Raw genomic sequence first — 57,671 nt, 5'->3', positions numbered from 1 at the left:
GAAAAATATGCCGCATTAGTCATACTTTCTGCGCCCCCAACTGCAACTAGCTTAAAGTCTCCTAATTCCATTTGACCCTGAGCAAGCCTTAATGCTTTCAAACTGGAACCACAAACTTCATTGATCGTAACGCTGCTGCTCGTTTTTCTCATTCCTACGCCTAGAGCAACCTGCCTTGCCATATTTTGCCCCAAAGTTACTCCTAATACATTTCCCATTACTAATGCATCAAGCTCATTAGCATCTAATTCAATACTTTTTAGTGTTTCAGTCAGCGCCAACTGACCCAGTTCAATAGCATTTTGACTAGACCAAATGCCATTATATCGTCCAAATGGTGTTCGTTTAGCCGCAACGACAAAGATATCTTTCATTAAATTTTCTCCTAGCAAAATAATTTAACTGCATCTTACCGAATTTCAATCTCTGATAATAGTAATTAAACCGAGATTTAGAAAAATTTACACAAAAAAAGAAATCACTTCTTATGATTCCCTTGCATCGAATATCAAATTAACTATTCTTATGCTTATCAGACTGTAATTTCTTTCCTAACTCAATAATGTATTTACGCAATGCATCACGTGTTTCGGGATGTTTCAACCCATATTCAATTGATGTTTCTAGATAACTTTCCTTATTACCAACATCATGACGTGTCCCCTCAAAAACATGAGCAAAAACACGCTGTGTTTTGTTCATAGTGTCAATTGCATCAGTTAATTGAATCTCGCCACCCTTGTCAGGTTTTTGATTGGCCAAAATCCCAAAAATCTCTGGAGTTAATAAATATCTTCCAATAATCGCATAATCACTTGGAGCTTTATCAATATCCGGTTTTTCTACAAATGATTTTACATTAATTAAGCCCGACATAATTTCACTTGCTGGTTCAATTACTCCATACTTCGACACTTCATCGTGAGGCACTTTCATAACCGCAATTGTTGAAGCATGAGTTTTATTATAGCGATTAATCAGCTGCTTTGTTAGTGGAACTTCATCCATCATTAAGTCATCACCGAGCATCACAACAAATGGCTCATCACCAACAAAACTTCGACCACGGGCTATCGCATCACCTAGCCCCGCAGGATAAGGCTGCCTAGTATAATAAATATTAATGCCTAAATGGGTGATTTCCCGTGACATTTTCAACAACCCCGTCTTGCCCTTTTCCTGCAAATTTTGCTCCAATTCAGGATTTGAATCAAAATGATCTTCAATTGGGCGCTTATTTTTTCCAGTTATAATTAAAATATCTTCAATTCCCGATTTTTTAGCTTCCTCAACAATAAACTGAATTGTTGGTTTATCAACAATCGGTAACATTTCTTTGGGCATTGCCTTAGTAACCGGCATAAATCTTGTACCAAGCCCGGCAGCCGGAATAATGGCTTTCCTTACTTTCATACTTTATACACTTTCTTTTATACTTTTATTCTTTAATATACAAAATTTATTTATCTGGTTCCAGTACTAAGTTCTGCGTTTTTTTTGAATATATTCAGCTAAATGACCAACTGAATACTGAACTTCACCATAATTAAGTGTTACGATAGCCGCATTAACACATGTTCCAATTAAAAATAAAATCGAAGAGATATTTAACCATAACATAAAGATAATAAAGGTACCAATAATGCCATAATTTTCCCAACTAATATGAAAATGATGAAGATAAAATCCAAAAAGCCATGATAATAACAGCCACCCAATTAATGTAGTAAAAACTCCTGGCCAGATTACCCTTTTCTTCAACTTAATATTTGGCAAAAAATAGTTCAAATAATATAAAGCACCAAGCATAGTAATAATTACTACCGGATAACGATAATTAAATACTTTTTCTAAATCACCAATTGAAATCGAAAAAATCGGACGTAAAAATTCCAAAGTCTGTTGACCAAAAATGAAGGTTAAACTAAGCAAAGTAAAACTAATAATCATTAGATTGGTCAAAATAATGGTAATTGAGCGCGTCCAAACAGTAATTAGTAACTTTTGTTGTAATTCAACCATCCGAACACCATAAATTCGATTCATTCCTATTCGAATTGCATTAACTAATGAAGAAACTGACCAGAGTGCTAAAACAATACCAAATGAAATATAACCCGTAGATTTGTTTTTTAGTAGTGAATTAATAATTGGCATGATAAATTTAGCAATTCTATCAGGAAAAATCAGCTTTAGGTAACTTGCGATTGGTCCTGTATCAATATGAAATAACGGCAAAATATTTCCAATAATAATAATTAAAGGAAATATTGAAAACAAAACATAGTAAGCAATTGCAATTGCACTTGTTAGAACTTCTCCTTGAGTAAATTTCTGTGAAACCGTTTTGTAAAATAAAACTATTCTTGACTTAGCTGACCCAGCTTTTTTAACCATTCACTTTAGTCATCCATTTCATCAAAATGCGGTAAATATTTTTCATAACCATCATATGGTTTTTGTAAAGTCAAAATTTTAGGACCATCCTTTGTAATTGCAAATGTATGCTCAAATTGGGCTGATTTAGAACCATCTGGTGTGGCATAAAATACCCAATCATCATTTGGATCATTCACACTTTTTTGCTCAATTCGCCAATCCCCGCCAGCTTCAACCATTGGTTCACAGGTAATAGTCATTCCTTCACGAAGACGTAACCCATGACCAGCTTTACCCCAGTGAGGCACTTCGGGGTCTTCATGAATACTTGGTTGAATTCCATGACCAACTAATTCCTTAACATCACCATAATGATGCACTTGTTCAACGTAATGTTGAATTGCAGCTCCAATATCTCCAATTCTGTTGCCTAAAACCGCCTGATCGATCCCAAGATACATCGCTTTCTTTGTCGTTTCCATTAGATCACGATCTTCATCAGAAATGTCACCCACCGCATATGTTGTACACGAATCCGTTTCAAAACCATTTAAATTACAGGTGACGTCAACTTTTACCAAATCACCTTCATTTAAAATAGTATCCTTGCGTGGCGTAGCATGGGCAATCTGATCATTAACTGAAATACAAGTACCATATTTGTATCCTTCAAATCCTTGTTCGGATAATCGCCCACCTCGGCTTTTAACGAATTTTTGACAAAATTCTTCAATTTCCCAAGTGGTTATTTTCGGCTTAATTACATCACGAAGTCCTTCAAACATTGATGCTAAAAGTCGTCCCGAAGCTTGCATTCCTTTAAGTTCCCGAACAGATTTAATTGTAATCAAATTTAACTTCTCCTCTTGTAAAATAATTTTTTTCTTAATTATATCTTTTTTATTGCATTTTTTAAAAGTTTACCAAAAAATTTTATCAACCTTATGAATTTATGTATAATATTATGATAAACCAATATGTGAAAGGTATGGATAGTATGAATGCGAGAATTGTCTACGCAAGCATGACAGGCAATGATGCAGATATAGCAGAAATCTTAGAAGAAGATCTGCAAGATTATGGCTTTGACGTTGAAACAAGTGAAGCCGAATTTACTGATGCCAGTGATTATTTAGCAAGTGATTTGTGTGTATTTGTCACTTATACATATGGTGAGGGCAATATGACCGATGATCTATTGGACTTTTATGATCAATTAAAGGATTTGGACTTAACTGGGAAATATTTTGCAGTTATGGGTAGTGGTGATAAAGTTTATGCGGATCATTTTTGTGAAAATGTCTTTGATTTTGAAAAAATATTTAAACAGATAGGTGCTAAAGAAATTACCAAACCGGTTACAATTGAGAATGCACCCGATGATGATGCTATTACCATGATTGACCACGCTGCTAAAGAAATGGCTGAACAATTAAATGATTAAAAACAAAAACGATTTCAATCAATTTGACTCAACCTCTGATCCTAAAATTCATCACTTAGCTCAAAACTTGGTTAAGCGTCACAGAAATTTATTTGTGTATATGATTTTTGGCTTTATTGCTGCCCTAATCAATACCGTTGTTTTTATGGTTCTACACAAGTGGTGGCACAGTGTCGTTTTGGTTTCTAATACGATTGCATTTGTGACTTCAAATTTAGCATCATTTTATTTTAATCAAACTGCAGTTTTTACAAATAATGTTGATCATGAACATTCAACTTGGCAGAAGCTAATTGTTTTCTTTACATATAGAATCATCAGCTTAATTCCTGATAGTTTAATTATGTTAGTGGGACTTTCCTGGTTGCATCTTAATGCTTTATGGGTAAAAATAATCGATCAACTCTTAATTGGTATTTTCAACTATTTGACTACTAGATCCGTTTTCCAAGCACAGGAAACATCAATGATTGAAAAAGCTAAAAGAAAAATTAAGTCGTATAAGAAAAATAACGATTAGTAAAAAGCCCGAAGAACTTGTTTCTCCGGGCTTTTTACGTGAACTTTTGACCATTATATTTACATCCAAACCAATTTTTAACTAAAATCAGCAGGTCTAATCATTTTATCTTTAGCAAAGTAATATGCTATATCGTCAATTATTCTGTCACAAGCGTGCCCATCTCCATAAGGATTTTGGGCATGTGACATTTGGTCATATATTTGTTTGTTGTCCAGTAATTCAAGCATCGCTTTGCGAACTTCAGCAACCTCGGTACCAACTAATTTTAGGGTTCCAGCCTTAACGCCTTCTGGTCGTTCAGTGGTGTCTCTTAAGACTAAAACCGGTTTATTTAGTGCTGGCGCCTCTTCTTGTACACCACCGGAATCTGTCATAATAAAATAACTACGCTTAGCAAGATTATGAAAATCAACTACATCTAGAGGAGCAATTAAGTGAATCCGGGGATGGTTACTTAAAATTTCGTGCGCAACCCGTTGAACCTTAGGTGACAAATGAACTGGGTAAACAATTTCCACGTTTTCATGGCTATCAACAATCTCTTTCATAACCTTAAAAACGCGACGCATGGGGGCACCTTGATTTTCTCGTCGATGCATGGTTACCAAAATTATTCGGTTACCAGGCTGAATTAAATCCAAGACCTTATGATGATAGTTTTTTTGCACCGTCTGTTCAAGTGCATCAATTGCTGTATTACCAGTAACAAAAATATTTTTTGCTTGATGATTTTCACGCAACAAGTTTTCCTTACTAGTTTGGGTTGGAGCAAAATAAAGGTCACTAAGATCATCCGTCATTTGTCGATTCATTTCTTCAGGAAATGGTGAATATTTATTCCATGTCCTCAATCCAGCTTCAACATGCCCAATTCTGCATTGCTCATAAAAACTCGCTAAACTAGCTGCAAAACTCGTTGTCGTATCGCCATGAACTAATACAATATTCGGATTTTCTTTTTTTATTACAGTAGCCAGATCTATCATTACCTTAGCAGTAATTTCCTCAAGAGTTTGGTTTTTCTTCATAATATTAAAATCATAGTCTGGGGTAATTTTAAAAATATCAAGAACCTGATCTAACATTTCTCGATGTTGTGCACTAACAACTGTCACAGCTTCAAAACGATCATCAGACTGCAATTTCAACACTAAGGGAGACATTTTAATTGCCTCTGGCCTAGTACCAAAAACCGACATTACCTTTATTTTATTCATAAAAACCTCCAATTAGATTTTAAAGATTTACTAGTCAAAAAACAAGTCAATATGGTTTAATTTAAAGTGAAAAGCAAGGTTGGTAAGCAAATAAAAGTAAGTATTATTTTATCAGTATGTAGTGTATTAATCGTAATCAGATGTCTTTGCCTAGTTTTTAGTTTTGAACAAACAAAATCTCGGTTAGTTTTGATTGTGATTTTATTTATTATGAAGTATTCGTCAACATAAAATACACTACCGCGCTCAAATGTTACCGCTTTCTAAAAGATGGTTGTATAATTATCTTAAATATTACGAAAAGAGGTAACACTATGAGTGAAGAAAAAATTGGTAAAAATGTTTGGGTAGTAACCCATGGAGAACAATGGGGAGTGCGCTTAGAAGGCAATAAAAAGCCTTCAAAATTATTTGATCGCAAAGAAGATGCTTTAAAATATGCTAAAAATAGAGCCCAAGAAGAAAAAAGTGAATTGATTAGCCAAAAAAGAAATGGTCAAATTAATCTGAAAAATTCTTATGGTCATGATGATCCTAACGTTAAGGGTTAACTAATATCTAAAAAACCTGTTAATCAATATTAAACAACTTGATTAACAGGTTTTTTACGAAATATAAGCTATTTATTTTAATCTTGTGACAATTGTGCTTGTTTTATAGCTACTCTTTCCGAAATTTTAATAAAAGGTATATAAAACAGTGTACAGACTGCTAAAATAACAATTTGAACTATAACAACTTTCCAATCTCCTGCACTAGCTAAAATACCACTTAATATAGGCGGCGTTGTCCACGGTACCAAGACACTTAGCGGCTTAACAAAACCAATTACTGTTGCAAAATAACCGATCAATGAACCTATTACTGGGCTCAAAACAAATGGGATAATCATCGGAGATTTATTATTAATTTCTTGATTTGTTCTTCTATTCATTGATAATTTATAATATTTTATATATTCATAAATTATCATAATACAAGCTGTTTATAAATCGGCTTTTTTACCTAGCTTTATATAGATTTAATGTATTCTTTAGCGTTCATAGCCGCATGACGGCCAGAGTTAATGTCATGAGCACAAGCTGATCCCCCCAAAGTAATAGTATAAACATCACGATATTGCATGGTTGAGTCCATTCCTACCACGTACAAACCAGGGATCTTTTCAAATTTATCATCAATAACTTCAAACTTTTGGTTAGAGCCGACACCACCAATACCAATTAAGTTAGACGGATCGAGACGAGCAATATAGTAAGGAGCTCTATTAATTGGAATCAAAGTTTCTTTATCTTTATTAAACTCCGCATCCTTGCCTGCTACAGCACACTTATTATATTGTTTAATAGTCTCAACTACTTGTTCAACTGGAAGACTTACTGCTTTAGCTAAATTTTCAACTGTATCTGCCTTGTATAATGAGTCACCTTCATTAGTCTTAACAGCTTTAGCCAAAATCTTGTCAGCGTCCTTTACACCCTTGGTAATTTGATCATAAATATCTTGAGTAAAGATTTCATAAGTAACCTTAGTTGATTTAATAGCCATACGCTGGTAAAGAAGATTATATTTCTTAACATTCTCGTTCACAAATCTTCTACCATTTTGATTAACGAACACAACTGGACCACCTGACGGGAGCGACATAAAGCCGTTAATCGGATCAATATATAAGTGAACACCTTCATGAGGTAAAGCTTGAATATAATTCATCATGAACTCTGGTGATTCTTTAAGCATATCTTTAGCGCCTAATGACATGGCCATTTGGTAACCGTCACCAGTATTAGAAGGCATTGAGCAGTAATGTAAGTTCTTAGTTGACCAACCTTGTTTCCTAATTAACTTAGCACTATGACCTACACCACCAGTTGCTAACAACGTAGCTTTAGCATTAATCTTTACAATTCCATCTGTAGTCTTGGCATAAACTCCCTTAATAACACCATTTTCATCAATAGCGCTAATTGCACTGGTGTCAAGCATGAATTTAGAGCCTAATTCATCAGCTTTCTTCTTCATGTAAGGTACATATCCAATTGAAGCAAACCCCCCTTTAAACCAATGGAACGTTGGAAACATACAAGTACCATGGTAATCATCAACTATAGTCAATTGTACTCCTAGATCAATTAACCAGTTAATATTGTCTGCAGAGTTTTTAATTAAGTCTACCCAAAATGATCCATCTACACGATATTGGCCCAATTCTGCTTCCTTAGCAATAATATCTTCTGGCTCAGCATGAATGCCAGCTTCTTTTTGCAATTTAGTATTAATACCAAAGATACCTTCAACGCCACCACCGTTACCTGCTACAAATCCATTCTTTTCAATGACTAATGTATCAAGACCTTCCTGACGTGCTTGTACAGCTGAAGCCAAGCCGGCAATACCAGCACCAACAATTAAGAAGTCTGTATTAATTTCCTTATCAACTTTTTCAGGAACCTTACGCCATTCAGCGTATTCTTTTTTGTTTAGTTTAGTATCTGATACGAATTCATCATCATCTGCTAAATTTAATTTAGTCTCAATTAAATGATAATCTGCTTTGTTGCCACCTGCTTTTTCGATAACTTCACCAACTGCTTCAATTAAACCTTTACTAGAATGAGTTGCACCAGTTACAGCATCAACATCTAAACTTTGAGAATCAATGATCTTCTTGCTTAAAGTTGTAAAGACTATATCTTCTAGTCCTGTAGTAGCTTCTCTTTGTGGAGTAATTTTTTGAATTTTATCTTCCTCAATCTCAACTTCTAAAGGCATCGTTTCGCCTTCGTACTCTTTAGCAACAACTGAATATTTACCTGATCTAAGTCTACTCATAATAAAACTCCTTTAACTTATTATCGCTTACATATTTAATATAACAAATTCTAAATTTAGGTTATAATTAATATTGTTATTAGTTATAAGCATTTCAAATAAAGGTTAATCAAATGAATACTGAGAATTTAAGGGTCTTCATAAATCTTGCTGAAACTCTCAATTACTCAAAAACAGCAGCTCAAATATATATCTCACAACCAGCGGTGTCGCAAAACATTGCTAAGATGGAGCGTGAGTTAGGTTTTCAGTTGTTCACTAGAACTAGACGCTCGGTCAATTTAACTAAAAGTGGCTCTAATTTCTATCAAGGAATTAAGCCAATGTTAAATAGCTACTATAAAACTGTTCAAGAGTCTCAACGTTTGTCTAATGGTAATGATGTTGACTTTACACTAGGATACAGTGGCACACCATACGAAGTAAAAATGGTTCCAAAAATTGTTAGAGCATTTAAAAGACAGCATAGTAAATTCAATATATACTTAGCAAATTTTGACCATTACGATCTTAAAACTCAATTACAATCTGGAGAATGCGATGTCATTTTAACGATGCCTGATATTATTGCTGGCATTAGTAACGTGAAATACATTGATTTATATGAAGGCAGCTACCAGGTACATTTTTTCAAAAACTCAGGATACAAACCAAAGTTAGATAAGTTAGATCTCACGGATTTAAAAAATTATCGATTAATCATGTCAGATAGTCGCTGGTGTCCTCCTTCTCAAGATGATTTACAAAAATCAATTCAAAAAGCGAATAAAGTGTTGAACTTGGCTTTTGCAAATAATATTTCTGTTGCCAATACAATGACTCACGCAAACTTGGGCGTTGGAATTTGGGCTGATTTTGTTACCGATCCGGAAGATCATGAGCTTATCAACGTAGATCTTAAATATGCTATACATCCGCACTACGGAATTGCCAAATTAAACAATAACAACATAACTCCAGCTTCAATCTTTTGTAAATGGATTAGAAACGAGTTCATCAATCTGCAGTTATACGATAGCTAATTAGCCAAAAAAATAAAGCTATCTTCATAAAAAAGAGGATGGCTTTATTTATCAAATCAAACTTTTAATCTTCCAAAATGGCCTTTGCCATTTCAAAGTTACCTAAGGTTGCTGAACCATTTTCCGTAACTGCTGGCATTACTATTAAATCATTTAAGTTAGGTGTAGCGACATAATTATTATTAAATTCATCAAAATATTTACGTACTTTTACAAGATCGTCTTCATTCAACACTGAGCCACCTACTACCATTACATCAGGTCTTAAAGTCATGTAGGCATTAAATAGCATTTGTGCTAAATAATATGCCGAGTAAGTAAAGACGATATTATCACGTGAGAGCTTCTCACCAGGGATACCAGTTCTTCCTTGTAGACTAGGACCAGCTGCCATTCCCTCTACGCACTTATTGCCATGAAAAGGACACGAACCTTTAAAGTCATCTCCTGGATAAGGAGTAATCAACATATGTCCCATTTCAGGATGATTATTAAGACCGACAAATTTCCCTGCTTGTACATTTCCTGCACCAATGCCAGTACCGATAGTGACATAAAAGTATGTATTTGTTTCATTCTTACCTCTTGCAATATATTCTCCATACGCAGAAGCATTAACATCAGTAGTCATTGCTACAGGGATATTTAATTCTTTTTCAAAAAAGCCTTTAAAATTCGTGCCTGACCATCCATGCTTGGGCGTATCAAGAATATAACCATAAGTACGTGAGTTTTTATTAATATCTATTGGACCAAAGGTTCCAATACCTAATGCATCAATGGGATGCTTTTTAAAAAAGGTCGCACACTCCTTTAGAGTTTCCTTAGGATTTTCTGTCGAGATTCTATCCTTAGCAATTACATTATTATTTTTAACATCCTCAACTGCAACAATAAACTTAGTGCCACCTGCTTCGATACTACCTACGAATCTATCTTTCATAATTAATCTTCTTTCTAACTAAAAAGCCGTTAGAGTACATTTGTTAATCCAACGGCTTTTATTATTGATTTTCTTTACTAGGAGATGACATAACTATTCTCATTTTTCCAGTGAAAGTAAAGTTTTTCATTTCATTTGGAATAATTAAATTAGTTCCCAACTTCAAGTCCCATTCTTGATCACTAGCTACCAGTTTGCCGTTGCCATCAATCACTGATACAAGCAGGTATGGGTGCTTGTTTAAACCAGTCTTCCAACTGCCAGCAAGATCAACTTGCCACAAGTGAAAGTGTGGTGAAACTGGCGGTTCGACCAAGGTTTTAATTTCTGCATCTTGATCCTTATTAGCATGCGTATTTAAAATTGGGTCTTTGTGAGGAACGGTCGTAACATCAATTGACTTTTGCGTATGCAATTCACGTTTCTTACCAGTCTTGTGATCAACACGATCATAGTCATAAAGACGATACGTAACATCGCTTGATTGTTGAGTTTCAATCACCAAGCTACCTTTAGTCAAAGCATGAATAGTACCAGCCGGAACATAGAAAAAATCACCCTTTTTGATCGGAACTTTACGTAGTAGCTTGTTCCACTCGCCATTTTTCATCATTTCAGCTAGTTCTTGGCGATTCTTAGCATGGTGGCCATAAATCAAATATGCACCTGGGTCGGCTTGCAAGACATACCAACTTTCAGTTTTACCAGAATCATTTTCGACCCTGCGAGCATAGTCATCATCTGGGTGAACTTGTACTGATAAATTATCATCTGCATCTAGGAATTTAACTAAGAGGGGGAATTCTTGAGCTTGGGGATTGCCAAAGAATTCAGGATGATGATGATAAAGATCACGCAAACTCATGCCTTTGTATTGGCCGTTAGTGACTGTTGAAGCATCCTTTTTATAGCCAGAAATAATCCAAGCTTCACCAACTTTGCCATCTGGAATATCATAATTGAAAATAGTCTTTAGTTTGCGCCCGCCCCAAATCTTGGTTCTAAAATATGGCGTTAAAAATATTGGTTCCATTTTTAATTATCTCCATTCAAATAAATCAAAACACTTTACTTAGTTAAAATATTTGTTACTTTTGTCATTTAGAAGAAGGAAAATTATGTTTAAGTGATTATTAACTAATATTTAGAGTGATTAATCAATGCGTTTAATAAAGGTTGCCATACTATATGGTCCTACTTTAAAGGTTTGTTCAATATTTTGTTCTAGGGCATTTGTTTGAATGTAGCCTTGATCTTTAAGTGTTTCTACAGGCACTTCCTTATCTGACATATTTGATAGTCTAAGAACATAGTGATCGACAATCGAATATGCTGGGTAGATAGCTGAGACCTCACAAGGCAAGTCTAGAGTTAGCCAGCTTTCCTTATCATTAATTACTGGTAAATTATCTAGAAATTCAATATCCCAAATCTTGTTATCTAAGCGATTGACGAATAAGTTATACTTCTGCATTTGATATGAAACTGAAGGACTAAGCCATTCATTAACAGAACGTGCAACATTGACGTCATTTAACTCATCATCAACAAATGCCTCAATCCCAAATTCAAAGATGTTTTCGCCCAGCTCCTGAGCCATTGGCGTTGGTGTCATGGTATGACCAACCGAAGTAGTATCACCTGAGGCACGTCCTGGTCTCCAGAGTAAGTTAGGCTTACCAAGTTGACCAGTCGTAGCCATTAAAGTAATAAAAATACTATCTCCTACCTTTTCATACTCTTTTTCACCTTTAGCAAAGAAGTAAAGCCCTTCTTTAGAACTTTGGATACCTACTGACTTGTCAAAATTATAAATGTTTACTGGTTTTTCGACAAATTCATCATTCCAGTTATTATCAATTGGCAAGTTTTCAGTATCTCTGAAGCCACCCTGTATTTGTGCATGAACATAATTGGAATCAATGCCTGTATTGATGGCTAAACGCAAGCGATGCGAAAGAATCACATTATCTATTGTTAATTTACCTGAAACCACCTTACTTTCTGAACTAAGCATTAATTCAAGTCTGTATGGTACTTTCTTATTTTTGCCAGAATCATTATTGCGATCTTTAAGATCATAAGGTAAGACCCATTTACCCTTTAAAATGATTTTTTCATTATCCTTAGAAGCTAAAACTTTGGCTTGACCATTCCAATTAAGCTTAAGCTCATGATCTCCCCTTAATGGTGAATAATCATAAGTATCACCATCATTTGCTTGATCATGGATAGTAATAACATTCTTGTATTCATGCCCATTGACCTTCAAATTGAATTGGCCATCAACAAAACTCAACAAAACATACTTATTATGAATTTCAGTTGAATTTTGCTGTTCTAACATTGACAATTCGCTATTACTGTCGTCAAAGTGTATTACTTGATAGCCTAAGCCAGCCATATCTACTCTTATCGAAATATGAAGTTTGTAATAACCAGGTTCATCTTTAAATTTATAGCCATTTGGTGTTAACTGCATGATATTGGGACGTGAAGGAGTATAATCTTCATCCAAAATCACAGCATCGAATTGTTCTGGGAAGTTAATATTTTTACTTGGAGTAACAATCTCAATAACCTTACGTCCAGTAAAATGAGTTGGATCAGTATTAAACACAATTACATCTTTATCAGTTAAAGACAAACGTTGGGCGATCCTCTTCTTAATGTAATTTTCAAGACCTTCTGCTATTTCAAATGCTTGTTTAAAGCGATGATTAATATCAACGGCAACATTATCGGTAACACTGCCACCTAATGTATCATGTGGTTGTGAGTTAAATAATTGCTTCCAGAGCTTAATGATTAAGCCATTTGAAACTTTAATTCCAGCTTTTTTAGCAACTAGCATCAAAGGTTCTACTCGTCTTAGAATAGCTTCTTCAAGATAGAAGTTTTTACGTTTATTTCTCGAACGAACAGAACCAATAGTTCTATGCACACGAGAATAAGTTGGGTATCTCAATTCACCTTGATATTCAGGAAGATCTTTATTTCTTAAGCGCTTCATAAAATTTGGATAAGTACTAATTTGAACATTATTTTCACTATATTTATTAATTTCTTTAACAGTATCTAAAATGTTATGAACAATATTCATTTGATCAATACCTGAAGGAATCAAGACTTCATCGTGATTGCCATTTTCTGCTTCAAACTTGATACCTTTATCTAAGCGATCATGGACAAATTCTTTCAAATGTTTCTTGGAATCAAGATCAATTTGACCAGTAAAATAACCTAATGGAAAGTTTGCTGCAAAAACAACACTATTTCCTAAAGCTTTCCATTTGAAATAAGTTGATCCTGCCTGACGCTTAAAATTAGTACCTCTCCATGAAAGAAAATCATGAATACCTACTTGATTTAAAATCATTGGTAAGTTGGCATTAAATCCAAACGTGTCAGGTAAATAACCTAACATCATTGGTTCGCCAAAGTTTTTTCGAGCGTCATCAATACCAATTACTAAATTACGTAGCAGTGATTCAGTTGTTGGAATATTTGCATCAGTTTGGGTATACCATGGACCAATAAACAATTGTTCACGTTCAACTAAGTCATGGATTCGCTTTTTGTCTTCTGGATGGATTTCAACATATTCGTCAACAATTGACATTTGACCATCTAACGTAAAATTAGCTTCTGGGTGAGTTTCAAGTTCGTCTAATACATCAGTAAACAATTGATCAGAAAGAACTTGAGCATCCTGAGTAGTGAAATACCACTCTCTATCCCAATGTGTATGATTTACTAAATATGCTTTTGTCATTTTTTACCTTACTTTCCATAATGCTTTTCTTGTATGATTGTCCGTAAAACATCTTTAGTTTCTTCAATTGTTTTACATTTATCTATTAGCTTTCTAAATCTTGTGTTTGATTGGAGTTCAACTAACAAAGTAAAAAGTTGCTGTACATGAGGATAATCATCCTTATTGATAGATAATAGAAAAACATATTTTATTTGATTCTTATTGTCCCATTTTATTGGTGATTCCAACCTTGCAAAACTTACTTTTGATTGGATAGCAGAATATTCAATCGGGTGAGGAATAGCAATTCCACCACCTATAGCAGTTGAATACATGGATTCTCGTTTAAACACGTTTTTACCAAACTCTGCGTTCACATAATGATATTTTTCTTGATCCTCAATCATTAAATCTAGGACTTCTTTTTTAGTCATTTTCTTATTAAAAAGATAGATCAATTTGCTATCAAAAAGATTCATAATTATTTTATTTTCATCTGAAATAGAAACAAGATATTGATAAAGTTCAAAACTATCTTTTTGAAAATTTGATAAGTCTATCTGAATTACTGGAAGCTTTGAATTGAGAATTGGTACTGTAGAAATAATGAAATCATTGTGAGACAAATCCTTATGTTGAAATTCATAGTATGAATAAACACCAGTGATATTTAAATACTCACTAAACTCAGCCTGTAATCTAGCTCTCAACAGTTCAGCGGTAGCTGTACCTGAACCACAAACTAAAGCAACATTTTTCTTTTCACATCTGTTGTCATACATACGCTCCATTGATGCACCAACATGCAAAGTAATAAAAGAAATTTCATCTTCATTTAGAGTCAATGATAATTGCTTTTCTAATATGGGTGCTCCAACCATTGTCATTTCATATGCTAATGGGAATGTAGAAATGATGACGTTTAATAATGGATTTTTTCTGTTTCCGTCTATGCGGTATACCTTAAGTAAAAGCAGCAGATGCTTTCTAAGACTATCTACCAACTGATCATCTTTTAATAAATTAAAAACGTATCTATCTTTTATGCGATCAAGAAATGCAATAATCGCACGATCAATTGCTTTCTCATTAATACTTTCACTTTTTTCCGTTTCAACAATTATTTGTGGGTAATTCAATGCAAGATGATAAATGAAGTAATCTAGCTCTTCCTTAGTCAAATTAAGGTTATACTCTTCAAATATATCTGTTAAAAATTTCTTAGTAGCGTCATAGCACTTAGTGTATAGCTTAGGAACATCCCTATTGAAAACAATATTTTGCGCTTGCTGAATTCTAATTATACCAAGAGCAATATGAATTACTATATTTTTAGTATTGTAATCTAATAGTTCTAAACCTAATGAATCAATAAAGTGAACAACTTTAGTAGTTAAGTCAAACAAATCAATATCAGAAAAAAGCAGTTTTTCATTTATAGTAAAAGTTTCAACATATCTACTGTTACGCTTATCATCAAGATTATCAATAATACAGCTTCTTATTTCAGCCTCTGATCCATTAACTTTAATCTCATTACCTTGCTTATGCAAATTCAAATCGTAAGTAGACAATTGTTTTCTTGCATCATTCAAGTATTTATCAAATGTAGAGTCCGAAATGAAAAGAGTATCAATAATTTCATCGATATTATTATGACCATTCAAAATGAGTAAGATAAAATCTCTTAAACGACTATCATAAGTACTATCTGTATTCTCTAAGCCTTCATCCTTAAGATCTTTTTTCAATTTTGCTAGGTTAGCTGAATCATCGAAATCTAAAAATAAACCTTTTCCACGTTTATTTTTTAAACAAATACCATAATTTGATAACTGTTCGTTTATTTCCTTAACATCACTTCTTAAAGTTCTAGTAGTTACTTTGAATTTTGCTGAAAGGGCTGACATAGATATATACTGATGTTCATTCTGTGTCACCAAAACTAATAAGATTGATTTTAATCTCGAATTTGAAAATTGCATTTCTTTCCCTGCTTTCGGCCGGCATTATATTAATACATTTTTTAATGCTCATAATATAATGTTAATATCTTGGCATGATCGATATTTGGCAATTTAACAGAACCATTTTCGTTAATAGTTAAATCAGCAATCTTATTTTCATGAAGGTTTACCAATTCAACTCTTGTTGGCTTTCTAGTAAATTTGACCTCGTCTTGCTTATTATCAAATCCAGCATTATAAAATCTAGCGATATAACCAGATCTCTGGTCAGCCTTTTTTAGAGTGCTTAAAACCAAATGATTATTAGTATTGAATAAAGAAAATTCCTGATCTAAGTCTCTAGAAACTTTGTTAAATGGGAAAATCAAACGGCCATTCAAGAACTCTGCATATTCGAATATTTGAAGCTTGGTTTTGTATTCTTTAGCAATTAAGCCTACATTAGCATCCTCAAAACCCTTATTTGAAATGTAAACGCCTAAATCAAATGAAAGCTTCTTATGTAATTCAGCATTTGGAGTTGCTACTGTAGCATCCCCTGATGCTCTTCCTGGACGATATAACAAATCAGATTTACCTAATCTGCCATAAGTTCTAAAGATAGTTAACCGAATTGTATTATGATTTTTACCTATATCTTCGTACTCTCTAACGCCTTGAGGAATTACTGCAAAGGTTGTATTTTCATTTGACAAAGATGTAAAGGTTTGAACTGGATTAATTGAAATAGGCTTTTCTTGCCATTCTTCTGGATGTTCTTTCCATGATTTTAACTCATCAGTTAATTCAAATGGACGCTTAATAGAACCAAATTGAATATCGTCAATGGAGTTTTCAACAATTAATCCAGTATCAAAGTCGATACATAATCTATGATCATCAACAAAACGATTATCAATCTGTACATTGTAATCAACAATCTGACTAGATTTTCTTAATGAGATTGTAAGTTTTACAGGTAACTTGGCATTTAACTTCTTTTCTTTTCTAGAAGTTAAATCCTTTGGTACGTTAAAATTATAATTAATTACAATTTCATTTTTAAGACTAGATTTTCTAGTTTTATAAGTGAAATCTTGGTCTGATGAATATACAGTCAAATCTTCCTTAGCTGGAGAATAGTTATACGAATCACCATCATCACCATTTTCTTCAAGCATTCCTTGTTTATGGAATACATAATTATTACGCTTATCCGTAATATCAAATGTTCCATCGGTCTGAAGATCTACTTTAAAAAACTCATTTTCAATTCTCTTATCATCAGAAATAGTAACTGCTTCTGATTTACCAGCATTAGGAATTAAATAGAACTGCTTATATCCCATTGCTGGAACGTTTTCAGCATCAATTAGAACTTTTACTTGATATACCTTATCAGGCTGGTAGACCTTGTCTCCAGGATTTAATTGAATAGTTGCACCTTTAACTTCTTCTGTGTCATCTATAATTGACTCAACAACAAAGTTAACTTTATTGCCTTGATAATCTTGAAGTTCAAAATCCTTTGAAGGAGTATATAAGTATTCTTCAATCACGTTACTTCTCATACTTGACAAAGTATTAAAGACCGTAATGCTAATTGGGTTATCATCTGAATTCTTTATTCGAGTAGAAATTTCTCTTAGAGTCACGTCTACCAAACTAGTAGCAATATCTTTAACTTGCTTATAGCGGAAATAGATATCTTCATTAACATTATCAGAAACACAATTCCCCATTGAATCATGAGCTGAATTTTCAAACATCATCTTCCAAATCTCGTCCACTGTCTTTCTTGGATATTCCAAGCTAAAATATTCACCTATCACCAGGACAGGATCTAAGATATTTGCAAGATAATCCTGAAGAAGCGTATTCATCTTCTTTAAATCAGAGCGGGAAGAATAAATCGACTTATGAACTCTCATGTTCTTGCCGATATTGTATTCACCAGATACAGTATTTAATTCGGGACGTTCATTATCCACAGCATCGATATACTCCTCAATCGAACTAATCCTAAATTTATAGTCAGAGTTTTCCCTGTTAAATTTTTTAATTACTTCTGGCAAGTTATTTCTAGCTGGTGCCATATCTGAACCTTGAGGATAAAGAATTTGGTCGGTCGTAGCCTGTTTAACTACAGTCGCAAATGGCTCTTCCTCCATGATTTTATCTAATTTAGTTTCATCAATTAGACCTCCAATGAAATAACCACAAGCCATGCGATAAACATTGATCGTACTTCCATCTTCACCACACCATACAAATTCAGATTTAGGTGTTTTTTCATCTGAAAAACCACGCCAAAGCATTGCTTTCTTAAATCCTAAATTACGATAGATTTGTGGCAAACTTGATTCTTGTCCAAACGAGTCAGGAACATATGCAACTTTCATATGTCTTCCCAAGCTATCAGCATATCTCATGCCGTAGAGCAAGTTTCTAATAATGCTTTCACCCGAAGGTAAAAATTGATCAGTTTGTGTATACCAAGGACCAATTAACAATTTTTTATCTTTAACTAATTGTCTGATTTTATTTAAATCTTGTGGTCGCCAATTTAAGTAATCCTCAATTAATGATGTTTGACCATCAAGAATGAACCTATCAAAACCAATATTATGATCTAAATTATCTATTACATCTTTTAGATCTTTCATCATATATACTTTAGCTCTCGAAGATGTGAAAAACCATTCTCGATCCCAGTGAGTGTGAGGAACCACATGTACTGTCTTAAGCATTTAATCCTCCTCATTTCATCAAAAAAGCCGCAGCCAATAGATAGAGCTGGCTACGGCCTTTTATAATTATTATTCAGTAGTAATGTCTAATTGAATATCATCTTCGGTAATCTTCTTACCATTGTCTTCAGTAAAGTTAGCTACCAATGGAGCAACTACAGCGATGAATACAGCACAAACTAAGATACCACAAACATATGCTGGAATGTTATCAGCAGTTAAGATACCTGGCAAACCGCCCAATGGAGGGATGTGTGAATTTACGCCCATTAATTCACCAGCACCGGCACCTAAGGCACCACCAATTACGTTAACGAAGATCAGTTGAGGAGCTTTCAAAAAGTAAGGAATAGCACCTTCAGTAATACCGAAAGCACCACTGATTAAGTTTGATCTACCTAATTCATATAAGTTTCCTGAGAATCTTTTCTTTGGCCAAACGAAAGTCATTAATGAGTAACCAAGTGGAATGGCACAAATAGCAATGTTAGTATACAAGCAAGGTTGGTAAACACCTTCCAGGAAGAAGAAGTTACCAGCAGCCCAAGCAGCTTTATTAACAGGACCACCAAGGTCGACACCGATCATACCACCTAAAACAAGAGCAACAATTAAACCATTAGTCTTACTGGTAATCATGCCTTTGATCCAAGCCAGTAATCCTGTATTGATTGCCGCAAGTGGCGCATTCAAGATCAATCCGTTAATAACAGCAACTGCACCAGTAGTTAAAAGTGGAGTTACCAACAATTCAATGGCTGATTTCCATTTGTCAGATACATGAATCTTACGACACCAACGTGCTACATAACCAGCGATAAAGCCAGCAATAACGGCACCAATGAATCCTTGTTGATTGTTGGTAGCAAGTTGACCACCAATGAAACCAGCACCTAAAGCAGGCTTATCACCAATGGCATAAGCAGTAAAACCACCAATAACCAAGTTAACTAAGCTGATACCAATCCAACCTACTTGGTTGACTTGATACAACATATGGAAGAAACCAGTAGCTTTGGCAAATTTACCTAAGTCATCAACGCCACAAGCCATACCAATTAATTGTGGAATACCTACGATAATCGCACCACCAATGATGGTTGGAATCATGTAGGAAATACCACTCATTATGTAGCCCTCCCACTCTTTCAGTGTTTTTTTAACATTCATCTTTACGCCTCTTCTTTTCTATGAATCCTGACCTTAGTTCATCACAGCAGAAACACACTTTTTAAGGACTGCTTCCGGGGCTTGGATACAAGTATTGATATTAACTCTAATGACCTTCTTACCCTTAAAACGTTCCATATCAGTGATCTTTTGGTCAGATGCAATTAAAACAAAATCAGCTTGGTCTGCTTCTTCTTGTGTAATTGCATGAACTGGTCCCATCATACCTTGTTGCTCAATTTTCACATTATAACCAAGTTTCTTACCTGCTAATTCCAAAGCCTTAGCTGCCATAGGAGTATGTGCTAAACCAGCTGGACATGCGGAAACACCAACAACATTTACTTCACTCATAATTCATTCGCTCCAATCTCTTTAGAAATAAACTTAGCTATTTCTTCTTCATTAGACTTTTGTCTAAGGTCTACTTTAAAACCATCTTCCAATAATGCAGTAGACAAGTTTGCTAACATTTTTAAGTGTGCATTGCCTGCATTTTCTGGCGGAACCATTAATGCAAAGACATCGGTAACCGGCTTATTATCATAAGTTTTCCATTTAATTGGGTTACTTAACCGTACGTAAATGATACCTACTTTTTTTACTGCATCACTCTTAGCATGAGGAATAGCAAAACCATCTTGTAGCCCTGTAGAATATTCTTTCTCACGTTCTTGGAATGATTGCAATAAACTATCGGGATCATCAGTTAAACTAATCTTCTGTGCTTGATCTGAAACGTACTTTAGTAAACTGTCTTTGTCCTTGACATCTACATTAAGTAATACGTTTTTCTTAATAAATTTCATCAAGACACCTCTTACTTATTCTCTTAAATTTTTGCGATTTCTTCTTGAAATCACTTACAATTATTATAATGCCATACAAAACCTTGAATGTTAGTAGATCCAATTTCCGCTTAAGTTGGAAATTAGATGGAATCGTTATATCAACATTTAAAAATACTGATATATAAACACTTATTAGTGCCAAATATCAGCATTATTATCGATTTTTCAGTTATACTTTTACTTTCTCACCTAAATAATCTAGCAAAAGCTCACAGTACATCATATTGGCCCATGAAAACCACGGTCTGGTAAACTTAGATGGGTCATTAGGATCAAAACTTTCATGAATCATATTAGTTCCATTAGTCGTGTTGGCCAAAATATATAAAAGATTGCGCTTTTCATCTAGGCTATCACTAGTCATTCCTAATAAAGTTAGTGAAATTGGCCAAATATATCCTTTAGGTGTATGCGGACTACCCTGACCACTCCAAAATTCTCCAATATAGAAATATGGATTTTCTGGTGACATCAAGAAATTCCGAGTATTTTGATAAATCGGATCATTATTATTTACATAACCAAGATAAGGAGCAGACATTAAACTTGGCACATTACTATCGTCCATCAAAATGTAATTTCCAAGTCCGTCAACTTCATAAGCAAATTGCTTCTTACCATTGTGTTCCACAATACCGTATTTTTGAATACCATTATTAATATTTTTACATATTTTTTTAGCTTCTATAGCAATTTCATTATCATGTATAACAGTAGAAAAAATTTCTTGAATATGCCGCAAAATTACTACAGCAAACATATTTGACGGAATCAAATAACCATAGGTGCAGGCATCATCACTTGATCTAAATCCAGACCAACTCATACCAGTATAACTAACTGGAGCGCCTTTACCATTATTGGTTAAAGTATCAGTTGGGACATCACAATCTCTTTCAAAAGTATAAGGTGAGCTTTCGTGATGCTGCTCTACTTGAATTGTTTCTAGCAATTTCTTAATACCACTGACAAATTCCTTATCGAATTGAGCTGTCTCACCTGTATTTTTATACAAGAGGTAGGCTAATTGAACTGGATAACATAAAGAATCTAATTCATACTTTCTTTCCCAAATCCATGGGTTCATATCTGTTTTATCAGTTTGATGTCCATGATTATTATTAGTCTGGTTAAAGGCATTAGCATACGGATCTAGATTCATATTAAAGAATTGACGTCTAATAACCTTAACAATTAAGTCTTTAATTTTTTCATTCTTCTTTGCCAAAAGAATATACGGTCTAAGTTGAGCTGAAGAATCACGTTGCCACATGGCAGGGATATCTCCAGTTAATACGAAAACTCTATTATCACCATCTTCTACTAATGCTTTTTCCAATGTATCTAAATAAACTTTTTCAAAAATATAAAATAATCTGCTATCTTTTGAGCCGCATTTTTCACCAACTTGTTTGATGTAAGCTCGAATGTTGTCGTCAATAACGTTTTCCATGAAAATCACCTCAAATTAAGATTACAGCACATGAATTTGCTAATAAATATATTCAATTTCTGATGATTGTGGAAATTTAGTACAATTAAAAGGAGGACAAAGCTCTGAAGTTAACCCTTAGAGTTGGACGTTAACATTAATTCATCAATTACCAATTTCGGTAATGAACAGATCAAATCTACTGTTTGTACAAAAACATTAATAACTCTAAGTAGTAAATTAAAGATACACTTAGGATTATCAGTAATGCCAAACTTTTTGTCAGTCTTAACTTGTTATTGAACCATGATCCACTCGATTGCTGAACTTACATTAACAATGTATTCGTATGCTATTTCAGAAATATCTGAAATAGTCAAAATATCATTATAAACAATAGTAGATCTAACATTAATCTTCTTACCAGTTTTAGAATCTTTCTTTTTTGCAAACTTTATCTTCTTGCCTACTTCAACGTACTTGTCCTTAATAAGTAGATTTTTCATTCTTACAACCACGTTTCTTAATAGCAATATTATAATTATCAATCAAATTTCTACTGTTCTTTAAACGACTTCTTTGATTTACTTGACTTTACATAAAAAACAGCTGATAACGAAACAGCAGATGATGAGATGGGATTTTCAAAGGATTTATTTTTAGCTAAATAATAAGCAATCATCGGTGCAATCAATATACTTGCAATGTTCAAAGTACCATTTGTCAATGCCGTACCAAAAACTTGAAATTTCGAAAGTGTTTGACCCTTAAATATCCATGTAAAAATAACATTGTTAACTAAAACGGCAACACCCGCCAAAATAAACATTGGCATTAATGTTGCAAATGCATCCCGTAAAGAACGCAAATGAACTTGATTACCAACTTTTACAGATACTTCTGTAAACTTATCCAAAAAATTTTGCAATTTAGGATGAGATTGTGTAGTTGACTCATTGTTCATTATTATTAACCTCCTTAATTAAATCTTTACCATTAGAATGAATTACTTTTTTCAACCACTCATAACTTTTCTTAGGAACCCTTTTCATGTCTCGTAAATCATGGTTAGTACGATTAACGTATACAACTCCATAACGTTTATCCATATCCCCTTGGGAACTCATAATGTCGATTAATCCCCATCCAAGATAGCCAATTACATCAACACCATCCTCATTCATTGCTGCTTGCATGGCTAAAATATGATTTCGAAGATAATTAATTCGGTAATCATCTTTTATTTGATGTATGCCGTCCCAAGTTTCTCTAACTCCAATACCATTCTCAATTGGAAAAACCGGAAGATGATATCTTTGATAAATTTTATTGAGAACATCTCTAAATCCTGTAGGATCAATCTGCCAACCCCACTCTGTTGACTCTAAATATTGATTAGGCGTCATACCAAAATCTAAGTATTGATTAGGCGCAGTGCCTTTAGGAATTTTATCAGATGCGATTGTACTAGAAGAATAATAACTAAAACTCAAAAAATCACTATGTAAACGAGAAATTTCTTTCATTTCCTTTGCAGTAATATTTATCTTAAGCTTATTATTCTGTACAAACTTCTTTACCGCCGAAGAATATTTACCATATGTAAATACATCTAACAAGTTATAATTCAAGAATTCATCTATCTGATGAGCCGCAAAGACATCTTTAGGATTTGAGGTTGCCGGATAAATTTGACTATAAGCTAGCATTCCACCAATTTTAGCACTTATTTTATTATGTAAATAATTTGCTACTGCCGCATGACAATACATTACATTGTGGGAAATTTGATATAACTCAGTAAGTGTTTCATCACCTTTGAGATAGCCAGAAATTTTGAAAGCTTCACTGGTATGATAAATATTTTGTTCGTTAAAGGTGAGCCAATATTTAACTTTATTACCGAAATGATTAATTACAATTTTGGCATAGCGAATGAAAGCTTCACATACCTTTTTGCTGATAAATCCGTTATATTCTTGAGCTAAATGAAGCGGCATATCAAAATGATATAGGCAAACCATTGGTTCAATATTACGTGCAATTAACCCATCGACTAAATTATCATAATACTTGAAACCTTCTTCATTAATTTCTCCATCGCCATCTTTTATGATACGTGACCAAGAAATTTGAAAACGATACATATTCATTCCTAAATCATGCATATAATCTAAATCTTCTTCAAAATTATGATAATTATCATTAGCAACATGCCAATCGCTAGAATGTTTATCTGATTTGCGAATATCATAAACGGATAAACTCTTACCTCCTTCATTCCATCCGCCTTCAGTTTGCATACTTGAAGTTGAGTTTCCCCAGAAAAATTCAGTCATATTATTTCTTCTTTCTTTTATTTAAAAGCGCTTTCAAATATAATAATATTGCAATCTTTGTATTCAGTAAATATTCTTAGAAGCATAAGTAAAGATTATGCTTTACTTACCAGAAAGGTATTTCAACTATGACTATTAGACCAAAATATGTAAGCATTGCTAACAACATTGAACAAGCTATCTTATTGCATAAATATCAAAGGAAATTACCTCCAATTGCTGAATTAGCCAAAACGTTCAATACTAGCAAAGTCACCATAGTAAAATCATTAAAGTTTCTGCAATATAAGAGTATTGTTAAGCCTATACGAGGCCATGGAACCATAATATTAGCAGAAAAAGAACGTGATATTTCAAAGAAAGATAATGCTAATGAGCATGTTGGTTTTACTGAACGTCTTAAAAATACAAAGCTACTATCTAATAAAATTATTTCCTTTGATATTCGTGAACCAACTTCAAAAGAAGCTGTAATATTAAAATTAGAAAAAGGCGATTTGGTTTACGACATAATTCGTCAACGTCTTTTAAGTGATTTTCCTGTTAGATTGGAATACACGATAATGCCAACAAAAATTATTCCGGGAATTACAACTAAGGTTTTAAAGAAATCAATTTATGGTTATATCGAAAAGATTTTAAAATTAAAGATTGGTAAGGCGAACAGAACTTTTCGGGCTGATAAGTCAGACGCATATGATCAGTTATATTTGAAATGTGACATAAGCGATCCCGTTTTAGAAATAGAACAAATTTGTTTTCTAGATAATGGAATTTCATTCGAATATTCCCAAACAAGAAATCGCTATGACCAAGGTGAAGTAACATTAAGTCAAGTTTAATATCAAATGCAATTTTAAAATATAAAAACAATTATGCGTATAAACAAACATACGTTCGATAAATACTTAATAAAATTTAATTCCGTGGAAAATTATAAACAAGAGAATATCTGAATTTTAGCTACTGAAATTGATTAAAAATAAAAATAGTACCATTTTAATTAATAGTACTATTTTAAATATAGTTATAAATATAAAATTTGTCATTCATGACCCCGGTGAGATTCGAACTCACCTCTACGGTTTAGGAGACCATTGTTCTATCCAGATGAACTACAGGGTCGCATACAAAACTACTTTACCAAATTTTTATGCAAAAGCCAACCCTTTTTCATTAATACTGACGTGTAAAATAAGGGGTAGGATTAGAAGCGTCAGCAATTTTATCTGCTGCAAAAACAAATGGTGTCCAGATTGCTAGAGCAATTAACATATTAATAATCGATAAAACAATTGCACGCCAGTCATAGTTACATGCTAAGAATGGTCCAATAATTGGTGGGACAATTGCAGGAACAGCAACCTGTACTGGATTAACAAGTCCCAATATACTAATCCAATACGCAAATGCAACATTAACAAGTGGCGCAACTATAAACGGTACAAAATATACAGGATTAAGTACAACTGGTAGACCTAAAACAATCGGTTCATTAATATTAAAAATCCCTGGTGCTAAAGCAACTTTGGCGATTGTACGATAGTCACTCCGTTTAGAAAAAAGCAGAATTGCTACAACTAGCATTAGCGTACCACCCGTACCTCCAAACCAAGCAAATACGTCAAATGACCCACGTACCCATAAAAATGGTGCTTCTTTACCATTACGCACTGCTGTGACGTTAATATTCTGTGCGGTCAGCCAAATTGAATCAAGTATTGGTGCCCAAACGCTTAACCCATTGATTCCAAAAAAGCCAAAAACTTGCACCAAAAAAGTAACGAGCATTACCATTACAAATCCTTGACCAAATTTTACTAATGGAGTTTGAATTGAATGGAGAAGCCAATTTCCAAAATAAGTTCCTGTAATTGTCTGAAAAACGAAATTAATTACACCAACTAAAAAAATAGCAATAATTACTGGAATCAGTGAGTCAAATGCTTGCTGCTCGGCTTGCGGTAACGTAGCTGAAATATGTAAAGTTAAACGTGCTTTAAAACACCCTGCAAAAATTGCAACACCCAGGCTTCCAAATAAGATAGCCGTAAAAATACCAGTTGTTGAGAATTGCGAAATATTAAAAGCTTGATGAACTGGAATAACTTTACCATTTACGCTAAGTTTCGTTAAATTAGCAATACTCATTGCAAATGATGATAAAGAAACAATCGCCCCTGCAATCGGATCTACTTCTAAACTTTTAGCTAAATGATATCCTAACGACATGGCTAAAAATAAAGCAAATAATGCAAAGGTTCCTCGCCACACAACATTACAAATCAGCGAAAGTGGTTGCATTATCCAAACAAAGGTCGGCCAATTTAAATTGTTTTTAGCAACGGCAATCAAACTTTTTATTAAAACCGCAATCGAACCGGCAATTGTGATAGGCATAACCGAAATAAAAGCATCCCTTAATGCAACAATCCAGTGAGCCTGTCCCAACTTATTTGCTATTGGTAAAAGATAGTCTTCTAACCATGTTAAAATACGACTCATTCTTGCTCTCTTTTCTTCAAGTAATGTGGGTGATACCCTTTGTTTTTAGTGTGTTTTTTCTTGTTTTTCTTGTTTATCTTAGTTGTTTGCTTATTATCAATTTTAGTTGTCGTTTTTACCAATTGCCGTGGCTTTTTTATTGACAAGCTATTATGTACAAAATATGCACGTTCCAGGTTTACAGAATTACTTAATAATCTTTTCAAATCACGAAAATCATGATCATCACCCAAACTAACTACGTAGCCGGATGTACCCATTCGACCCGTTCGACCCGCTCGGTGTAAATAAGTATTGGCTTCTCTTGAAATTTCAAAATTAATAACATAACTAACACCACTAATGTCAAGTCCACGTGCCGCCAAATCAGTCGCTAGTAATAATTTGAATTTCCCACTTTTAAAATCCCGCAGGGTTTCCTCACGTCTTTGCTTATTGAATTCATTTGCTAATAATCCAAAACGAGTTTTAGTATGTCCTAATATTCCTGCAAATCGCATCATCGTTTGATTTGAATCAAAAAACAAAATTCCTTTAAAATTATCTAAGCGCAGCAATCGTTGTAAAAAATCAATTTTATGAGTATTATCTACCTGTAAAAAATAATTTTTTACCGTAGTTTTTTGTTGTGATCGAACATCAATAACCAAAAATTTTCGAGCAAATATCTCTTCTGCTTGCTTGGTAATTTCTGACTCAGTTGCTCCAAAAAGTAAAATTTGCGATTCTGGCATCATATTTTGTCCAAGTGAACTAAGTAATTCCATTTTACTGAATTCCAGAATATCGTCTGCTTCATCAATTACTAAAGTTTGAATTTGAGCTAATTTAATCCTCCCACTAGAAAAGAAATCAAAAAATCGACCAGGCGTTGCTACTACCACTTCGGGATGCTTTTTCTTTAAATTGTCTTCCTGACGCTTACGGTTACCTGCTCCAACCAGACTAACTCCTTTAAGGCCGAGAACATGAATAAATGGATTAATTGCATGACGAATTTGCACCGCCAATTCGGTAGTAGGAGCAATAATTATTAAACTATTTGCTTTTCCAATTTGAACTCGTTCTAATGATGGAATTGCGTACGCTAAAGTTTTACCAGTACCAGTTTTAGCAAGTGCAATGCAGCTCGCTCCATTTAAAATGGCCGTTCGGGTTTCTTTTTGAATTAAAGTTGGTTTTTTTAATCCTAATTTAGCTAAAGACTCTGTTATTTCTGCTTTCATTATTGTATTAATTGTCCATATTTCTGTTTATATTGCGCTACGGTACCGTTATAAGCAAACATCGTAACGCCATCTTCCAATCCATTAACTGACTGCACATGCCCATCATGGTTGTAACACCAAAAAGCATATTGCAATTTGCTAGGTTCATTAGATACATCAGCCATAAATAATACATCACTTGCAAAATATTTGTGATATCTTACGCTCAATTTAACCATAACTTTTTTGCCACTCTGCTTTAGCAATTGAGTAAATTGGGCCATTTGCATTAAATAATGCGAATTACGCGACTTGACCGCCGGTACTATTAAAATTGGTAAAGTACCAGTATTTGAACCGACCTTTTTATTAAAATAACGCAAATGTTGTATCGGCGTAGATTCATTGCTATAAGCAATAATTGTTCCAAAAGCTAATTTTGTACCTAAAATCTGGTCACGGTAGGATAAATAATCATCATCAAAATATGTTCTTCCCTGCGTACTCTTCAAATAAACAAAGGAAACCCCATGATCTTGAACTTCATGCAGATCAATATAACCAAATGTTTGGTCAAATTCTAAGCCAATTACACTCGAATTAGCATCTGATGGCAAGGTTGTTTGACTACGCAAATTACTTATTCCATGCCAGAGAAGACCTAGCGCAACCACTAACAGTGTTAAAATCGCAGGTAGCGTATATTTATGATGAAATCTTTTCAACCTTGCGCCTCTTGACTATTATAATTCATTATACCAATAGTCTAATTATACTGGATAAATGCTAATTTTGTTAATTAATACCAAAAAAGACTAACTGGCGAATTGAGATGAACACGCTTTTACTTACATCTCACATCAGTTAGTCTTTTATAAGTCTGACTGTTTATTCTTCTACAGGGTAAACTGGCTGTTGTCCGTTCAATACCCGCTTCATATCAATCATGCTTTGCTCAATCATATTTTTTACCGCCGTTTTCGTGTAATAAGCTGAATGAGGAGTAAATACTACATTGGGCATTTGAGCTAATTCCTGATAATCCTTAGGTAGTTCATCCAATTGATTAAACTTCTTCATCACAATTGCTTCCTCACCAGTCATCACATCAAGAGAAGCACCGGCAATTTCTTTCTGCTTCAAAGCAGAAATTAAATCTTGAGTATTAACTAACGGTCCCCTAGCTGCATTGATAAGAATAGCGGTGTCTTTCATTTGCTTAAATTGCTTGGCACTAATCATATCTGCCATCCCTGGTTCAAAGGGCGTATGTAACGTTAAAATATCAGCTTCTCGAATAACAGTATCAAAATCAGCGTAATCAAGAAATGCCTCATTAGCTGGATTCTCGACAATATCATAACCAAGCACTTTAGCACCTAACGCATGAAAAATTTCGCCAACTGCGCTACCAATGCGTCCTACACCAATAATACCAACAGTTTGATTGTAAATTTCATCACTCATTAAATCTTCTGAACGAATAAAATTAAAATCTACCCGCTCATTTTGTAAAATCTGTCCCCATTTTCTAAGCAAATACATTGCTGAAGTTAACGTGTTTTCAGCGACTGCTCGTGGTGAATAAGCAGGCGTATTTGTCACTAGTAAATGATACTGATGGACGTATTTCCAATTAATAATATTATAGCCAACTGAGCGTAAAGCGATTTGCTTAATACCATAAGAAGCTAATTTACTGTAAACTTCTTTTTCATCAATATCAAAGACTTGCAAAACACTAATCCCATCAAATCCTTTTGCTAATTCAACAGTCTCAGCATCTAATTTGTCTTTTGTAGTCGTTAATTCATCTTCTGGATGATCATGGTTCCACTTGTCAACGTAAACTTGTTGCTCAGACGTCATATTATATAATAAAACTTTCATTAATAAACACTCCTTTTAGTTAAAAACGTCTCTACTTCATTTTAACTAAATTGGCAAAAAATTAAATATTTATTTTAGCAACATTTAAATTTATTTATTTTTTAAAAATAAATAAATTTTTGTTCATCATTAGCCATTATCACTTTTAAACTTTACGTATCCAAGGAAATCGTGCCTTCGCTTCATCAAGAATTATACCTTGCCCCCAAAATTGACTTGTTCCATAAATATGAAACCAAGCACCAATGCTGGCAATTCACATAATTTTCTTAGAACTAATAGTAAAAATTAGTATGCTCGCTGACCTTTCTTATACACTGCCTTGTCTTTTTGAACAACCGCGGTAATTTTTTCCAACGGATTTTCTTTTAAAACCAAAAAATCTGCATATTTACCTGCAGTCAAAGTACCATATTGATCAGTGATCTTCATTAGTTTAGCAGAATTTAAACTGGTCTGTAGTGCCTCAAAATTAGTAAAGCCTTGTTCAACTAACAAAGGCAATTCTTTTGGAGTCATCTTAAAATCATTAAATGGCGTTCCAGCATCCGTTCCCAATGTTATTGGTACGCCAGCATTTTTGGCACGTGTAATATTAGGACGTAAATCACCCCATGCTGCAGAAATTTTAGCCATTTCCCAATCTGGAACTTTTCCAGGCGCATATTCAATAAAAGCCCAAGCTCCAACAATTGTTGGGGTTAAGTATGTTCCTTTTTTAAGCATCAATTCTATTTCTTCATCGTTAACGTAGAATCCGTGCTCAATACTGTCGACGCCAGCCTTTATGGCATTCATAATTCCGGGGTTACCCTCAGCGTGGGCTGCAACGGTAAATCCTTTGTGATGTGCCTCTTCAACAGCGGCATGAATTTCACTTTCACTAAGCTGAGGATCATCCATAAAGTCATTTTCAGTCATTACACCACCGGTTGCCATTACTTTAATTGTTCTGGCACCTTTTTTAATTCCCTGACGAACAGCCTTGCGCATTTCATCAGGAGAATCTACTAAATGACCAAAATTAGGCATATCACCGTGACCACCAGTCATCGAATATGGACGACCCGAAGGTAAAATTTCTGGTACGTTAGCTAATTCTCCCCTCTTTATTAAGTTATTAAGGGCAATATCGATATCATATGTACTTCCACATTCACGAATGTATGTCACCCCTGACTGCAACAATTCATGCAAATGTTTGATTGCTCGCACTGTTGCCTCAACAACGTTTGCTGAACTATCACCATCTGGTGTCTGGGGATCCATAATGATATGAGTATGGCAGTTAATCAAACCTGGAATTACATATTGACCATTTAGGTCAACCGTTTTATCTGCTTGCGGCGTCAAGCCTGTTCCAATTTCAGCAATTTTTCCAGTTTGATCATCGACCACAATGTAACTATCAGTAAATATTTTATTATCTTCACCGTTAAATAAATTTAAATTACTAAAAACCGTTTGTGTCATTTTACAACCCTCCTAATACAAAAAAGCACCCATCCTTAATTCAAGGACGAGTGCTTCGCGTTACCACCTTTAATTTACCCATTATTCACATAATAGGTCTTACTAGCTGTCAAGTAACAGCTTGCAAGGATAACGGATGCAGTTCCGCCACTGGCTAAAACTGTCACCAGCAGTTATCAATTAAAAGTCCATCTTCATTATCCACTACCAACTAACTTTCACCACAATGTCAGTTCTCTTTAATGGAAGTTAAAATAATTACTCTACTTTTTAGATACATAATATTTAATTACTTTTTAATTTATCACTATAAAAAAATCCTGTCAAGAACAATTATTTCATATTAAAACTAACGTTATTTAAGATATACTTTGCCAACTTCTTCATGTGATTTTAACGTTGTTCCTGAGAAAATCTTAAATTCCATATTTGCAACTTTATCATCTGAATTAGTAATTACTGTTATTACAGTGGCGCTTTTACCAGCATGCTTGACCTCATTTAAATCCATCTCTGCTGATTTAGTTTCTAAACCTATAGCATGCTTTGTATTAAAAATCGAAATAATTTTACCCTTTATTGGGCTATTAATATCATTATTAACAGATTCAATTGCAAACCCTTGACACATCATTTGTTTTTGAAAATACTTCATCAACAACTTCACTGATATCTTTAAATTTTCCACTAACTGGTGCTCTTAGTTCAATAAATTTATTATGCTGCGTCGCACTATAGTTAAATCACTTAAATTCATTTACTTTTCCTTTCCAAACAAAAAACGTTACTAACATTAGTAACGTTTTTTCTATTCACTTAATTATATTAATTATTAATTTGCATTATAAAAATTGAGCCATTTGGCACTAGTTCCAGAAACTTCTATAAAGGCAATTCCAACATAGGAATATGTTCCGTCCCATTTATAAGTCAAACCCAAACTAGCAAAAGCCGCTTTGTCATTATGTCCTAAAATCATTTTATTATAATAACTTTTATCATTTTTACAACTATTAAAGATTTGAGTCGCAACATGCTCTGGGTTTCGATCTTTGAAGTTAAATTCCTTAGGGGTAATTTCTCCTACAATGCGACGCCCATAATAATTATCTTCAATCCAAGTATCTGTCATATCCATGCCATTAGCATTCATGGTTGGGAGATATGGCGCTAAAGTAATCTTAGTTGCCCCTGCTAAATCTTGTTCGTACGCCCACATTTTATCTGAGGAGGCACAAATTTTACTTATTAAATTATCTAATTCAGCATTGGTTTTGTATGCAGGTAAGCCCTTTTCTACTCTATAATTTTGAATATCTTGCCACAAATAATTCTTTATCTGGGCTAATTCTTCATCACTAAAATAAATAGTATGATCTTGGTCAGGATATTTAGTATATCCATCCAAAATAGTCTTTATTTCAGCTTGCGTAGGTTTTTCTGGTGGCTCTGGATCATTGATATTCTCCTTAGGAACATTATTATCAATTCCCTTTTCAGTATCACTAGCTAAAATATAGCTGTTGTCGCCGATTTTATAATACTTAGCCCCGTTAATTACCTTACTTCCAGTCACTGTCCTAAAAGTGCCTTTATTCGCTGTAAACACCGTTTTCTTGCCGTTGCTGTCATAGATTCTAGCAGGTTTAATTATCGTTACTTTAAAGTCATCAGTTGTTGAAGAAGTAGCCGAAGTATTTGTATTATCTGGTTTAATAGGCGTTGGATTACTTTCTTCTACAATAAAACTTGCTGTATTTACTTTAATATAGCGCCCGTGACTTAGTTTATAGTATTTCTTACCACGAATAGTCTTCTTGCCATAAGCAGGATAAACATGACCCTTTTTCAAGGTTTTCTTTGTCTTACGCTTGCCACGGCTTGAGTAAACTACTGCATTCTTTGTAAGCTTTACCTTAAAAGCCTTAGCTTTTTTAGCTGCCTGCACTGTCTGCGGTGCATCTGCACCTTGAACATGACCAATTCCAACTGCTCCTACACTTAACAATGCTGCCGAAGCTAAACTAATTAATACTCTCTTCTTCATTACTATTTCCTCGCTTTAACCCAAATTTTAATAGCTATTATATTAAAACACGCTAAAACTTATATTCATTTGCTAATTTAGGATATTTGTAAAAATTTCCATCAATCTACAAACAGCACCCTTAGGATTACTTTTACCAATTTCCCATGACTCTACTGTTCGTTGCGAAACTTCCATAATCTTAGCTAATTCTACTTGAGTTACGTTTAATTTTTTTCGCAAAACCTTAATGTCTGCAGGTGTATATTTAGGTGTTAAATCTATTGATCTAACATGAAGTTCCATTGGAACATCTTTACCATCTAAATAATCATTTAGTTCATTAAGGCTTTTAGTTAATGTAGAATCTTTCATTGCTGTTTGTCCTAAACAAAAATCAAGAATAACGATTAGCTACTGACAGAATATAAATTGTATTGTCCTCTATACGATAGACTAATCTATACTCTTGCGTAATTCTGCGTGACCATACATTCTTACTAGTTATATACTTCAATCGTTCAGGTTTACCTATTCCTGTATAATGATGGCGGTCAATATCAGTACTTAATCTATTAATTTTTCTAATCATTACCTTATCGTTTAATTTGTGCCAATAAAGATAATCATCCCACCCCTTATCTGCCCATGCTTTAATCATCGATTAACTCATGTTGCTGGGTCTTACCCTCATCAATTTGCATATTACCCTCATTGATTTTTTTTACCAAATCAGGATTGCCAAGTATAATAAGATTTTCAATTAAATTGTCATAGTCTCTTTGAGAGATAACGACAGCTGATTCTGACCCTTTCTTGCGATTTGTAACTAAAATAGGAGCAGCATTATCATTAACATCCTCTATATAGTGTTTTAAATTCTTTCTAAAAATGGAAAGAGGTACAGCTTCCATATTCTCAACTCCTTTAGTTTGTTATACATTGAAAAGTACAAACTATAAAGAAATATTACTAAATTAACTTATTTTTTAAATATTTTAACTAATTTAGATTATTTGACTTTTTTGATTATCGTTAAATATATCATCAGCTTAGACGCGGCATCCTCGGAATGTTGTTCCCTGTTTCCCATGATGTTACTGTTTTTGATAAAACAGCTATTACTCTAGCAAATTCAACCTGTGTTAAATTTAGCTTCTTACGTAACTGTTTAATAGCCGTAGCATCATATCTAGGAGATAGGTCGATCGTTTCAACTTGGGTTTCAAAGCCTGGATCATGTCCATCTAAAAGTTGGTTTAATTCATCTAAAACCTTTATCAGTCTTGAAAACAATTTTTCTAACCTCCTCAGCAGACACTGTTTCTGTTGTTCTTTTAAAAATTTTAATTGCTTCTTGATAATCTTGCTGATCTTCTACTTTTTCAGTAACAGCTTTTATTATGTATTCAGAAACATTTTCGCCCTCGAAATCAGCCATTTCTTTAACTTTTTGATATACATCATCTGGAAATCTAATAGTTGTAACCGTCATAATTGTTCCTCTTCAGTTGATACACTATATTTCTAATTAAGCGACTAGTAGCCAAATACAGCAACTTTTAGTACTACATTTAAAAATAGTGCGGTCGTTTTTAGCACTCAACTATTTCGGCTTGACACTTATTTTTGTGTATTTTGATAACTAGTTGCAATTAATTTCTCAAGTTGTTCATCAGCTAATTCTGCAATTACTGCTGAAATCCAAGTGCTTTTATTCATGTGATAAGCTGGCAAGAATCCCTTTGCTCTGCTCGATAGCAGTTCATCAATTTGCATCTTGTCTAACTTAACATCCAGCACATCGGTAGTTCCCTCATTACTTATACCCAGTGTCTTATTGGGTGCATCCAGTAATATTGCAAACCATTTGCGTCCGTGACTATGACGAAAGACCCGATAATTGGGGAACTTCGCCCACATTCCTTCTGGCTCCACTCCGTAAGTATCGTTAATATAATTAATTAGTTTTTGACGCTTTATCACTATCACTTCCTTAGTTAATATGTCAAATAAACAACTATTCTGCTAAATTTTGGCTTATATGATTACAGTTTAATACTAAATTAGTCAATTTTAGCACTTATTATATCAACTTTATTATTCAATTGCACTACTTTGATTACACAACCTAGCAAACTGGTTAATTATAAAAACATAGAACATATAAAATATTAGATTATCATTAAAACAAAAAGTGTACTAATTCTAATCAGTAAAATAAGAATTAGTACACTTTAATCACTATCAAAATACCCTCGAACTAATATGTTGTGCGCATCCTTGCCCAATCATCTTTAACTACTTTACTGCATAAGAAACTTGATCAGCAATATCACAGATTTCAGAAATCTTAGTAATAATAGCCAATATTACTGTTGCGGAGAAATTGGTTTCCACAATCGTACCATTTTCCAATTTTTCTGGCGTATTCCTTGGCCTAAAAAGCATACGGCTCAATTGACGATTCTCTTTGATACGATCAAAGTTAAGACTATCTTTATTCCAAATATCATTAAGGAAAGTAATGAGCATCTGACGCCAAGTCCTTACAGGATATTCATTTTCACTAATTGTAATTTGAACTGGCTTTTTACCAGTAACATCAGGGGACTGATCAATTGTATATTCCCCAGTAACCTCTTCTTTGCTAACCTTTTTAATAACAGGCATCGGAAAAATTTCAATTAATTCTTTAGTCAATTTTTCCGTTCGATTAATAATGGCATCTTTGCCCCACTTATCATAAACTTCAGCAACTTCTCGTGTGAGAGAAACATTGGAATCCTTATAAAACTCTTTCTTTTCACTATAAGACTTATTACTTATTTATTGATTATATTTGGTGAGTGTTAAGTTACCTAGTGTTCCACCGTATTGTTCTTTCATCTTGTCAGCATTAGTGACTTGAAGTCGCCATTCGGCATTAAGGCACTGTGGCATAATATGTTCGACCTGAGCATCATCAAAGTTAATGGTTTCTCTAGTTCGATGTTCTTCTAAGACTATTAAGGATAATTTAGCTAGGTCATTTCTCTGGCGGTATAAATCTACTTCCATTAAGCTATCTAATAATTTACGATCATCTGGGAAATTCGCCTTAAGTAGCCGAAGCAATCTAAATTTTAAGTTGCCATTTTCTTTAGAAAGATCACAAAGTCCTACAACAATTTTGTTTAATCCATTAGTTGGCATTTGACATACTTTCAATCGAAATAAATAGCTTTCTAAAATGTGTGCCAAATTATTAACTTCCACTTGATCGGTTTCACCATCATCAAGTAAATTCATTAACAGCATTAGATAAGGAAATACAACTTTGCTATCCATAACATTGATATGCTCTAGAATCTTATTGAATTTGTTATCATTAGCTTTATGATTCAAAATTTGATCATAGTAATTAGCAGATTTAAAAAGGTCAGCTAAAGCATCTTCAGAACTTAATCCCTGCGATAGGAAATAATCCTTGTAACTATTATAAACACCATTTCTTTTAACTGATACATGGGTCTTAACTATTAAATAATGTCGAATAAATTCAGCAAATGTTTTGGTTGCAAACATCCGCTCAATCTTTACCAAATATTTTTTATAGAGTTCAGCTTGTTTTTGAGAATCAAGTTTCATTAACAGAAAGTTACGCACAAGATCAGAAGATGATAATGAAACACCTGTAGAATTTAGACTTTCAAAAATAACCTGAGGATTTTCTTCATTTGCATCACTACTTAATTCAATGTAAACCATATTAAAATGATTCATTGCTTCATATAATTCAGCACTATTAATTTCGCTGTCTTTGATTAATTTACGAAAATAGTTGTAATTATCAATAACCTTAGATGCCTGATCAAAGCCAACCATATTGTTCATTACTGAACAAAAAGCTTCATAATCGTGTTCAACCGGTTTTAACTTTAAGTGGTTATTATCATCCAGATACTTATTGGTTAAGTATTCTTCTTCAATTTCATCCCGATCTTGCTCATCAACATCAGCTAGTGCCTTTAATAACAGTGTCAAGCTCGTTAATCGCTGTTGAAGGGTGATGAGGGTATCGAGTTGGTTGAAGAATGAACCAATTTGTTTTTGTTCTTTTATATTTGGAACATTTACAATCTGTGATTTTAAAACGGGACCACTAAATTTTGTCGACCAATCAAATCCTGTCGCTAAACCACGTACAACATTTAAATAAAATACATATTGTTCTATTGTCATGTCATTTACCTGTAGCACACGCATAATGTTAGACGTAAAGAACTTATAATTTTGTAAATAAATAGCTCTAGGATTATCAATTGAAATAGTAATTGCAGGTGCATCAAATAATTTCATTGGATTTCCTGAATAGTCTTGTGTGCTCTTTGAAATTTTTTTATAAATCCCATTATTTGTTGTCTTTGCAATTACATATGGAATATCACCATCGATCAGCTTTGATTTAGGAAGCCTATTCCCACTTTGAATATTCGAAAACACTTCCCCCAGCTTTCGTTGTTCCCAAGCGGAGACAAAAAGCCGGGGATTGATACAATCCTCGGCTTCATAATTAATTATATTTTTTTGATATACTGCGCATCCATTTTGGCAATTTTTTAATTACCTTAATTTTATGAGTCAATAAGTTCCCATAACTTTTATCTTCTGCCTCATCAAACGAAATGTTCTTATTAATATCATCAACGTACGGAATATTTTCTGGGTCTATTGGATCGTAATTATCCACAGATTTTTGTAAGACATTGACATCAATTCCCCACTGATGTGCAAAATCAGTAACTTTTTGGTGTAATTTACCATGCTTCCAATCATTGTATACATCATTAATATCCTTACTTGAATCCAACGATTCAGTCATAACTTTTTCATCTAAAAAATTATTCAACAACTGTGCCTTTTGATCTTCACCACGTTCACTAAGCTCTTGAATAGCATTCTTAATTTTTTTAATATCATTACCATGTTGATCGATATTTGAACCATCTTTTCTTGGTCCAATAGCCCTCATTAGATTCAAAATATAACTAGCTGTAATTTGTTGATTATCAGCCAACTTAGTACGTCCTTTTATTTCACGAATTTCTTCTTCTTCACTCGAACCCAGACCTTCTGGTGGAAATAAATTTCGATAAGCACCTACGTATTTAAGCCACTCATGTTCAGTAATAGTGAATTTGGAATTATCCCATTTATACTCATAATACTGTTGTACCAATGAGAGTTGTTTGCTGCATGATTTAAAAGCTTGTTTGAATCTCTCTTTATCACTTTCATTTTCCTTTAAATTTGCCCAATTTGCTGGATTGGGCAATGTTGGCTTCATTTCTTCAATAAACTTTACAAAAATATCTACTGCTTCATCATATAGTGGTACAATTACTCGACTCGACTTTCCTCCACTACCATATAACTCAAGTGCCTGGTTAACTTTCTTTTTAGTAATGGCTGGTAATTGATAATTAATAATTACACCAAACTCTTTTTTGTTTTTATCAAGCACCCGATTAGTTCTTGAATAAGCCTGAATTAAATTTTGAAGTTCAAATGAGCGGTCAACATACAGTGTATTTAACCGTTTAGAATCATAACCAGTTAAAAGTTGATCAGCAACAATAATTAAATCAATATTTTTAGAGTTTAATCCACTTCCACCATGCGTAGCTCGATCAACCAAATCTTCAAAATAAGCATCGCTACCTTTCTTTTTATCACCAAATGCAAACTTAATGCCCGTAAACTTAGCATAGCTTTCAAACATTCGCTCAACTAATTCAGGATCTGCAATATTATCAGGGGCATTTTGATTACCAAAGCTAAAAGTAACCGCAACATTCAACTTTTGCTGGCGATCTGCCAACTGTCTCTGAAATTCATCAAAATACGCTACGGCTCTCTCTTTATAAGCTGTAGTCAAAATAGCATTAAATTCACGTTCTTGAGACTGTTCCTCCCAGTGATCTAATACATCAGTTACTACCCGTGGGATATGTGTCTCATCTTGGTATTTAAGAAGATCTTCTTTCATAGCTTTCTCTTCGACTTTGTCTGCAGGATATGAGCGAACCTCGGTCTCAACTTTTCGTGCTACTTTTTCTGGATGATCACGAAGTGTCTTTTCAATTAATTGATCTCGTAAATCTTCAATATTATTATATTCCCCAGTATTGATATAATTTACGTTAAATCCAAGAACATTACCATCTCGAATAGCTTCGTCAATTGTATATCGATGTAATTCAGGGCCAAATAGTTTCTCAGTAGTATCAATTGCCTGGCTTCTTCCTCTTACCGTTTTTATTTTTCCCTTTACATGATTTTCTTCAAATAAAGGAGTACCAGTAAAACCATAAAATAAACCATTCTTTTTGAAGTACTCTTTAATCGCACCCAGCATATCTCCCATTGTTGTCCGTTGAGCTTCATCAATGATAAATACGATATGCTTTTCAGCCAGTGATTTATCATGATTTTCCACTAGCTTTTTAACTAAAGAATGCATCTTATAAGTTGTGGTTACCACAATACCAGACTTTTTTCGTTTCATCGTATTAGCCAGATTATATGTGTATGGTGTACTATCAACCTCAACTGGCTCATAAGCAGCATATGCCTTAAAATTATCAGCGGTCCTTTGATCAAGCTCTTTTCTGTCAACCATGAAAACTACTTTATCAAAACTTAGCCTAGTCGATAATACTAAAGCGGTTTTAAAACTAGTAATGGTTTTCCCAGAACCCGTGGTATGCCAAATATAGCCACCATGTGGATTACCAAAATTATCTTTTCCTAACGCTGCTCCTTCAATGGCCTGCAATGCATAAACTTGATAAGGACGCATTAGCATATGTCGACGATTTTCTTTATCGCTAGATTCATCAATTACAAGATAATCCCCCACCATTTGATGGGCCATTGGTATCATAAGAAAGTTATCAATTACACTTTTCCAGTCATTAATAATGTTATTTTTTCTATCTGCCCAGTGAAAGACAAAACTTGGATTGAAGTCATTAATTGACTTTGGTGTAGCAAAGTACCGGGTTTCAATTTCCGATGTCACTACCATCATTTGTGAGAATGCCATCAGATTGTTTTGATATTCACCGTCATGATAGTAACGTTTAAACTGACCAAAGGCTTCATCAAGACTTTTATCAGTCCGCTTTTGTTCAATATTAATTAGTGGCAATCCATTAATTAACAATACAATATCAAACCGATTACCATGCTCTGTCTGAACTTCACGAGCAATTTGATAACTAGAATCACCGCCACCAACTTGGGCCTTTTTAAAGATGGTCAAGGTTACTTGATCACGGGTAACACTTGGATTGTCATCCCGGTAAATTCCATCAATTTTACCTTTTCCTTCTTCAATTGAAAGGAGTTTAGCTGCTTCATAGCTATTTTGAATCTGACCTACCTTTTTAAGTACCTGGTCAAATTCGTTATCAGTTAATTCCTGGCCCTCTAGTTGTTCAGCATTTAAGCGATTGAGTTCCTGACGCCAATTATTAATTAGGCTTTGAACGGTAACCTTATGTTTTGTTCCGTTGAGACTATCTGGGGCAATCCACCGATACTTTTCAAGTTCTCGAGTGAATTTTTCTTGAAACTCTCTTTCTGTCGCATCCTTAGGTGCATTACTCAAGGTGTTCATTCCCTTCTTTTGTATTATTTTTTACATTTTCAGAATTTACTTACGCTGAAACTAAACGAACATCTCGTTTAAATAAGCATCCTTTAGTTTTTTGAGCTTATCGATCTTACGCTGATGAAGAGTGATGAGGTTATCTAGTTGATTGAAAAAACATCCAATCTTTTTTTGTTCAGTTAGCTTGGGAATCAAATATGAGATAGAAACAATGTCTCGAGGATAAACGGCGGCTACACTAGTTGTCCCGGTTGCTCTGGAATGGATCTGTTTTATCATGGACTCTGTGTTATAGAGGTAGTTAAAAAATACTGTATCTATACCTTTAAAAGTGAAACGAGCAATATTACTGTTAAACGCATAATTGTCAGATGTTCCAGTCCAAGTGGCACCTTTTCCTACAAGTTCTAGTGTGTTTCTAGTGTTAAATAAAAAATCACCTTTTTTAACAAGATCTAGGTTATCAATATTAGCATCTTTTCTTAAGAATTCTATTTTGTTAAGTGAAAAATAACCTCTATTTATATTTCCCATTTTAAGCAATGGCATTCCTAGATTAGAATCAGATCCTAATAAGCTAGTACCTGTATGAATCGATTTTAGATTATCTCCGAGCTCACGCTGTTCCCAATCGTCGGTAAAACCAGCAAATCGGCGTTTTGGCTTACGCTCTCCTTCAGCGGGAAACATTTCTGCCAAATATGATTTTTTCAAGTTATTCAATTTATTGAGCTTACGCTGTTGAAGGGTGATGAGGGTATCGAGTTGGTTGAAGAATGAACCAATTTGTTTTTGTTCTTCAATTTGGGGAATTAAAACTTTAATCATTTTAATATCTGTACCACCCAAAGATGGTAGTGCACCTACTTGCATATACTTTGGAAGATAAATATTTTGAAACAAAGTAATGGCAAAATATTTATTCCAAACATTTGACAATGAATACGCCATTGTATTGTTATCAATCAAAAATGGATGTTCAACTAATCTCTTTCTATCAAGCGTTAGAGCTGCTCCAATCTTAGCAAATATTAATGATGGAATATATGAAATAATGTGCCACTTTTTATTTTGAATTTGCTTTTCAGAAACATAATTATTAGAGACTGTCATTTTAATCTTATTCTGTGGACTATTCATATCAGATACCTTATAAAAGGGAATTCCATTTTTTCCACCCTGCTCATTTTCAGGAAATCCTATTCCTGATTTGATTTCTCCTAAATCCCCTAGCTTATGCTGTTCCCAAGCGGGAGCATTTTCAAACTCTTTAAACCGCCTTTTCGGTACTTTTCTTTTTTCGAGATTGCTCATTATTTCACCACCAAATCGTTAAACATATCAGCTAGCTTGCCTTCAAGTTTCTCTATATCATTATCCAAATCGGAAAGAGTCACCGAGTATAAATTATTTAATTCATTCAAAGTAGCCAGTTCTTTATTGATTGGTTCTCTAACTAATTCAGCAAATTTTTCTGGTAAATTGGCAAACCACTTTGCATACATTAACTGATCTATTTCTTCATCAGTAAGTCTTGGTATTTTGGCATACACTGCTTCTTCGAGTTTCTGTTCTTCCTCTTTAATGCGATTTTCGTCTTGCTTTTTACCATCAAGAATTTCAGAAACCTTGACTAATTTACTTTCATAGCTTCCCTCTTCAAACTCAATATTACTCTTCAGTTGCTTAATCCGACTATTTGCTTTGCCCTTACCCACTGTACCGTCTTTATTTTTATCAATCTTATTCCAATTAATTGTTGCATGTTCTTGCATAAAGGCAATCTTTTCTTCTTTTTTGGGTTTTGGATCACTTTCTAAGAAATCAATATATTCTTGCAAAGCATCTACTTCCGGAAGATCCACGTTTTTGATGGTTTCATTTAACTCATCATTGACTAACTTTGCGTTAAATTCTGTGTTATCCGCATTTAAGACGTCAAACTCTCCATTCTCTTCTGATAATGAATCTCTAATTTCGTCCAGTTGAACTTGATATTCATCAACCTGAGACTTTTGATTTTCTATGTCAGCTATTTCATTTTTAAACAATAAGTCTTTAACTAAACTATTTTGGACAATTTTTCCAACCCAGCCTTCTTGTACTTCATGTTTTTTATTTCCTTGACCTTTTGTAACCATATTTGGTTTACGTGATCTACCAGCACCGTAGAAATCCTTGTTGCTGATTAATTCTAAATCATTTTCAAGAAAATCTGCCCAAAGCGTGGCTATAATCTGATACCCAGCATATTGATCCACATTTTGATAATTGGCTAAGATTGATTTAATTTCTTCCAGCATATCTTTCTTCAATTGCATAATCGCATCTGCGCTAGTAACTGATTTTAGCTGATCGAAGTATTTAGCAAAATATTTATGTATATCTGATAGCATTCCACTGATCTTTGTTTGAACCGCATCACTATTTAAAACTTGTGTTTTCAGCTCATTTAGTGGTTCGCGAATAGTAACGTACCCCGGACGTATTTTCTCAAGGCATGCTTCCATAATATCGGGTGCCGTAGATTGAAGTACTTTTAATTTGTTGACATCTGTTTGTGGTATTCCACCTAACAGATGTCCTTCAACGTCTTGTACAATTCCTTCTTTATCTGTATTTACATATCGGGGAATATTTAGGTTATAATTGTTTGCTTTAATCTCTTTTAGGCTAGCTAAGTGGCTATAATTTTCTATCTCTTGTTTATTCACATAGGTATCCACAATTTTGGCAATATCACGCTCTCGCAATACATTATTTTTACCAACTTTGATGAAGTCACTAGAAGCATCAACAATTAACACTGGAGCATCTAAAGGACGGTCTTTCTTTAAAATCAATACAACAACGGGGATCCCTGTATTAGTAAATAAATTGCTTGGCAATCCGATGATGGCATCAATATTGTTCTTATCAATTAATTTCTTACGAATTTCTCCTTCTGTATCGCCACGAAAGAGAACCCCATGTGGTAAAACAATTCCCATTGTTCCCTTTTGCCCTAAGTGATAAAGACCGTGCATTAAATATGCAAAATCCCCTTTAGAATCAGGAGGTAAGACGCCAAATTCAGAAAATCGTGGATCGCTAACCTTTAATGGCTTTTCCTCATGTTTGTTCCAATTTTTATCCGAATATGGTGGATTCATAACAACAGCATCGAATTGAACACCTTCACCTGGGCGTGATGGATCTTCTGGCCAATCGGTGGACATTGTATTTCCATTACGAATATCCATATTTTCAGGTCTGACGCCATGCAATAACAGATTCATACGAGTCAAATTATAGGTCGCAGTAATGTATTCTTGCCCATAATAATGAAGATTCTTTTGCTGATCATAAGACAAATGCTTACCAACTGTTAATAGTAAAGAACCAGACCCAACAGTCGGATCATAAATTGAACTAATATTTGTTGTTCTAGCGATAATTTGTGCAATTACTTCGCTAACCTGTGAAGGAGTATAGAATTCCCCTGCTTTTTTACCAGAGTCCGAAGCAAACTGAGCAATTAAATATTCGTATGCATCCCCAAGAACATCTCCATTTTGCAAATCAGCTAAATTTAAATCCGCAAATAACCCAATTAAATCTCGGATATTTTTGCTACGTTTGTTTAAATCACTACCTAAAGCAGTATTAGTTAAGTCAATTACCGAGCTTGAAAATAGTCCTTTAAAATCAGCTGAATCATCCGTTACCGTAATTGATCGTTCAAAAGCGTTCAAGCTATCCATTACCTCGGATAGTTCAAAGTCACCATTTTCAATATCCTCAACCCACGTTTGATATAAATGCTCTGGCGTTATGATGTATCCGCCAAGTACCTGTTGAACAGTATTGTCTAAGTCTTTACCGTAATCTTGATGTGCTTTTCGATATTCTTCTAAGACATTTGCCTCATTTGGCAGGGCAGCTGTTTCTTTAAATGCCTGCAAAGTTTTATCACTTAAAAACTTGTAAAACATTAATCCAAGCATGTAGTCCTTATAGCGACTAGCATCCATTGTGCCCCTTAAGTTATTGGCACCATCCCACAAACGACGTTTAATTTCTTCTGATGTAATCATTTACTTTATTACTGCCTCTATTTTTTTACTATTTACATAATGTCACTAATATCACAGTCTAATGCTGCACATATCTTAAGTAATACTTCCGTCGTCACATTCCCATCTTTGCCCAATTGGGCAATTGATGCAGAACTAATACCGCTGTTCGCACATAGATCTTTCTTCTTCCAACCATGATCAATTAACAATTTCCACACTTTTCCCTTTTCATCAGCTAGAGATTGGTACTTAACAATAATAATTATACCAAAATAAATATCACTTTTTGAATATTTATTTTGCATCCACATATTTTTTAGCTGATAAATAATCAGCCGCTAGATGACAATTTATTCGTTAATTGCTGTCAAGCAATGAAGATGAAATACTCAGTGCTGCTAAACAACCAGTTTGCCAAAAGGTACGAATTAAAAAATCCTCCATTATAAAGGATTTATTATTTATGATACTTCTTTAAACTATTTTGATTAGAAAACAATTGATCATGCGACCCAACTCGAACTCCAACGGCAATTAATTCATTACGTTCAACATACCAAATTACTAGTACATCATTGATGTCATTGGGTTGCTTTCTGCGAGGAGTATCACGAACATGGAACTCTCGATATCCGGATAATCGGCGTTTTAGTGGATGGTCCCCATATTCATCAGACGATGATTGCTTTTATTTGGCATTTTTGATGAAATTAAAGAGAGCCAATCGATCAACAGCTGTTAATTTGCCAAGTGGTTGCTGACTAAAGACCCACTTTTTAAAAAAGCGCTACAACCGGTGAATGTCAACGTATGATTGCTTCTTTAAGCCGGCCTGTTGCCAGTCTTTAATCGGATAGTACAATTGAGGTGACTTATTTTGATACTGCCTGGTTACTTTAAAAACCATTACCTGTTCTCGACCAACCTCAATCACAAGAGCTGGTCGGACTTTGCGTACCTTTATCAAAGGAAACATTGGCAATATAAATGTCCATGGGTTCCATTAACCGTTAACCATCCAATCGTGAAATTCTGGGGACTTCTTGGAATCGTAGCTACCGTCCTCATCAATTTCGACATCTTCAACCGGAATTGGTTTTACCAAATTAGCCCAATCTAAAGCGGTCGGTAATTTTTTAATTGTGATTTCGTCACCCTTGACCTCGAAAGATAATTCTGTGCCCTTAGTTAAGCCTAAGGCTTTTCTGATTGTAGCAGGGATTACAACTTGACCCTTTTGTGACATTTTGCCCGTAATTGTATTATCCATCATATCGCTCCTGGTTTACGTTTTACTTCTTACAAAAATTTATCAGAATTTGTATTAAATACCAAGAAAGAGAAAACAATCTGGCCTTATCCTTGCTTTTTCTGTGCTAATAAAATTTCATCCCAAGTCCCAAAATATCTTATCCAATAATTAATGGTCAGTGGCTGAACCCACTGTCAATCTAAAACAAAAAAATGTACTAATTCCAATTATCAAAATTAGTACACTTTAATCATTTATAAATACTAGCGCGCTTTTTCTATGCGTTCTAACACCGTCACTGCTTCAACATGAGGTGTTTGCGGGAACATATCGACAGGATCAATCTGGTCAAAAGTATAGCCTAACTTCTGAAATTCTTGCAGATCACGCACTAGGGTTGCTGGATTGCACGAAATATAAACAATCTTCTTGGGATTAGTCTTAACGGCGGCTTTAATAAATTCTGGGGTTAAGCCTTTTCTTGGGGGGTCAACGAAAATAACATCAGTCTTCATCCCCTTATTAGCCCATTTCGGCATTACTTCTTCGGCTTTACCGGTCACATATTTAGCATTTGTAATCTGATTCAATTCAGCGTTATTATTTGCATCTTTAACTGCATCTTTGACACTTTCAATACCGCGAACAGATTCCACATGCTTAGCAACAGTTAATCCGATCGTACCAATCCCAGAATAGGCATCAACAACAGCATCTTCTGGCTGAAGCTTAGCTTTTTCAATTGCTAAATCATAAAGACGCGGCGTTTGGAGTGAATTAATTTGGAAGAAACTTTCTGGCGAAATTCTAAATTTGACGTCACCAATCTGGTCAGTAATTTGCGGCTTACCAAAAATCAGGTAATCTACTTTACCCAAAATCACATTAGTTTTTTTCGGGTTATAATTCAGAACTAAACTAGTAACACCTTTAATCTGTTTAATTTCTGCAGCTATTTTAGGCAATTGTTGGAAATCTTTATGTAAACATACCAAAATGACCATTATTTCACCTGTCGCTTTACTGCGACGAACATCTAAATAACGGATTTCACCTTGATTATGGATTTCATCATAAGCCGGAACGCGGGATTGCCGTAAAATATCACGCACAGCTACTAAAACCCGGTCAATTTCGGGATCAGTCGTAAAGAAATTAGTTAGCGGAATTAATTCGTGTGAATGTCTTCTAAAAAAGCCAATTTCTAACTGTCCATTAATTTCACGCACTGGGACTTGAGCTTTGTTGCGGTAACCAGTTTCTTCTGGACTTGGCAAAGTTGCTCCTACTTCAATGTCATCAAGATGAGCTTTTTTCAATAAATTAACCACTTGATTACGTTTAAATTCAAGTTGCTTATTATATTTAATATGTGCTAAAGATGCTAGCCCAGTTTGCACCCACTCATTGAGTTTAATTTTGACCCGATCGGGACTTTCTTTGATAATTCTTTCAATTTTAGCAAAAGCAAAGGTCTTCTTAACCTTTAAAATTTTGGCACTAATCACTTCACCAGGTAGTGCATTAGTCACAAAGACAGTCATGCCCTCATAATGAGCTACGCCCATTGCTTCATAAGATAAGTCAGTAATTTCTAAGTTGATAATTTGATTTTTTTCCATTTTTTGTCCTTTTTTACAAACATTAGTTAACTATTTTATTCTACTAAAAAATACGTCAAAAGTAATTAGTAGCGCTCTTCTTAATATTGATTTAACTTCAGCAATTTATCTTCACTAATCTACTCATATGTGCTATTTTTATTACTAAATATTCCAATAGAAAGGTCGTTTTTTATGAATAATTTTGAAAGTAATTCAAATCGCCACCAAATTCATACTATCTCCGAAACCAATAGTTTTCTGACCAAAATGTACGCCTTGATGGGTGGTGCTGTATTAATCTCGGCTCTTGCTGCCTATCTGACTATGACCGTTTTTCGAACAGCAGTAGCTAATATTCCTGCTGCTATGATCTGGTTTATTTTATTAGTACCTCTTGGTCTCTCCATGGGAATTAGCTTTAACGCCAATCGTCGTCCATCTACCAGCTTAGCAATGCTGATCGTGCTGGCAGCCATTTATGGCTTCGAATTTGCTTTAATTGCTGGTTTTTATACCGGAACCCAAATTACAACCGCCTTTATCTCAGCAGCCGCTGTTTTTATTACCATGGCGATGTTTGGCACCTTTACGAAAAGAGATTTAGCCAATTGGGATTCCTATTTAAGTGCTGCCTTAATTGGCTTTTTAGTGGCTTGGATTGTTAACATGTTTTTGCATAACCCAGCCGTTACTTATATTTTTTCATTTATTGGGGTTATCATCTTCACCGGCTTGATTGCAAGTGATGCCAATAAGATGAAGATTATTTACAATAATTACGGTGACCAATTATCTCCTAATGGTTTAGCCGTTCTTGGTGCCTTACAACTCTATCTTGATTTCGTTAATATCTTTATGTTCTTACTTGAAATTTTTGGTGGCAGCGGCAACAGTCGTAACTAATCAAATTTTTTGCTAAGTTTCAACATAATCGGGTTTAAAATCTGGTATGTTGAAACTTTTTTATTTTGAGTAATTCTAAATCAAAAATAACTGATAATTATGATATGACTAAAAATAATGCTTCTTTAATAAATGTTCTTCCGTTATTTATCACTACCGTTTACTTATATAGCAAATAACGGCTATTGTTTTTAATGAACAAATCTCACTTTAATTTAATATTTAAGCCTAAAAGACTTGAATTACTGCTTAAATGCTCCTATACTTTTTATAATATAATTTATCAATAAAATAAATGGAGGTTATGACATGATCGGTTGCAGCAGTTTCACAATGGAAACTAAAGACAAAAAACACTTTTTGTCTCGGACAATGGATTTTATGATGGAAATGGCAGAGCAAGTCGTTTTTGTACCAAAAAACAAAACGTTCGCTATTTCCTATGATTCCAAACAAGAAATCACCAGCAAGCACTCATTTATCGGTATGGGCAGTATTCAACGTGATATTGACGATGCGCCCGTTACCTGCGATGGGATTAATGATGCTGGCTTAATGGGAGCCGTTTTATACTTTCCTGGATATGCTAGTTATGCTGATAAAGCTACAAACAATGCTTGGGCTGTCTCACCTGACAAAGTGATTTCTGCAGTCTTGTCACAAGCCGATTCACTAAATGATATTGAAGACCTATTTACTAAAAAAATGGTCATAGTCAATGAAGCAAGTCCCGCACTAAAAGTTATTCCACCTTTACACTATATCTTTTCAGACGAAACGGGCGCTAGTATAATTATTGAAACTCAAACCGATGGTATTCATGTAATAAAGGATTCTATTGGCGTTATGACAAATAGTCCTGACTATCATTGGCATGAAACCAATTTGCGCAATTACCTTTCCGTTACGACCAATCAACATAAAGATATTAAGTTTTTAGGCAAAACACTGAAGCCTTTTAGTCAAGGTTCTGGTACTTTTGGCTTACCGGGTGACTTCACTCCAACATCACGTTTTATTAGAACTGCGTTTATGAAAAACAATGCTGAACAACCTAAAGATGAGCTTGCCGGAGTTAGTCTAGCACACCATATTTTGGAATCAGTCAGCATCCCGCGTGGAATCGTGGTAACACCAGAAGACACGTTCGACTATACTTGCTATTCAGCTTATATGTGCGCCGAAACCAGAAGTTATTATTACTCAACATATGGTAATCAACGGATCAGATGTGTGAAATTAACGCCAGAACTGGAACAAGAAACTGAATATCATGAATTTAAGGTTAACCCAACAGAAGATATTGAATACATGAACTAAATAAAAAAATACTTATCAATGATATGAACCCCGAAGTTAGGACAACTTCGGGGTTTTTATTACCAGTGCTAATAGTTACTGTACTACCATTATTATTTTCATATAGTAATAAGCATTATTCAGATGTGTAATTATCTTTGGTATAAGCTGTATTAGCTATTTTTAGAGCATTTTTTAATACGAAATTTAGAATTTCTAAAAGCAATTTGTTAAAAATTATGATTTGTGTCTGTTTGACTTAATTTCCATAAAAATATGTATCTTACCAGTTGTCCCGTAATTAAGCCACGATCTGGTACTGGTCATTTTTTGAAGCTAGAAAGCAAAATTATCTGTGGTCAAATAAAACGTTAAATAAGCTAGACCAATTTTAGATATCTCTTTGAATCTAAAGATATTTTATAGTTCTAAAAAATATCTAAAAATAAATTACGATCTTAAACAAGGCAAAAAAAGGATTAACCACGATATCAAGTCGGGGTTAATCCTTATTTAAAAAGTTAACTGTTCTATACTTAATTTATATCAGTCGAACGCTGCTCACTTTTTAACGTAAATGCAGTAATTAAACCGATAACTGCTAAAGCCAAAGTGAAATATAATCCATAATGCACACCATTTGTGAATTGTGCTGCTTTATTAAAACCTTGATAAGCACTTTGTCCAAGACTTAGAAAACTAGTCGTAAGTGCAGTAGCCACAGCACCAATAATTTGTTGCAAAGTATTTAAGATAGTACTGCCATCCGCCGATTCAGCTCCTTGTAAAACATTTAAAGCATGCGTTTGTGACGGTGACATCGCTAAAGGACAACCAATCATCAAAATAATATGAGCAAATACAACATAAATAATCGATGAAGTATTATTAGAAAAGATCAGCATTAAAATACCAATAATAGCAATTGCAAAACCTGCTATAGCAGGTTTTTTCGCACCCATAGAGTCGTATAAACGGCCAGCAAAAGCAGAAACTGCTGCGTTAATAATACCACCTGGTAACATAATAATTCCTGTTAAAGCAACTGGAAGTAATAGTCCTTTTTGCAAATATTGCGGCAACAAATACATCGCTGATAAAATAATTGCAAAGTCTAACATGACACAGATTGCACCCTGCATAAAGGCTAATTTTTTGAAAACATGAAGATTAATAATTGGCTGCTCTAAACGTAGTTGGCGATATGCATATAAAATCAAAACCACAATAGCAACAGCCAAGATTAACAAAACAGTTGGTGAAGACCAACCCAAATCCGAAGCAAAGCTAACTCCCATTACCAAACTTGCAAAACCAACAACTGACTCTAAAAGTGATAGGATATCGACTTTGGGTCTAGTAATTTTACCAGTATTAGGAAGCCCTACAATTGCACAAATTAAAGCAATTACTAAGAAAGGGATAAAGAACCAGAAAATCCAATTCCATGTCAGTTTCCCTAGAATGATACCAGTAACAGTCGGTCCAATTGCTGGTGCCAGCATAATAACTAATGCACAAATCCCCATAGCTGTTCCCATTTTATATGGTGGAAAAATCAGCATAGCTACCGTGAACATTAATGGCAAGATAAGCCCTGTTCCAAGTCCCTGGATCATTCTACCAATTAAAAGAATGGTAAAATTAGGCGCAATCGCTGCAACAATTGCTCCAACGATGAAGTTAAGCAGTCCAATAATAACTAGTTGCCGTGTAGAAAACCATTTAGTCAACAAACTCGAAAATGGTAAAATGACCCCTATTACCAGCATGTAGCCAGTGACAAGCCATTGAATGGCACCTGAATTTATGTGAAATGCCTTCATTAATTGCGGTAGTGCAATATTTAATGAAGTTTCTGATAGCATGCCAACAAAAGCTCCGATCATCATACTCATCATCGCCAACCACGGACGTTTAACTTGAATCCTTGCTTGATTATTATTCATAAAAAACTCCTCTCACTTTTTGTGCCCCAAAGAGCAACTCGTTTATCTTATCAAAAATAAAAAAAGTTCGTAAGTTTTTTAAAAATATAAATTTAAAAATATCTAGTTAATGCTATTAGTGTATATAGTTTTAATTAAGAGATAACTAAAAGGCTTGACCCCAAAATGTTAGGGTCAGGCCTTATAAAATAATGTTAGAATTTTAAGCTCAATGCAGAATGATTATTATATTTTATTCACCTACAAAAAATTCAATCCGCTGCTGTAAATTTTTAAAAGTAACTGGACAGTAATCACTAATTTCACCATCAAGATTAACAGGAAGTTTTTCTCCAACACTCTTACCAATTAGTTCAATTTTTAAACTGCGAGTTTTAGTGTAAATAATATCTGGATCATCAACATGCTTACCGTTCATTGCTAAAGCCATCAGTCGTAACAATTTAACTGGATCAGCAGGCTTAACAATAATTAACTGAAAGAGACCATCACTTAGCTTGGCATCAGGCATGATTTGTTCAAAGCCACCAATCGAATTAGTCATACCCAATAACAGCATTGATAACTTCCCTTCATAAACGCCATCATCATAGGTAAGTCGCAATTCATTTTCAGTTAAGTGAGGTAACATTTCAGCACCCTTAATTAAATAGGCCGTGTATCCCAACGCCGATTTAACTTCGGAAGGTACCCCATATGTTAATTCAGTTAATGATCCACAAGCTGCAATATTCACAAAATACTGGGTTTGACCAGCAAATGTTGCTTGTCCAATATCCATTTCACGAGTTTTATGCTTAAGAATTACTTTAATTGCATCCCCAACATTGTTACGCGAAATATGTAAAGCTCGCGCATAGTCATTTGTAGTCCCTGCTGGAATAATTGCCATTTGTGGTCGTTTTTCGAGAAAAGCAATTCCATTAACCACTTCATTAATTGTACCATCACCGCCAGCTGCCACAATTAAATCAAAACCCTCATTTGCAGCCCTTGTGGCTTCTTTTTGTGCACTTTGTTTTTGAGGTGTGGTTCTAAAAGCACTAGCCTCATAACCATCTTGTTCCAAAACGTCCAAAATGTCGGCAACATTCTTAGGCATCTGTTCGTGACCAGATACAGGATTATAAATCAATCTTGCTTTTTTAGTCATAATTACTACCTTATTACTTAAAACTGTACTTTAACGCTTTTGTAGTTCTTGATTCAGAAGTTGGTTAATTACTTTAGGATTAGCCTTGCCACGAGTCTGCTTCATGATCTGGCCAACTAAGAAACCAATCGCACGATCCTTACCATTCTTAAAGTCTTCAACTGATTGTGGATTGTTATCAACGACTTCTTTAACCATTGGCTCAAGTACGCTAGTATCTGATAACTGTACCATTCCTTGATCCTCAACATACTTCTTTGGATCAGTTCCATTAGCAACTGTTTCTGCAAAAACTTTCTTAGCAATTTTAGAAGAAATAGTATCGTCTTTAATCAATTTAATCATTGCAGCTAAATTTTTAGGTGTTAATTTTATGTCGGCAAGTGCAACGCGATTATCGTTTAAATAACCGTTAACTTGTGTATTCATCCAGTTAGCAGCTAATTGCGGATCTGCACCGGCTGCCACTGTTTCATCGTAAAAGTCTGAACTTTCCTTAGTCTGCAATAAAACTTGTGCATCATAGTCTTTCAAGCCAAATTCACCAACATATTGGTGGTAGCGTTCTTCAGCAGAACGAGGTAAAGTTGACTTAATCTCGTTAATCCATTCTTGGCTAATATGATCCGGAGCTAAATCTGGTTCTGGGAAGTAACGATAATCAGCATCGCCCTCCTTAACACGTTCCAAGACGGTTTTACCTGTTGCCTCATCAAAACGACGAGTCGATAATTGAACACGTCCACCTGAAAGAAGTACTTGAGCCTGCCTTTTTTCTTCATAAGCAAGAGATTTACGTACATGTTCAAAAGAGTTCAAATTCTTCATTTCGACTTTAGTACCCAGTTCTTTTTGACCAGCGGGACGGATGGAAATATTGGTATCAACCCGCATGGAACCCTCTTCCATCTTAACATCTGAAGCACCAGTAAATTGAACGATCTTTCGTAATTTTTCCAAATATGCATAACCCTCATCAGGATCAGAAATCTCTGGTTCAGAAACAACTTCAAGTAAAGGCACACCTTGTCGATTTAAGTCAACATAAGAAAAGCCATTAGTTCCATGCGTGTTTTTACCTGCATCCTCCTCGATATGCATTTCATGAATACCGATCCGTTTCTTCTTACCATGTGATTCAATTTCAACATAGCCATCACGTGCAAGTGGTTGGAAAAATTGGGTAATTTGATAAGCCTTAGGGCTATCTGGATAGTAATAATTTTTGCGATCAAAATGCGTATTTGGCAAAATGTGTGAATGAGTTGCCAAAGCCACCATGATACCTAAGCGATATACATCTTTATTTACGTAAGGTAACACACCCGGCATCGCCCAGTCAATTACATTTGTTTCAGTATTTGGCTTAGCACCATAACTTACTGGTGAAGGTGAAAAAATTTTACTATTAGTTTTTAATTCGAAGTGAACCTCGAACCCAATTGTTGATTTAAAATTCATCAATTAATCCTCCATTCCAGTTGGTGTTTTTTCATAAAACTTATTATTACGTTCAATAAAATCTGCTACTTGGAAAATACTACCCTCATCAAATCTCTTAGCCATGATTTGTAAACCAACTGGCATTCCTTCAACTAATCCGGCTGGTACACTGGCAGCAGGTATTCCTGCTAAGTTAGCCGAAATCGTCAAAATATCATTGTTATACATTTTAATTGGATCTGAAATTTCACTACCGATATTAAATGCAGGTGTAGTAGTCGTTGGTCCAACAATTACATCATTTTCAAGAAAAATTCGATCAAAATCGTCACAAATTAAAGTTCTAACCTTAGAAGCTTGTCTAAAGAAACGATCATAGGAACCAGCAGATAAAGCAAAAGATCCAAGCATAATTCGCCGTTTTACTTCTTCACCAAAGCCTTCAGAACGTGACTTCACGTACACATCTAGCAAGTTTTTCGTATCTTGAGCACGATAGCCATAGCGAATACCATCAAAACGCTGCAAATTTGAAGAAGCCTCACTAGATGCAATAATGTAGTAATCTGGTACAACATACTTAGTCAATGGTAATGATACTTCATTAATGATTGCGCCAGCATCTTTTAATACATCAATTTGGTTTTGAATAACTTCACGCATGTCACCATCAACGGCATCCATGTATTCTTTAACAACAGCTACACGCAAGTCTTTGACATCTTTTCCAATGAAGCTCGCAAAATCAGGAACTTCGCGAGTTGATAAAGTTGAATCATGCTCGTCACTTCCAGCGATCACACTTAAAACTTCGGCTGAAGTCTTAGCACGTTTACTCATTACTCCAATTTCATCAAGTGATGAAGCAAACGCGATTAACCCCCAACGCGATACTCGTCCATAAGTGGGCTTAATTCCAAAGATACCATTAAATGCAGCTGGCTGACGAATAGAGCCGCCAGTATCGGAGCCAAGTGCAGCTACCACTTGCCCAGACGCCACAGCAACTGCCGAACCACCGGATGACCCACCCGGAACTTTATCCAAATCCCATGGATTATGAGTAGCACCAAAATAGGAATGTTCAGTTGATGAACCCATGGCAAACTCATCCATATTTGTCTTACCTACAAAAGTTGCTTGTGCCCCCTTAAGACGTTCAATTACTGTCGCATCATATACAGGAATATAATTATCTAAAATATGACTGGCAGCGGTTGTCTTAACGTCTTTAGTAATAATATTATCCTTAATAGCAATCGGAATCCCCGCTAATTTATTTTTAGTAAAATCCAAGTCTTCTTCTGCTTTAACATTGTCTTGAACAGTAATCCATGCATTAAGTTTGTTATCCGTATTTTTTATATTTGTCACAGTATCTTGCGCTAACTGATCAGCAGACAAAGTACCCTGAGCTAATTTTTGGTTTAATGAGTCAATATCTTCATTTAAGTAGTTCATTACTCGTCCTCATCCTTGTTAATAATTACCGGTACCTTAATGAAGCCATTAGCTTGTTCAGGAACATTCTTCATTAATTCAGTCCGATCTTGCCAGTGCTCCGGCTTATCTTCTCTAAACACGGTATCACGATCAACTACTTGAACTGTTTCCTCAATACCCTTAGTTTCAACTTCTGAAAGCTGATCAGCCATATTAATAATTGAACTCATTTGTTCGGTAACTTTACTGATATCTTTTTCATCAATTTCAAGCCGCGATAAAACCGCAACATGCTTAATTGTATCTTCTGTGATTTCCACACAAATACCTCCTATTCACCGCCATAAATATGGACTTGATAATCACTATCTCCCGTTTCTTTAGCAACTAATGCTTGAATATCGTTCACAGATCCGATTTTTATTTCAATTGGAACATCATTTTCCAAGTATTTTTTTGAAGTTGACAACACTAACCGGGTAAAACTTTGAATTTGTTCATAACCATAGAACTGCGTCGTTATCGAAATATTTTCTTGAGTTAACTTGCCATTCTCATAACGCAACGTTGCCGTTACACCACTAATATTCGGAAAATAATTTTGAATTGATTCTTTAAAGCTATTAAAGCTTGATGCATCAGTACTATTGATTGCCTTTTTATTGCCAACAGTTGGCAGTACTTCAGTTTGAGTAGAAATAGTTTTCCATTTAGTTATTTTACTACTATTGGCAGCCGCTGTCCCACTCAAAAAATACGTTCCTGATACTAATGAGTCTTTGCTTTCCTTAGAAAAGAGACCAATTGTAATTGGAATTTTCTTCAATGCCTTATGTTTGCGCAATCGCTGAACGAGTTGATCGGCTACCATTTTACCATATTTTTTCTGCTCAGAACGCGCAATCGTTTCCTGATACTCTGGTCCACCTTTTGTTTTTTGATAATAGTCAATTGAATTTAACGCTAATCCGATACTAATTCCACCAATGTGATAATTGGAGCCTGAGCCAGTTAAAAAATCCTGCTCAATAATTTCTTCTAAATAATACGGTTTATAATTTTTCTTCGTACCAATTGGTGGATTTAACCCAGCCGGATTAGACTTCGATTTACGAGCCAGCCAATCAGTAACCATTGCAGAACTAATATATTGTCCTTCCTGAAAAACATAAGAATTAGTTGAGTAAACACCTTTGGAAA

The 57,671-nt window shown here is 34.4% G+C and carries 51 protein-coding genes, 1 tRNA gene and 4 pseudogenes (2 of these 56 cut by a window edge); 7 read left to right on the top strand and 49 right to left on the bottom strand.

Going from position 1 to position 57,671, the window contains the following annotated elements:
• The 4 genes from F5ESL0246_RS02360 to map all read right to left on the bottom strand — a co-directional run.
• On the bottom strand, positions 1-374 hold the 5' end (the start) of the coding sequence (locus tag F5ESL0246_RS02360; protein ID WP_122017921.1) for a thiolase family protein. Its footprint begins 778 nt before the window's first position; 374 of the gene's 1,152 nt are visible here — the first part of the coding sequence; its start codon is at positions 372-374; the stop codon falls past the left edge of the window.
• A 139-nt stretch (positions 375-513) separates the two neighbouring features.
• Positions 514-1,413, bottom strand: a complete 900-nt coding sequence (galU, locus tag F5ESL0246_RS02355; protein WP_122017920.1) for a UTP--glucose-1-phosphate uridylyltransferase GalU — start codon at positions 1,411-1,413, stop codon at positions 514-516.
• A 66-nt stretch (positions 1,414-1,479) separates the two neighbouring features.
• Positions 1,480-2,397 (bottom strand): YihY/virulence factor BrkB family protein, encoded by a 918-nt coding sequence (locus F5ESL0246_RS02350; RefSeq protein WP_122017919.1) that lies wholly within the window; start codon positions 2,395-2,397, stop codon positions 1,480-1,482.
• A 5-nt stretch (positions 2,398-2,402) separates the two neighbouring features.
• Positions 2,403-3,230, bottom strand: a complete 828-nt coding sequence (map, locus tag F5ESL0246_RS02345; RefSeq protein WP_122017918.1) for a type I methionyl aminopeptidase — start codon at positions 3,228-3,230, stop codon at positions 2,403-2,405.
• A 146-nt stretch (positions 3,231-3,376) separates the two neighbouring features.
• Here map and F5ESL0246_RS02340 point away from each other — a divergent pair, with 146 nt between their 5' ends.
• Complete coding sequence (locus tag F5ESL0246_RS02340; RefSeq protein WP_122017917.1) at positions 3,377-3,823, top strand: flavodoxin; 447 nt, start codon at positions 3,377-3,379, stop codon at positions 3,821-3,823.
• A complete protein-coding gene (locus F5ESL0246_RS02335) occupies positions 3,816-4,343 on the top strand; it encodes a GtrA family protein (protein WP_122017916.1) in 528 nt (175 codons plus the stop codon). The genes F5ESL0246_RS02340 and F5ESL0246_RS02335 overlap by 8 nt, the downstream gene beginning before the upstream one ends.
• A gap of 77 nt (positions 4,344-4,420) precedes the next feature.
• Here the strand turns inward: F5ESL0246_RS02335 and wecB are convergent, their stop codons facing one another.
• Positions 4,421-5,563: a non-hydrolyzing UDP-N-acetylglucosamine 2-epimerase gene (gene wecB, locus F5ESL0246_RS02330; RefSeq protein WP_122017915.1), complete on the bottom strand. Its 1,143-nt coding sequence runs from the start codon at positions 5,561-5,563 to the stop codon at positions 4,421-4,423.
• A 314-nt stretch (positions 5,564-5,877) separates the two neighbouring features.
• Here wecB and F5ESL0246_RS02325 point away from each other — a divergent pair, with 314 nt between their 5' ends.
• Positions 5,878-6,114 carry a DUF2188 domain-containing protein gene (locus F5ESL0246_RS02325; protein ID WP_233551575.1) on the top strand — a complete coding sequence of 79 codons (237 nt, stop codon included), beginning with the start codon at positions 5,878-5,880 and terminating at the stop codon, positions 6,112-6,114.
• A gap of 77 nt (positions 6,115-6,191) precedes the next feature.
• On the opposite strand, the pseudogene F5ESL0246_RS02320 reads toward F5ESL0246_RS02325, so the two are convergent.
• Both F5ESL0246_RS02320 and F5ESL0246_RS02315 read right to left on the bottom strand, forming a co-directional pair.
• Positions 6,192-6,458: pseudogene (locus F5ESL0246_RS02320) on the bottom strand (PTS sugar transporter subunit IIC); the annotation flags it as partial.
• A 116-nt stretch (positions 6,459-6,574) separates the two neighbouring features.
• Complete coding sequence (locus tag F5ESL0246_RS02315) at positions 6,575-8,395, bottom strand: FAD-dependent oxidoreductase (protein WP_122017914.1); 1,821 nt, start codon at positions 8,393-8,395, stop codon at positions 6,575-6,577.
• Between the two features lie 113 nt (positions 8,396-8,508).
• Between F5ESL0246_RS02315 and F5ESL0246_RS02310 the strand changes: the two genes are divergently transcribed.
• Positions 8,509-9,417 carry a LysR family transcriptional regulator gene (locus F5ESL0246_RS02310; RefSeq protein WP_122017913.1) on the top strand — a complete coding sequence of 303 codons (909 nt, stop codon included), beginning with the start codon at positions 8,509-8,511 and terminating at the stop codon, positions 9,415-9,417.
• A 64-nt stretch (positions 9,418-9,481) separates the two neighbouring features.
• On the opposite strand, the gene F5ESL0246_RS02305 is transcribed toward F5ESL0246_RS02310, so the two are convergent.
• From F5ESL0246_RS02305 to F5ESL0246_RS02250, 12 genes and pseudogenes are all read right to left on the bottom strand, one after another.
• A complete protein-coding gene (locus F5ESL0246_RS02305; protein WP_369916900.1) occupies positions 9,482-10,360 on the bottom strand; it encodes an ROK family protein in 879 nt (292 codons plus the stop codon).
• 61 nt (positions 10,361-10,421) lie between these two features.
• Entirely contained in the window at positions 10,422-11,393 is a 972-nt protein-coding gene (gene manA / locus F5ESL0246_RS02300) for a mannose-6-phosphate isomerase, class I (protein ID WP_122017911.1), read from the bottom strand.
• Positions 11,394-11,513: 120 nt separating this feature from the next.
• Entirely contained in the window at positions 11,514-14,135 is a 2,622-nt protein-coding gene (locus tag F5ESL0246_RS02295; protein WP_122017910.1) for an alpha-mannosidase, read from the bottom strand.
• A gap of 8 nt (positions 14,136-14,143) precedes the next feature.
• Positions 14,144-16,102 (bottom strand): transcription antiterminator, encoded by a 1,959-nt coding sequence (locus F5ESL0246_RS02290; RefSeq protein ID WP_122017909.1) that lies wholly within the window; start codon positions 16,100-16,102, stop codon positions 14,144-14,146.
• A gap of 41 nt (positions 16,103-16,143) precedes the next feature.
• Positions 16,144-18,813: a glycoside hydrolase family 38 C-terminal domain-containing protein gene (locus F5ESL0246_RS02285; protein WP_122017908.1), complete on the bottom strand. Its 2,670-nt coding sequence runs from the start codon at positions 18,811-18,813 to the stop codon at positions 16,144-16,146.
• Between the two features lie 69 nt (positions 18,814-18,882).
• The gene (locus F5ESL0246_RS02280) at positions 18,883-19,983 is read right to left on the bottom strand and encodes a PTS fructose transporter subunit IIC (RefSeq protein ID WP_122017907.1); all 1,101 of its coding nucleotides are present in this window, start codon (positions 19,981-19,983) and stop codon (positions 18,883-18,885) included.
• A gap of 33 nt (positions 19,984-20,016) precedes the next feature.
• Entirely contained in the window at positions 20,017-20,337 is a 321-nt protein-coding gene (locus tag F5ESL0246_RS02275; RefSeq protein ID WP_122017906.1) for a PTS fructose transporter subunit IIB, read from the bottom strand.
• Complete coding sequence (locus F5ESL0246_RS02270; protein WP_122017905.1) at positions 20,334-20,792, bottom strand: PTS sugar transporter subunit IIA; 459 nt, start codon at positions 20,790-20,792, stop codon at positions 20,334-20,336. Before F5ESL0246_RS02270 ends, F5ESL0246_RS02275 begins: the two co-directional genes overlap by 4 nt.
• Positions 20,793-21,003: 211 nt before the next feature.
• The gene (locus tag F5ESL0246_RS02265) at positions 21,004-22,287 is read right to left on the bottom strand and encodes a glycoside hydrolase family 125 protein (RefSeq protein WP_122017904.1); all 1,284 of its coding nucleotides are present in this window, start codon (positions 22,285-22,287) and stop codon (positions 21,004-21,006) included.
• A gap of 275 nt (positions 22,288-22,562) precedes the next feature.
• Positions 22,563-22,772: a type ISP restriction/modification enzyme gene (locus F5ESL0246_RS08480; protein ID WP_122017903.1), complete on the bottom strand. Its 210-nt coding sequence runs from the start codon at positions 22,770-22,772 to the stop codon at positions 22,563-22,565.
• Between the two features lie 95 nt (positions 22,773-22,867).
• Positions 22,868-23,230 (bottom strand): annotated as a pseudogene (locus tag F5ESL0246_RS02255) (PTS sugar transporter subunit IIC); the annotation flags it as partial.
• The gene (locus F5ESL0246_RS02250) at positions 23,220-24,605 is read right to left on the bottom strand and encodes a glycoside hydrolase family 1 protein (RefSeq protein ID WP_122017902.1); all 1,386 of its coding nucleotides are present in this window, start codon (positions 24,603-24,605) and stop codon (positions 23,220-23,222) included. The gene F5ESL0246_RS02250 and the pseudogene F5ESL0246_RS02255, both read right to left, overlap by 11 nt.
• Positions 24,606-24,733: 128 nt before the next feature.
• Between F5ESL0246_RS02250 and F5ESL0246_RS02245 the strand changes: the two genes are divergently transcribed.
• Entirely contained in the window at positions 24,734-25,447 is a 714-nt protein-coding gene (locus F5ESL0246_RS02245) for a GntR family transcriptional regulator (RefSeq protein WP_122017901.1), read from the top strand.
• Positions 25,448-25,657: 210 nt separating this feature from the next.
• Here the strand turns inward: F5ESL0246_RS02245 and F5ESL0246_RS02240 are convergent.
• From F5ESL0246_RS02240 to rlmD, 24 genes and pseudogenes are all read right to left on the bottom strand, one after another.
• Positions 25,658-25,730: transfer RNA gene (locus F5ESL0246_RS02240), tRNA-Arg, on the bottom strand.
• Positions 25,731-25,781: 51 nt separating this feature from the next.
• Positions 25,782-27,110 (bottom strand): PTS sugar transporter subunit IIC, encoded by a 1,329-nt coding sequence (locus tag F5ESL0246_RS02235; RefSeq protein ID WP_122017900.1) that lies wholly within the window; start codon positions 27,108-27,110, stop codon positions 25,782-25,784.
• The gene (locus tag F5ESL0246_RS02230) at positions 27,107-28,336 is read right to left on the bottom strand and encodes a DEAD/DEAH box helicase (protein ID WP_122017899.1); all 1,230 of its coding nucleotides are present in this window, start codon (positions 28,334-28,336) and stop codon (positions 27,107-27,109) included. The genes F5ESL0246_RS02235 and F5ESL0246_RS02230 overlap by 4 nt, the downstream gene beginning before the upstream one ends.
• Positions 28,336-29,043: a GH25 family lysozyme gene (locus tag F5ESL0246_RS02225; protein ID WP_122017898.1), complete on the bottom strand. Its 708-nt coding sequence runs from the start codon at positions 29,041-29,043 to the stop codon at positions 28,336-28,338. The genes F5ESL0246_RS02230 and F5ESL0246_RS02225 overlap by 1 nt, the downstream gene beginning before the upstream one ends.
• Positions 29,044-29,206: 163 nt before the next feature.
• Positions 29,207-30,208 carry a D-2-hydroxyacid dehydrogenase gene (locus F5ESL0246_RS02220; protein ID WP_122017897.1) on the bottom strand — a complete coding sequence of 334 codons (1,002 nt, stop codon included), beginning with the start codon at positions 30,206-30,208 and terminating at the stop codon, positions 29,207-29,209.
• Positions 30,209-30,496: 288 nt separating this feature from the next.
• Positions 30,497-31,681: an amidohydrolase family protein gene (locus F5ESL0246_RS02215; protein ID WP_122017896.1), complete on the bottom strand. Its 1,185-nt coding sequence runs from the start codon at positions 31,679-31,681 to the stop codon at positions 30,497-30,499.
• Positions 31,682-32,036: 355 nt separating this feature from the next.
• Complete coding sequence (locus F5ESL0246_RS02210) at positions 32,037-32,336, bottom strand: PTS glucose transporter subunit IIA (RefSeq protein WP_147441033.1); 300 nt, start codon at positions 32,334-32,336, stop codon at positions 32,037-32,039.
• A 177-nt stretch (positions 32,337-32,513) separates the two neighbouring features.
• Positions 32,514-33,728 (bottom strand): SLAP domain-containing protein, encoded by a 1,215-nt coding sequence (locus F5ESL0246_RS02205; RefSeq protein WP_122017894.1) that lies wholly within the window; start codon positions 33,726-33,728, stop codon positions 32,514-32,516.
• A gap of 72 nt (positions 33,729-33,800) precedes the next feature.
• Positions 33,801-34,082, bottom strand: coding sequence for a DNA-binding transcriptional regulator (locus tag F5ESL0246_RS02200; RefSeq protein WP_122017893.1), 282 nt, complete (start codon positions 34,080-34,082; stop codon positions 33,801-33,803).
• Positions 34,083-34,104: 22 nt separating this feature from the next.
• Positions 34,105-34,368, bottom strand: a complete 264-nt coding sequence (locus F5ESL0246_RS02195) for a Txe/YoeB family addiction module toxin (protein WP_122017892.1) — start codon at positions 34,366-34,368, stop codon at positions 34,105-34,107.
• Positions 34,361-34,621, bottom strand: a complete 261-nt coding sequence (locus tag F5ESL0246_RS02190) for a type II toxin-antitoxin system Phd/YefM family antitoxin (protein ID WP_122017891.1) — start codon at positions 34,619-34,621, stop codon at positions 34,361-34,363. The genes F5ESL0246_RS02195 and F5ESL0246_RS02190 overlap by 8 nt, the downstream gene beginning before the upstream one ends.
• A 133-nt stretch (positions 34,622-34,754) precedes the next feature.
• The gene (locus F5ESL0246_RS02185) at positions 34,755-35,003 is read right to left on the bottom strand and encodes a DNA-binding transcriptional regulator (RefSeq protein WP_158592469.1); all 249 of its coding nucleotides are present in this window, start codon (positions 35,001-35,003) and stop codon (positions 34,755-34,757) included.
• Complete coding sequence (gene relB, locus F5ESL0246_RS02180; RefSeq protein WP_122017889.1) at positions 34,972-35,202, bottom strand: type II toxin-antitoxin system RelB family antitoxin; 231 nt, start codon at positions 35,200-35,202, stop codon at positions 34,972-34,974. Before relB ends, F5ESL0246_RS02185 begins: the two co-directional genes overlap by 32 nt.
• 128 nt (positions 35,203-35,330) lie before the next feature.
• A complete protein-coding gene (locus F5ESL0246_RS02175) occupies positions 35,331-35,693 on the bottom strand; it encodes an MmcQ/YjbR family DNA-binding protein (protein WP_122017888.1) in 363 nt (120 codons plus the stop codon).
• 315 nt (positions 35,694-36,008) lie between these two features.
• Positions 36,009-36,410: a hypothetical protein gene (locus tag F5ESL0246_RS08345; RefSeq protein WP_233553528.1), complete on the bottom strand. Its 402-nt coding sequence runs from the start codon at positions 36,408-36,410 to the stop codon at positions 36,009-36,011.
• A 3-nt stretch (positions 36,411-36,413) separates the two neighbouring features.
• Positions 36,414-38,243: pseudogene (locus tag F5ESL0246_RS02170) on the bottom strand (DUF1524 domain-containing protein); the annotation flags it as partial.
• 19 nt (positions 38,244-38,262) lie between these two features.
• Positions 38,263-41,373: an HsdR family type I site-specific deoxyribonuclease gene (locus F5ESL0246_RS02165; RefSeq protein ID WP_233551573.1), complete on the bottom strand. Its 3,111-nt coding sequence runs from the start codon at positions 41,371-41,373 to the stop codon at positions 38,263-38,265.
• Positions 41,374-41,424: 51 nt separating this feature from the next.
• On the bottom strand, positions 41,425-42,681 hold the full coding sequence (locus tag F5ESL0246_RS08185; RefSeq protein WP_158592782.1) for a restriction endonuclease subunit S: 1,257 nt from the start codon (positions 42,679-42,681) through the stop codon (positions 41,425-41,427).
• Positions 42,681-45,443 carry a type I restriction-modification system subunit M gene (locus F5ESL0246_RS02155; RefSeq protein WP_122017886.1) on the bottom strand — a complete coding sequence of 921 codons (2,763 nt, stop codon included), beginning with the start codon at positions 45,441-45,443 and terminating at the stop codon, positions 42,681-42,683. The genes F5ESL0246_RS08185 and F5ESL0246_RS02155 overlap by 1 nt, the downstream gene beginning before the upstream one ends.
• A 32-nt stretch (positions 45,444-45,475) precedes the next feature.
• Positions 45,476-45,682: a helix-turn-helix domain-containing protein gene (locus tag F5ESL0246_RS02150; protein WP_369916904.1), complete on the bottom strand. Its 207-nt coding sequence runs from the start codon at positions 45,680-45,682 to the stop codon at positions 45,476-45,478.
• A 200-nt stretch (positions 45,683-45,882) separates the two neighbouring features.
• Positions 45,883-46,089, bottom strand: a pseudogene (locus F5ESL0246_RS08340) (type II toxin-antitoxin system YafQ family toxin); the annotation flags it as partial.
• Positions 46,090-46,212: 123 nt separating this feature from the next.
• Entirely contained in the window at positions 46,213-46,401 is a 189-nt protein-coding gene (locus F5ESL0246_RS08285) for a hypothetical protein (protein ID WP_199688550.1), read from the bottom strand.
• Positions 46,402-46,428: 27 nt separating this feature from the next.
• Positions 46,429-46,695, bottom strand: a complete 267-nt coding sequence (locus F5ESL0246_RS02135) for an AbrB/MazE/SpoVT family DNA-binding domain-containing protein (RefSeq protein WP_122017885.1) — start codon at positions 46,693-46,695, stop codon at positions 46,429-46,431.
• A 245-nt stretch (positions 46,696-46,940) separates the two neighbouring features.
• Positions 46,941-48,299: a 23S rRNA (uracil(1939)-C(5))-methyltransferase RlmD gene (gene rlmD / locus F5ESL0246_RS02130; protein ID WP_122017884.1), complete on the bottom strand. Its 1,359-nt coding sequence runs from the start codon at positions 48,297-48,299 to the stop codon at positions 46,941-46,943.
• 174 nt (positions 48,300-48,473) lie between these two features.
• On the opposite strand from rlmD, the gene F5ESL0246_RS02125 reads away from it, so the two are divergent.
• Both F5ESL0246_RS02125 and F5ESL0246_RS02120 read left to right on the top strand, forming a co-directional pair.
• Positions 48,474-49,184, top strand: a complete 711-nt coding sequence (locus tag F5ESL0246_RS02125) for a Bax inhibitor-1/YccA family protein (RefSeq protein ID WP_122017883.1) — start codon at positions 48,474-48,476, stop codon at positions 49,182-49,184.
• A 309-nt stretch (positions 49,185-49,493) separates the two neighbouring features.
• Positions 49,494-50,504: a choloylglycine hydrolase family protein gene (locus tag F5ESL0246_RS02120; RefSeq protein WP_122017882.1), complete on the top strand. Its 1,011-nt coding sequence runs from the start codon at positions 49,494-49,496 to the stop codon at positions 50,502-50,504.
• A gap of 515 nt (positions 50,505-51,019) precedes the next feature.
• Here F5ESL0246_RS02120 and F5ESL0246_RS02115 read toward each other — a convergent pair.
• The 6 genes from F5ESL0246_RS02115 to F5ESL0246_RS02090 all read right to left on the bottom strand — a co-directional run.
• Entirely contained in the window at positions 51,020-52,432 is a 1,413-nt protein-coding gene (locus F5ESL0246_RS02115) for a DHA2 family efflux MFS transporter permease subunit (RefSeq protein WP_122017881.1), read from the bottom strand.
• 232 nt (positions 52,433-52,664) lie between these two features.
• Positions 52,665-53,585: a diacylglycerol kinase family lipid kinase gene (locus F5ESL0246_RS02110; protein ID WP_122017880.1), complete on the bottom strand. Its 921-nt coding sequence runs from the start codon at positions 53,583-53,585 to the stop codon at positions 52,665-52,667.
• A 30-nt stretch (positions 53,586-53,615) separates the two neighbouring features.
• The gene (gatB, locus tag F5ESL0246_RS02105; protein WP_122017879.1) at positions 53,616-55,046 is read right to left on the bottom strand and encodes an Asp-tRNA(Asn)/Glu-tRNA(Gln) amidotransferase subunit GatB; all 1,431 of its coding nucleotides are present in this window, start codon (positions 55,044-55,046) and stop codon (positions 53,616-53,618) included.
• 3 nt (positions 55,047-55,049) lie between these two features.
• Positions 55,050-56,489, bottom strand: a complete 1,440-nt coding sequence (gatA, locus tag F5ESL0246_RS02100; RefSeq protein ID WP_122017878.1) for an Asp-tRNA(Asn)/Glu-tRNA(Gln) amidotransferase subunit GatA — start codon at positions 56,487-56,489, stop codon at positions 55,050-55,052.
• Complete coding sequence (gene gatC / locus F5ESL0246_RS02095; protein WP_122017877.1) at positions 56,489-56,791, bottom strand: Asp-tRNA(Asn)/Glu-tRNA(Gln) amidotransferase subunit GatC; 303 nt, start codon at positions 56,789-56,791, stop codon at positions 56,489-56,491. Before gatC ends, gatA begins: the two co-directional genes overlap by 1 nt.
• An 11-nt stretch (positions 56,792-56,802) precedes the next feature.
• A protein-coding gene (locus tag F5ESL0246_RS02090) for a CamS family sex pheromone protein (protein WP_122018164.1) crosses the window boundary here: on the bottom strand, positions 56,803-57,671 show its 3' portion. 271 nt of this gene lie beyond the right edge of the window; 869 of the gene's 1,140 nt are visible here — the last part of the coding sequence; its start codon lies beyond the right edge, outside the window; it ends in the stop codon at positions 56,803-56,805.

This window comes from Lactobacillus sp. ESL0246 (genome assembly GCF_003692965.1).
Taxonomy (GTDB): Bacteria; Bacillota; Bacilli; order Lactobacillales; family Lactobacillaceae; genus Lactobacillus.
The sequence above is the reverse complement of the archived record's forward strand: the minus strand, read 5'-3'. Positions and strand labels throughout refer to the sequence as shown.

Coding starts and splice junctions, on each gene's coding strand:
- galU (WP_122017920.1), bottom strand. CDS start 1,413: ATGAAAGTAAGGAAAGCCATTATTCCGGCTGCCGGGCTTGGTACAAGA.
- F5ESL0246_RS02350 (WP_122017919.1), bottom strand. CDS start 2,397: ATGGTTAAAAAAGCTGGGTCAGCTAAGTCAAGAATAGTTTTATTTTAC.
- F5ESL0246_RS02340 (WP_122017917.1), top strand. CDS start 3,377: ATGAATGCGAGAATTGTCTACGCAAGCATGACAGGCAATGATGCAGAT.
- F5ESL0246_RS02335 (WP_122017916.1), top strand. CDS start 3,816: ATGATTAAAAACAAAAACGATTTCAATCAATTTGACTCAACCTCTGAT.
- wecB (WP_122017915.1), bottom strand. CDS start 5,563: ATGAATAAAATAAAGGTAATGTCGGTTTTTGGTACTAGGCCAGAGGCA.
- F5ESL0246_RS02325 (WP_233551575.1), top strand. CDS start 5,878: ATGAGTGAAGAAAAAATTGGTAAAAATGTTTGGGTAGTAACCCATGGA.
- F5ESL0246_RS02315 (WP_122017914.1), bottom strand. CDS start 8,395: ATGAGTAGACTTAGATCAGGTAAATATTCAGTTGTTGCTAAAGAGTAC.
- F5ESL0246_RS02310 (WP_122017913.1), top strand. CDS start 8,509: ATGAATACTGAGAATTTAAGGGTCTTCATAAATCTTGCTGAAACTCTC.
- F5ESL0246_RS02305 (WP_369916900.1), bottom strand. CDS start 10,360: ATGAAAGATAGATTCGTAGGTAGTATCGAAGCAGGTGGCACTAAGTTT.
- manA (WP_122017911.1), bottom strand. CDS start 11,393: ATGGAACCAATATTTTTAACGCCATATTTTAGAACCAAGATTTGGGGC.
- F5ESL0246_RS02295 (WP_122017910.1), bottom strand. CDS start 14,135: ATGACAAAAGCATATTTAGTAAATCATACACATTGGGATAGAGAGTGG.
- F5ESL0246_RS02290 (WP_122017909.1), bottom strand. CDS start 16,102: ATGCAATTTTCAAATTCGAGATTAAAATCAATCTTATTAGTTTTGGTG.
- F5ESL0246_RS02285 (WP_122017908.1), bottom strand. CDS start 18,813: ATGCTTAAGACAGTACATGTGGTTCCTCACACTCACTGGGATCGAGAA.
- F5ESL0246_RS02280 (WP_122017907.1), bottom strand. CDS start 19,983: ATGAATGTTAAAAAAACACTGAAAGAGTGGGAGGGCTACATAATGAGT.
- F5ESL0246_RS02275 (WP_122017906.1), bottom strand. CDS start 20,337: ATGAGTGAAGTAAATGTTGTTGGTGTTTCCGCATGTCCAGCTGGTTTA.
- F5ESL0246_RS02270 (WP_122017905.1), bottom strand. CDS start 20,792: ATGAAATTTATTAAGAAAAACGTATTACTTAATGTAGATGTCAAGGAC.
- F5ESL0246_RS02265 (WP_122017904.1), bottom strand. CDS start 22,287: ATGGAAAACGTTATTGACGACAACATTCGAGCTTACATCAAACAAGTT.
- F5ESL0246_RS08480 (WP_122017903.1), bottom strand. CDS start 22,772: ATGAAAAATCTACTTATTAAGGACAAGTACGTTGAAGTAGGCAAGAAG.
- F5ESL0246_RS02250 (WP_122017902.1), bottom strand. CDS start 24,605: ATGACTGAATTTTTCTGGGGAAACTCAACTTCAAGTATGCAAACTGAA.
- F5ESL0246_RS02245 (WP_122017901.1), top strand. CDS start 24,734: ATGACTATTAGACCAAAATATGTAAGCATTGCTAACAACATTGAACAA.
- F5ESL0246_RS02235 (WP_122017900.1), bottom strand. CDS start 27,110: ATGAGTCGTATTTTAACATGGTTAGAAGACTATCTTTTACCAATAGCA.
- F5ESL0246_RS02230 (WP_122017899.1), bottom strand. CDS start 28,336: ATGAAAGCAGAAATAACAGAGTCTTTAGCTAAATTAGGATTAAAAAAA.
- F5ESL0246_RS02220 (WP_122017897.1), bottom strand. CDS start 30,208: ATGAAAGTTTTATTATATAATATGACGTCTGAGCAACAAGTTTACGTT.
- F5ESL0246_RS02215 (WP_122017896.1), bottom strand. CDS start 31,681: ATGACACAAACGGTTTTTAGTAATTTAAATTTATTTAACGGTGAAGAT.
- F5ESL0246_RS02210 (WP_147441033.1), bottom strand. CDS start 32,336: ATGAAGTATTTTCAAAAACAAATGATGTGTCAAGGGTTTGCAATTGAA.
- F5ESL0246_RS02205 (WP_122017894.1), bottom strand. CDS start 33,728: ATGAAGAAGAGAGTATTAATTAGTTTAGCTTCGGCAGCATTGTTAAGT.
- F5ESL0246_RS02200 (WP_122017893.1), bottom strand. CDS start 34,082: ATGAAAGATTCTACATTAACTAAAAGCCTTAATGAACTAAATGATTAT.
- F5ESL0246_RS02195 (WP_122017892.1), bottom strand. CDS start 34,368: ATGATTAAAGCATGGGCAGATAAGGGGTGGGATGATTATCTTTATTGG.
- F5ESL0246_RS02190 (WP_122017891.1), bottom strand. CDS start 34,621: ATGGAAGCTGTACCTCTTTCCATTTTTAGAAAGAATTTAAAACACTAT.
- relB (WP_122017889.1), bottom strand. CDS start 35,202: ATGACGGTTACAACTATTAGATTTCCAGATGATGTATATCAAAAAGTT.
- F5ESL0246_RS02165 (WP_233551573.1), bottom strand. CDS start 41,373: ATGAACACCTTGAGTAATGCACCTAAGGATGCGACAGAAAGAGAGTTT.
- F5ESL0246_RS08185 (WP_158592782.1), bottom strand. CDS start 42,681: ATGAGCAATCTCGAAAAAAGAAAAGTACCGAAAAGGCGGTTTAAAGAG.
- F5ESL0246_RS02155 (WP_122017886.1), bottom strand. CDS start 45,443: ATGATTACATCAGAAGAAATTAAACGTCGTTTGTGGGATGGTGCCAAT.
- F5ESL0246_RS08285 (WP_199688550.1), bottom strand. CDS start 46,401: ATGTTTCCTTTGATAAAGGTACGCAAAGTCCGACCAGCTCTTGTGATT.
- F5ESL0246_RS02135 (WP_122017885.1), bottom strand. CDS start 46,695: ATGGATAATACAATTACGGGCAAAATGTCACAAAAGGGTCAAGTTGTA.
- rlmD (WP_122017884.1), bottom strand. CDS start 48,299: ATGGAAAAAAATCAAATTATCAACTTAGAAATTACTGACTTATCTTAT.
- F5ESL0246_RS02125 (WP_122017883.1), top strand. CDS start 48,474: ATGAATAATTTTGAAAGTAATTCAAATCGCCACCAAATTCATACTATC.
- F5ESL0246_RS02120 (WP_122017882.1), top strand. CDS start 49,494: ATGATCGGTTGCAGCAGTTTCACAATGGAAACTAAAGACAAAAAACAC.
- F5ESL0246_RS02115 (WP_122017881.1), bottom strand. CDS start 52,432: ATGAATAATAATCAAGCAAGGATTCAAGTTAAACGTCCGTGGTTGGCG.
- F5ESL0246_RS02110 (WP_122017880.1), bottom strand. CDS start 53,585: ATGACTAAAAAAGCAAGATTGATTTATAATCCTGTATCTGGTCACGAA.
- gatB (WP_122017879.1), bottom strand. CDS start 55,046: ATGAATTTTAAATCAACAATTGGGTTCGAGGTTCACTTCGAATTAAAA.
- gatA (WP_122017878.1), bottom strand. CDS start 56,489: ATGAACTACTTAAATGAAGATATTGACTCATTAAACCAAAAATTAGCT.